Source organism: Parabacteroides caeci, from assembly GCF_023656795.1.
GTDB lineage: Bacteria > Bacteroidota > Bacteroidia > Bacteroidales > Tannerellaceae > Parabacteroides > Parabacteroides segnis.
In genome coordinates this window covers 1-57,671 of record NZ_JAMOKT010000019.1, presented here as the reverse complement: position 1 = coordinate 57,671, position 57,671 = coordinate 1, and the positions used below count along the sequence as shown (strand labels likewise).

Annotated in this window: 46 protein-coding genes (1 of these 46 running past the window's edge); 39 read left to right on the top strand and 7 right to left on the bottom strand. The window is 43.0% G+C overall.

Features of this window, described 5'->3' with window-relative positions:
* The 5 genes from mobC to NBH15_RS11565 all read right to left on the bottom strand — a co-directional run.
* Positions 1 to 893 carry the 5' portion of a conjugal transfer protein MobC gene (gene mobC / locus NBH15_RS11585; protein ID WP_221656168.1) on the bottom strand. It extends 1,114 nt beyond the left edge of the window, so only the first 893 of its 2,007 coding nucleotides appear in the window; the start codon lies at positions 891 to 893; its stop codon lies beyond the left edge, outside the window.
* A 187-nt stretch (positions 894 to 1,080) separates the two neighbouring features.
* Entirely contained in the window at positions 1,081 to 1,392 is a 312-nt protein-coding gene (locus tag NBH15_RS11580; RefSeq protein WP_221656169.1) for a helix-turn-helix domain-containing protein, read from the bottom strand.
* Positions 1,393 to 1,401: 9 nt separating this feature from the next.
* Positions 1,402 to 1,731, bottom strand: coding sequence for a helix-turn-helix domain-containing protein (locus tag NBH15_RS11575; protein ID WP_221656170.1), 330 nt, complete (start codon positions 1,729 to 1,731; stop codon positions 1,402 to 1,404).
* A 324-nt stretch (positions 1,732 to 2,055) separates the two neighbouring features.
* Positions 2,056 to 2,607: a hypothetical protein gene (locus tag NBH15_RS11570; RefSeq protein WP_221656171.1), complete on the bottom strand. Its 552-nt coding sequence runs from the start codon at positions 2,605 to 2,607 to the stop codon at positions 2,056 to 2,058.
* Positions 2,608 to 2,625: 18 nt separating this feature from the next.
* The gene (locus tag NBH15_RS11565; protein WP_221656172.1) at positions 2,626 to 3,492 is read right to left on the bottom strand and encodes an RteC domain-containing protein; all 867 of its coding nucleotides are present in this window, start codon (positions 3,490 to 3,492) and stop codon (positions 2,626 to 2,628) included.
* 305 nt (positions 3,493 to 3,797) lie between these two features.
* Here NBH15_RS11565 and NBH15_RS11560 point away from each other — a divergent pair, with 305 nt between their 5' ends.
* From NBH15_RS11560 to zupT, 22 genes are all read left to right on the top strand, one after another.
* Positions 3,798 to 5,141, top strand: coding sequence for a TolC family protein (locus NBH15_RS11560; RefSeq protein ID WP_249388342.1), 1,344 nt, complete (start codon positions 3,798 to 3,800; stop codon positions 5,139 to 5,141).
* A gap of 5 nt (positions 5,142 to 5,146) precedes the next feature.
* The gene (locus tag NBH15_RS11555; protein ID WP_221656174.1) at positions 5,147 to 6,181 is read left to right on the top strand and encodes an efflux RND transporter periplasmic adaptor subunit; all 1,035 of its coding nucleotides are present in this window, start codon (positions 5,147 to 5,149) and stop codon (positions 6,179 to 6,181) included.
* 6 nt (positions 6,182 to 6,187) lie between these two features.
* Positions 6,188 to 9,232, top strand: a complete 3,045-nt coding sequence (locus NBH15_RS11550) for an efflux RND transporter permease subunit (protein WP_221656175.1) — start codon at positions 6,188 to 6,190, stop codon at positions 9,230 to 9,232.
* A 153-nt stretch (positions 9,233 to 9,385) separates the two neighbouring features.
* Positions 9,386 to 10,408 carry a helix-turn-helix domain-containing protein gene (locus NBH15_RS11545; RefSeq protein ID WP_221656176.1) on the top strand — a complete coding sequence of 341 codons (1,023 nt, stop codon included), beginning with the start codon at positions 9,386 to 9,388 and terminating at the stop codon, positions 10,406 to 10,408.
* Between the two features lie 106 nt (positions 10,409 to 10,514).
* Entirely contained in the window at positions 10,515 to 12,875 is a 2,361-nt protein-coding gene (locus tag NBH15_RS11540) for a TonB-dependent receptor (protein WP_221656177.1), read from the top strand.
* A 27-nt stretch (positions 12,876 to 12,902) separates the two neighbouring features.
* A complete protein-coding gene (locus NBH15_RS11535; protein WP_221656178.1) occupies positions 12,903 to 14,102 on the top strand; it encodes a YncE family protein in 1,200 nt (399 codons plus the stop codon).
* A gap of 45 nt (positions 14,103 to 14,147) precedes the next feature.
* Entirely contained in the window at positions 14,148 to 14,813 is a 666-nt protein-coding gene (locus NBH15_RS11530; RefSeq protein WP_221656179.1) for a class I SAM-dependent methyltransferase, read from the top strand.
* Entirely contained in the window at positions 14,800 to 15,987 is a 1,188-nt protein-coding gene (locus NBH15_RS11525; RefSeq protein ID WP_221656180.1) for an acyl-CoA dehydrogenase family protein, read from the top strand. The genes NBH15_RS11530 and NBH15_RS11525 overlap by 14 nt, the downstream gene beginning before the upstream one ends.
* Positions 15,988 to 15,999: 12 nt before the next feature.
* Positions 16,000 to 21,852, top strand: a complete 5,853-nt coding sequence (locus NBH15_RS11520; RefSeq protein WP_250822714.1) for a non-ribosomal peptide synthetase — start codon at positions 16,000 to 16,002, stop codon at positions 21,850 to 21,852.
* Positions 21,853 to 21,863: 11 nt separating this feature from the next.
* A complete protein-coding gene (locus tag NBH15_RS11515) occupies positions 21,864 to 29,222 on the top strand; it encodes a non-ribosomal peptide synthetase/type I polyketide synthase (RefSeq protein WP_250822713.1) in 7,359 nt (2,452 codons plus the stop codon).
* Between the two features lie 9 nt (positions 29,223 to 29,231).
* Complete coding sequence (locus tag NBH15_RS11510) at positions 29,232 to 30,503, top strand: condensation domain-containing protein (RefSeq protein WP_221656183.1); 1,272 nt, start codon at positions 29,232 to 29,234, stop codon at positions 30,501 to 30,503.
* Positions 30,504 to 30,515: 12 nt separating this feature from the next.
* The gene (locus tag NBH15_RS11505; RefSeq protein ID WP_221656184.1) at positions 30,516 to 31,301 is read left to right on the top strand and encodes a thioesterase II family protein; all 786 of its coding nucleotides are present in this window, start codon (positions 30,516 to 30,518) and stop codon (positions 31,299 to 31,301) included.
* Position 31,302: 1 nt separating this feature from the next.
* Positions 31,303 to 32,016 (top strand): thioesterase II family protein, encoded by a 714-nt coding sequence (locus NBH15_RS11500; RefSeq protein ID WP_221656185.1) that lies wholly within the window; start codon positions 31,303 to 31,305, stop codon positions 32,014 to 32,016.
* A complete protein-coding gene (locus NBH15_RS11495; RefSeq protein WP_221656186.1) occupies positions 32,013 to 32,657 on the top strand; it encodes a 4'-phosphopantetheinyl transferase family protein in 645 nt (214 codons plus the stop codon). Before NBH15_RS11500 ends, NBH15_RS11495 begins: the two co-directional genes overlap by 4 nt.
* Before the next feature lie 10 nt (positions 32,658 to 32,667).
* Positions 32,668 to 34,395, top strand: a complete 1,728-nt coding sequence (locus NBH15_RS11490; protein WP_221656187.1) for an ABC transporter ATP-binding protein — start codon at positions 32,668 to 32,670, stop codon at positions 34,393 to 34,395.
* Between the two features lie 12 nt (positions 34,396 to 34,407).
* Positions 34,408 to 36,117: an ABC transporter ATP-binding protein gene (locus NBH15_RS11485; protein ID WP_249388345.1), complete on the top strand. Its 1,710-nt coding sequence runs from the start codon at positions 34,408 to 34,410 to the stop codon at positions 36,115 to 36,117.
* 207 nt (positions 36,118 to 36,324) lie between these two features.
* The gene (locus NBH15_RS11480) at positions 36,325 to 37,170 is read left to right on the top strand and encodes a hypothetical protein (RefSeq protein WP_249388346.1); all 846 of its coding nucleotides are present in this window, start codon (positions 36,325 to 36,327) and stop codon (positions 37,168 to 37,170) included.
* Positions 37,171 to 37,331: 161 nt separating this feature from the next.
* Positions 37,332 to 37,955 (top strand): TetR/AcrR family transcriptional regulator, encoded by a 624-nt coding sequence (locus NBH15_RS11475; protein ID WP_221656190.1) that lies wholly within the window; start codon positions 37,332 to 37,334, stop codon positions 37,953 to 37,955.
* A 90-nt stretch (positions 37,956 to 38,045) separates the two neighbouring features.
* Positions 38,046 to 39,836: an ABC transporter ATP-binding protein gene (locus NBH15_RS11470; RefSeq protein ID WP_221656191.1), complete on the top strand. Its 1,791-nt coding sequence runs from the start codon at positions 38,046 to 38,048 to the stop codon at positions 39,834 to 39,836.
* Between the two features lie 12 nt (positions 39,837 to 39,848).
* Entirely contained in the window at positions 39,849 to 41,594 is a 1,746-nt protein-coding gene (locus NBH15_RS11465; RefSeq protein WP_221656192.1) for an ABC transporter ATP-binding protein, read from the top strand.
* 12 nt (positions 41,595 to 41,606) lie between these two features.
* Positions 41,607 to 42,404 (top strand): class I SAM-dependent methyltransferase, encoded by a 798-nt coding sequence (locus tag NBH15_RS11460; RefSeq protein ID WP_221656193.1) that lies wholly within the window; start codon positions 41,607 to 41,609, stop codon positions 42,402 to 42,404.
* A gap of 4 nt (positions 42,405 to 42,408) precedes the next feature.
* Positions 42,409 to 43,200, top strand: a complete 792-nt coding sequence (gene zupT / locus NBH15_RS11455; protein ID WP_221656194.1) for a zinc transporter ZupT — start codon at positions 42,409 to 42,411, stop codon at positions 43,198 to 43,200.
* Between the two features lie 43 nt (positions 43,201 to 43,243).
* Here the strand turns inward: zupT and mobB are convergent, their stop codons facing one another.
* Positions 43,244 to 44,404, bottom strand: coding sequence for a conjugal transfer protein MobB (gene mobB, locus NBH15_RS11450; protein WP_221656195.1), 1,161 nt, complete (start codon positions 44,402 to 44,404; stop codon positions 43,244 to 43,246).
* On the bottom strand, positions 44,398 to 44,823 hold the full coding sequence (mobA, locus tag NBH15_RS11445) for a conjugal transfer protein MobA (protein WP_221656196.1): 426 nt from the start codon (positions 44,821 to 44,823) through the stop codon (positions 44,398 to 44,400). The genes mobB and mobA overlap by 7 nt, the downstream gene beginning before the upstream one ends.
* 432 nt (positions 44,824 to 45,255) lie before the next feature.
* Between mobA and NBH15_RS11440 the strand changes: the two genes are divergently transcribed.
* The 17 genes from NBH15_RS11440 (at position 45,256) to NBH15_RS11360 (ending at position 57,539) form a co-directional block, all read left to right on the top strand.
* Positions 45,256 to 45,549 (top strand): hypothetical protein, encoded by a 294-nt coding sequence (locus NBH15_RS11440; protein ID WP_225659594.1) that lies wholly within the window; start codon positions 45,256 to 45,258, stop codon positions 45,547 to 45,549.
* 19 nt (positions 45,550 to 45,568) lie between these two features.
* Positions 45,569 to 46,324: a ParA family protein gene (locus tag NBH15_RS11435; protein WP_221656198.1), complete on the top strand. Its 756-nt coding sequence runs from the start codon at positions 45,569 to 45,571 to the stop codon at positions 46,322 to 46,324.
* A 4-nt stretch (positions 46,325 to 46,328) separates the two neighbouring features.
* Positions 46,329 to 46,757, top strand: coding sequence for a DUF3408 domain-containing protein (locus NBH15_RS11430; protein ID WP_221656199.1), 429 nt, complete (start codon positions 46,329 to 46,331; stop codon positions 46,755 to 46,757).
* A complete protein-coding gene (locus NBH15_RS11425; RefSeq protein ID WP_221656200.1) occupies positions 46,757 to 47,029 on the top strand; it encodes a DUF3408 domain-containing protein in 273 nt (90 codons plus the stop codon). Before NBH15_RS11430 ends, NBH15_RS11425 begins: the two co-directional genes overlap by 1 nt.
* Before the next feature lie 21 nt (positions 47,030 to 47,050).
* A complete protein-coding gene (locus NBH15_RS11420; RefSeq protein ID WP_221656201.1) occupies positions 47,051 to 47,443 on the top strand; it encodes a DUF3408 domain-containing protein in 393 nt (130 codons plus the stop codon).
* A complete protein-coding gene (locus tag NBH15_RS11415; protein WP_221656202.1) occupies positions 47,443 to 48,222 on the top strand; it encodes a hypothetical protein in 780 nt (259 codons plus the stop codon). The genes NBH15_RS11420 and NBH15_RS11415 overlap by 1 nt, the downstream gene beginning before the upstream one ends.
* Before the next feature lie 238 nt (positions 48,223 to 48,460).
* A complete protein-coding gene (locus NBH15_RS11410; RefSeq protein ID WP_249388426.1) occupies positions 48,461 to 48,742 on the top strand; it encodes a DUF4134 domain-containing protein in 282 nt (93 codons plus the stop codon).
* A gap of 26 nt (positions 48,743 to 48,768) precedes the next feature.
* Positions 48,769 to 49,095, top strand: a complete 327-nt coding sequence (locus NBH15_RS11405) for a DUF4133 domain-containing protein (RefSeq protein ID WP_221656203.1) — start codon at positions 48,769 to 48,771, stop codon at positions 49,093 to 49,095.
* Positions 49,092 to 51,587, top strand: coding sequence for a TraG family conjugative transposon ATPase (locus tag NBH15_RS11400; RefSeq protein WP_249388347.1), 2,496 nt, complete (start codon positions 49,092 to 49,094; stop codon positions 51,585 to 51,587). Before NBH15_RS11405 ends, NBH15_RS11400 begins: the two co-directional genes overlap by 4 nt.
* Positions 51,588 to 51,600: 13 nt before the next feature.
* Entirely contained in the window at positions 51,601 to 51,897 is a 297-nt protein-coding gene (locus NBH15_RS11395; protein ID WP_249388348.1) for a DUF3876 domain-containing protein, read from the top strand.
* 60 nt (positions 51,898 to 51,957) lie between these two features.
* On the top strand, positions 51,958 to 52,578 hold the full coding sequence (locus tag NBH15_RS11390; protein WP_221656206.1) for a DUF4141 domain-containing protein: 621 nt from the start codon (positions 51,958 to 51,960) through the stop codon (positions 52,576 to 52,578).
* Between the two features lie 18 nt (positions 52,579 to 52,596).
* Entirely contained in the window at positions 52,597 to 53,682 is a 1,086-nt protein-coding gene (traJ, locus tag NBH15_RS11385; RefSeq protein WP_221656227.1) for a conjugative transposon protein TraJ, read from the top strand.
* Positions 53,683 to 53,706: 24 nt separating this feature from the next.
* Positions 53,707 to 54,330, top strand: a complete 624-nt coding sequence (traK, locus tag NBH15_RS11380; protein WP_221656207.1) for a conjugative transposon protein TraK — start codon at positions 53,707 to 53,709, stop codon at positions 54,328 to 54,330.
* Between the two features lie 4 nt (positions 54,331 to 54,334).
* Positions 54,335 to 54,637, top strand: coding sequence for a TraL conjugative transposon family protein (locus NBH15_RS11375; RefSeq protein WP_221656208.1), 303 nt, complete (start codon positions 54,335 to 54,337; stop codon positions 54,635 to 54,637).
* Positions 54,612 to 55,946, top strand: a complete 1,335-nt coding sequence (gene traM, locus NBH15_RS11370; RefSeq protein ID WP_221656209.1) for a conjugative transposon protein TraM — start codon at positions 54,612 to 54,614, stop codon at positions 55,944 to 55,946. Before NBH15_RS11375 ends, traM begins: the two co-directional genes overlap by 26 nt.
* 73 nt (positions 55,947 to 56,019) lie before the next feature.
* Positions 56,020 to 56,955 (top strand): conjugative transposon protein TraN, encoded by a 936-nt coding sequence (gene traN, locus NBH15_RS11365; RefSeq protein WP_250822712.1) that lies wholly within the window; start codon positions 56,020 to 56,022, stop codon positions 56,953 to 56,955.
* 2 nt (positions 56,956 to 56,957) lie between these two features.
* A complete protein-coding gene (locus tag NBH15_RS11360) occupies positions 56,958 to 57,539 on the top strand; it encodes a conjugal transfer protein TraO (RefSeq protein WP_250822711.1) in 582 nt (193 codons plus the stop codon).
* Positions 57,540 to 57,671: the final 132 nt, after the last annotated feature.

Sequence of the window (57,671 nt, the reverse complement as noted above, 5' to 3'; positions counted from 1 at the left end):
ATGGTATAGGCGCTTTCGTAGGCGTCGGATATATCGGTCATAAAGGCCGGATTGATGGGATTACACCGGTGCGACCGGGCCGGGTCGTCAAAGTTGATTACATAGAAAGTCGGTACCTTTTTATACCCGTTTTGGTTGTTCAAAAGGTGGTTATAGGCTATCTCGCTCAGGTCGGGAAATTTGAAGTCGTACACGTACATGGCAAATCCCTTTTCAATCTGCTGTTTGATGAATTGGTTTACGACGGCGAAACTCTTGCCGCTGCCCGGTACGCCCAAAACGATGGCCGCTCTCTGCGGCGCTACGACTGAAATCCAGCCATCGTTCCATTTCTTTTTGTAGTAGAACCGGGTAGGCAGATTGACCGAATATTCGTTATCTATCCGGCGTGTTTCCTGCTGGAACGATTCGTTTTCGACATTGAAAACGTCGTCCATCATATTATTCTTCAACAGGCGCGACATCCATACCCCGCCCATCAGCAGGCAGATATAACCGGCCGACATGGTCAGGATATAAAAGCCAGCGTTGGCATCCATAGGCAGGGGCAGATAGAGCAACCACCAGTTAAAGAAAAAGAGGATAAAGCCGACGGAGAGTGAAATGATAATTTTCCTCCAGGTGATCTTTTCCTCTTTTACCCCCTTTGTTCCCAGACAGGAAAGGGCAAGAAATACAACGGCAAAAAGTTTTGTCCAAAGTATGTTGTGGAACAGCCCTGCCGTGCGGTCGAAATTAAGGAGTATCCTGTCGATTACGCCGACATTGATACCCCACGCCTCGATCTGCTGGTAACAGTACCAGTAGATATTGATTACTACAAATAAAATACTGAGGGCACGCATAAAGTCCATGACTTTGGCCAGGCCCCGGAGATCATCTTCTTGTTGCATATTATAATCGCTTTTAGGAGTTTGAAAAGCGAAAATACGCAGCAGAAAAGTCTAATTGATTGATAATTAATTGTATAGCAGTTTCAGGAAGGGAAGTGGCTGCTTTTGGCATAAACAGCTATAAAAAAACCGCCGCGTTATCACAACGGGGCGGAGTGGAAAAGCAAAAAGAAAAGCAAAACATGGATTATTTCTTTTTCTTCATGTTCCTGAATTTACTGAAATGGGTTTCAATAAAACGAACTACGTCCGATTCCTTATAGTAGGTCTTATGGTAGATCATCTGGAAAGGCAGTTCCCCGGAGGAACGGTAACGCTGCAAGGTGCGTTTGCTGACATTGAGCATCTGGCACAGGTCGTAATTATCCAGCAGCATATCACCGTCGGGCAACAGCGGCCGTTCTTTGACCGGAGTGGCTGCGTGGAGTTTCTCCAACTTGTCGAATCGCTCCATGATGCGGTGCATCCAGCCCTCGAAATGTTCTTTGTCGATAAACATACGCCGATGCTACTGATTTTGAATACGACCTTTATCGGCAAGTTCCTCCAGTGAGGGCTTATCCCGCCGGATGTTTTTATCCTTCAGCAGTTCTTTGACCGCTGCCACGCTGTAATAGGTTTTGCGGCCGATCATGGAATAGGCAATCACTCCGTTGCTGCGGTAGCGTTGCAGGGTGCGTTTACTTACTTTGAGATAGGCGCATACCGTATCTTTATCCAGCCAAAGGTTATCCGGTTCGGATTTATCTTTGGCACTGTCGATAATAAAGCGCTCTATCCGGTCAATTTTTGCCATAAGCTGTTGCCAGGCTTGCGATTCGATTGTTATTGTTTCCATATTACTGAGATTATAAATTCTGTTTTGCAAAGGTGGCAAGGTTTACCGGGGTGTATTCACAAGTTGGGTACACTATTTTTGAATTATTTTATATCCGGTTCATTATCAGTAACTTTTCATTAAAAAAGGCATAAAATTTCCGGGCGGTAATTTCTACTGGATTTAGTATAGAATGTATTCAGCGCGATGTTATATATTGAAATACAGCGACTTACAATACAAGCAAATTGTATCCTGTTCCTTTAAAAATTCAGAAGCACAAAAAAAAGTCCGTATTCGCCTTAAAAGCGATATACGGACAGGAATACTAAATTGGGTATAGCGTTATTCTTTTACTCTTTTCTGGGAATAACATTTTGTACCGTCTGGAGAGAGGACGAAATCGAATGTTTCGGTGGCTCTTTTGTTGGTCAGCGGTTCGTCGATGGTATAGGTGCAGCGGACGACTACCGCCAGTATTTCGTTGTTGTCCCGGCTTTCGTATCGGGCGGTTTTCGCCGGAGCGGTCTGCTCCAGCGAATCTATCAGGTGAGTGTAGCGGTCTACATTTTTTTGATAGAAAGTCATCATGGTTTTTCCCGGATAACGGCTGTTCTTTTCTTTGTCCAGACTTTCCTGATTGCGGGTAAGGGATTGCTGGAGTTGCGCTCTTTTTTTGTCCTTGTCGGCATTAAAAGCATCGGCAATAATCTGAATGCTGTCGGCAACGGTAATCTGCCGGATCTCTTCCAGATTATCAGCCTTAAAATTAAGGTCGTATTTTGTACCCTTGCCGTCTGTCTGTACTACATCGGCAATCAGTTTTTCATACTTGCCTGTCGTACCTCCACAGGAAAACAACAAGGCTACCAATGGTAATAATAAAATCCTTTTCATAAATCTGCATTTTTTAAGTTATTCATCATCATCCTTTTTCTTGCCGGGCTTTGTGTTTTCCATCCGTTTGAGGATTTCTTCCCGCAAACGGTCGAGAAACGGCGTAGGCTGTTGGCGGATGCGCATGTCGTAGAAGTTACGGGCGATGTTGTTACCCAAGTCGATGTTGAATATGTTTACAAAATAGGCGGTAATCTGATTAAGCGGTACTTTACCTCCATTGAAACATCCTACGGTATCCAACGCATAGATCAGTTCGATCAGATCGGTTTTGCTGCCCGTCCATGTCAGTTTAATCTTCGGGAAGGCCCCGGAAGAAACGTTATGCTGACTATTGTCCAGTTCTTCCAGTTCTGAAAGTAGGTAAGCCTGCAACATGTCGTTGGCCAGGATACGGGCGACCTTGAAATCGCAGTTGGTCGAAAACTGCGGATCACGCTCGTAGTAGAACGTTTCCAGGTATTGCTCCATGTCGGGCTTGCCACGCACGAAGTAGGCGGCATCCAGATAGTCGGCACAAGAACGGTAGTAACGATAAAAATCCAGTATCTTATTGTTGTATTCCTGGATGGCATCGAGTTTATTTTTCAGGTACACCCTTTGCGCATCCAAGCTGGCCACAGGACGGTTCATCTCGATGTTATAGACCTTGCGGTAATAGATCAGGTGGCAGAAGATCTTCGGCTTGATCTCCTTGAAAAATAAGATTTCCTCCGCCTCGTCCGCGAAACGGTAATTGATAATGAACTCTTTCAACCGGTCGAACGCTTCTCCGAGGACACGCGAATTTTCCAAAGATTTTTTAAGCATATCCGTCTCTTTCGCTTCATTTTTCTGCAAACGAACTTTTATTTCCTTTTGTAAGATGTATACAAATTCCTTCATATAGACAGATTGATTATGTGGATAACCGATTTGACATCAAACACCAATTTATAGTTTACAAATATCCGCGAATAAACCGAGATATTTTAACCCTAAATCTCATATTTATATCCCTGAAACGTAAAATATTCACGAATAACAGCCTAACTGTTCTGTGTTATTATTTTCCGTATAAATAGGATTTATCATACGGTGACGGGTAAAAGTTTATTGATGTTTTACGGGTAGTTTCCTGTTATTTGCGGTTATTTTTTCTGATGCCCAATCGGGAACTTTGCAGTTGAATAAAATCAAGTGTAAAGCATATGAAGAAATATTGTTTATTACTCTTGGGACTATGTTGTTTTGTCCCAATCCATGCGCAAAGCGTTATAGACAAGTACATCCGGGAAGGGCTTGATAATAACGAAAGTATAAAGCAGCAGACCTTCTTGTTGAAGAAGAACCTGTATGCCCTTAAAGAAGCGCAGTCGCTTTTCTTCCCGAAATTGATCGTTAGCGGCTCTTATAACAAGGCAGACGGAGGCCGTACCGTAGATTTTCCTGTCGGCGACCTACTCAATCCGATTTACAATTCCCTTAATGAACTTACGGGAAGTCAATCTTTTCCTTCTTTGGAAAATATGGCGATACAACTGAATCCCGACAACTATTATGATGCAAAGATACGATTGGATATGCCTGTATTCAATGCGGAACTGTTGTACAACCGGAAAATAAAGCGGACAACAGCGGATATGCAGGAAACGGAAATCCTTTTGTATAAGCGGGAATTGGTTAAAGAGATTAAGAAAGCATATTATCAGTATTGCCAATCGTCAAAGACTGTTGAAATAAGGGAAAACGCAGTGAAAGTGGCAGGCGAAAGTTTCAGGATCAATCAATCGCTTTTAAAGAACGGAAAAACAAACAACACAACTGTTTTAAGAAGCGAAAACGAAGTGACAAGAGCCGAAGCCGCTTTATTTTCGGCATTGCAGGCTCAAAAAAACAGCCAATCGTATTTCAATTTTCTGTTAAACAAGCCTTTTGAAACAGAAATAGAGATAGAAGAACCCGAAATAATCCTGTCGAACGGCAGCTCAAATATTTCTGTTGAGGACAGGGAAGAAATGCAAAAACTCTTGTTGGCATCCGATATAACACAATTGAATAAAGGACTTGCAAAATCATTTATGCTTCCTAAAGTGAATGCGTTTCTCGATTTGGGCTCACAGGGCTTTGACTGGAAAATGAACGATAAAACCCGCTACTATATGCTGGGGGTATCTTTACAATGGACGTTTTCTTTGGGTGGGCAGCATATCCATAAGATAAATGCGGCTAAAGCCGATATCGGTGCGGCGCAAGCGCAAACCAACCATGTCCGGGAGCAATTGGAATTGCAATTACGGCAGGCAATCAATAACCACTTGGACGCCTTGAACAATTATGATTCCGAAAAGTCCCAGATGGATGTCGCTGAGAAATATTACAGGGATATGGTGAAGCTCTACAAAGAGGGACAAGCACTATACATTGAGTTGCTGGACGCCCAAACCCAATATATCAATACTTCGGTGTTGTTAAATATCGCCCGGTATAACGTCTGTATCAAACAGGCGGAAGTGGAACGGGCTAACGCAAGTTTTAATCTGAATAATTATTAAACGCAATGAAAACAATACATTTTATCATTATTGCAGGGATATCATTATCCGTAATGTCCTGCAAGCAAAAGCAAGCCGAAATGGTTAAAAATATAAATGATATTCCAGTTCAGTTGGCCGATGTCAGGACACAGGAAGTCGCAAACAGTGTAACAATACACGGTGCATTGACTACACTTGAAGAGGCGAAACTATCTTTCAAGACCGCTGGAATCATCAGCCGTATATATGTAAAAGAGGGTGATGGAGTATATAAAGGGCAGCTATTGGCGGAACTGAATTATACTGAAATCGAAGCACAATCCATACAAGCCAAAGAAAATGAAGATAAAGCAAAACGGGATTACCAACGTGCCGAATCCTTGTATGCCGACAGTGTTATTTCATTGGAACAGTTTCAAAATGCAAAAACTGCCTGGGTATTAGCCAAACAAGCCTCGGATATTACGGAATACAATAAAACAAATTCGCGGATTATTGCGCCTGATAACGGTGTGGTTTTAAAAAGGATTGCCAACGAGGGAGAACTGATTGGTATAGCCTCTCCCGTATTTATTGTGACAACAAAAACGGGAAACGGCCTGATTTTAAGAGCTGGTGTGCCGGTTACTGATTGGCAATCCTTGTCGGTGGGCGACAAAGCGGGGATTACGATTGACGGTTTTTCCGATAAAAAGTTCAACGGGCGCGTACATCACCTTGCCCTATCGACAGATCAAAGTTCGGGATTATACCTTGTTGAAGTAAAGTTGGAGCCGGCCAAAGAACGTATCTCTGTCGGAATGTTCGCCAATGCCGAAATAAAATCCGGCAAATCACATTCTTATAAAGTTATTCCTGTAAGCAGCCTTGCCGAAATTGCAGGAAAGAAGGGTGTGGTATATATCCCTGAAGGTAATAAGGCAAAGAAAATTCCGGTATCCATTGCCAAAATTGAGGATAATAATGCCTTTATCAGTCAGGGGTTATCGGATATAGACAAGGTTATCAACGAAGGAGCGGGATTTATAACTGAAAGCTCAACCATTAATATACAATAAGGCCCTATGAAAGCATTTATACAGTTTTTCGTAGAGAAAAAGCAGTTTACCTATATCGTTATCGCCGGGTTGTTGATATTGGGTATAAACTCATTGCTGACCATGCCGAGAGGCGAAGAACCGGATATGAATTTTCCGATTTATTCCGTGGCTGTAATCATGCCGGGAGCCACGCCAACGGAATTACAAGATCAGGTAATAAAGCCGATAGAGGATGCCTTTTATGAAATGGATGGCATAAAGGAGATTAAAGCCTCAGCTGCAAGCGGCTTGGCGTATATCGGGCTTCGGTACGATTTTTCTACGGACAGAGACGAAAAGTATCAGGAAATTATACGTGAAATGGAACGATTGCGTTCCGGTGAACTTCCTCAAAACATCGCACAAATTCTTATCAAGCGAACCCGAACAACCGATGTCAATATCTATCAGATTGCATTGTTGTCCGAAACCGCATCCTATGCGGATCTGGAATACCATTCCACCGAATTGAAAAACCGACTAAAAAAAGTGGGCGGTATAAAAACCGTAGAAACGTGGGGATATCCTCGTCAGGAAGTAAAAGTAGAGTTGAATATCAATAAACTTTCGGAGTATAATATTCCTGTCAGTTCGGTATTCACTGCTTTAAAAAGGGATAGCTATACGCTTCCGGCAGGAAATGTTGTTTCGGGAAACACGGCATTCAATGTAAATTCAGGCGATACCTACGAATCGGTAGAAGAAATTGCCAATACGGTAATCCATGTTGCCAACCAGCAGATTATACGTTTGAAAGATATTGCTGATATCAGCAAGGATTATGAAGAAGAAAAGCATATCGTCCGGCTGAACGGTACAAGGGCTGTTCTCGTTACAGCATCCTTAAAAGCAGGATATAATATTCTTGCGGTAGCTGACGCGGCACAAGCCATTATTGATGATTATGCAAAAGTTTTGCCGGCCAACATTGAGTTGAATAAACATTTTGACCAATCGGAAAGCGTTTCTTCCAGGCTTAATCAGTTGCTACACGATTTCATTATTGCCATTTTGCTGGTTTCCATAACCTTGTTGCCGCTGGGATTCCGCTCGACGGCAGTAGTTATGATTTCTATTCCCTTGTCGTTATCAATCGGGGTGTTCCTGTTGAGTATATTAGGTTGCAGCCTGAACCAATTCAGTATTGTCGGACTGATTCTGGCATTAGGGATTTTAGTGGATGATGCGATTGTTATCAACGAGAATATCGAGCGTTCTCTACGTTCCGGGCTTCCTTTGAGAAAAGCGATTATAGAAAGTACCGGCCAGATAGCCCTTGCGGTGATGGGTGTAACCACCATGATTATCCTTGCTTTTATACCCATTCTGTTTATGCCGGAAGTTTCAGGCGAATTTATGCGTTCCCTTCCGCTTGCAGTAATCACAGCCGTTGCCGCTTCCCTGTTCGTTTCATTGGCTATCGTTCCATTCATTTCGGATAAGCTGCTGAAAGAAAAAGTAAATCCCGAAGGAAATATCTTCTTACGCGGATTACACAAGGGAATCCATTGGAGCTACGGGAAGGTTATGGAAAAATCCCTTCGCCATCCGAAATGGGCTACGCTGATTGTTGCCGTAATTACCATTGCTGGATTCTCGGTGGCGGGCAGTATGGGATTCTCCCTTTTTCCAAAAACCGACAAACCTCAGTTTCATGTAAATATTGAAACTGCGCCTAACGCTTCGTTGGACGAAACGGATAAAGTTTGCCGGAAAGTGGAAGATATACTGTCTAATCAACCGGGGGTGAAGTATTATACAAGCAACGTAGGTAAAGGAAATCCGCAAGTATATTACAATGTGTACCAGCAAGACGAACGCCTTAACTTTGCCAATATATTTGTCCAATGCGAAGATGCGGATGTAAAACACAAAACCGCCATAATAGATTCCTTACGGCGGCAATTCCTGAAAATCCCGGAAGCCAAAGTCCAGTTGTTGGAGTTTGAACAAGGGCCGCCGCTGGAAGCACCTGTCGCTATTCGCATTTTTGGGGACAATCTGGATACATTGCGGAAATACTCATTGAAAGTGGAGGAAATTATAAAATCCATAGATGCGGCAATGTATGTAAACAATAGCATCGCCATTTCCAACACAGGGCTGAAAGTTGAAATAAATAAGGAGAAAGCATCCCTTCTCGGCGTTCGGAACGAAGATGTGGACAAGGCTGTGCGAATGGCGATAACAGGGTCTAAAGCCGGGGAAATACAGTTGGATCGGGTGGAACGAAAATCTCCAATCAATATACTTCTGCCTAAAGGCAGGTTCCAGCAAATGGATATATTCGATAAAATATATGTGCCGACCGCAAAAAGGAACGCCGTTCCCTTAACAAGCATCGCCGATATTGCCTTTGAGAAAAATCCGAACTCTATCACAAGGCTGAATAAAGACTTATACACAACGGTAACGGCTTATGCGCAGGAAGGGTATCTTTATTCCCAACTAAACAAAGATGTTGTAGCTAAGTTACAATCCCTGAAACTGCCTGCCGGATATACTTGGAAAGCAGCCGGGGAAACAGAGAATCAGCAACGGTCGTTTTCAGGATTCGGGGCAATCCTTCTGTTTACTCTATTTGCTTTTGTAGCAGCTTTGATCCTTGAATTTAAGAGTTTTAAATCCTGTTTAATAGTCCTTTCGGTGATTCCGTTAGGATTTATGGGGGGCATACTTGCATTATTCATTACCGGAAGTCCCTTATCGTTTATCTCAATAATTGGATTCATTGCATTAGTAGGGATCGAATTGAAAAACTCTATTCTTATGGTAGATTATACGAACTACCTGCGTAAAGAAGGTATGCCGTTAGATACAGCGGTGGCTACTGCCGGAGAAGTTCGGTTTATCCCGATATTCTTAACCACCATGACGGCCGTAGCCAGTATGATACCATTAATTATACAAGGGTCACCATTATACAGACCGTTGGCATTGGTAATTGTTGGAGGGTTGATTAGTTCCCTGCTGCTATCGCGTATATTGACACCGGTTCTGTATAAATTGCTGCCGCCTAAAATCGCATAGTCATGGAATAAATATTCGAAAACGAATCGGGGGTAATTTGGTTTTAGTAAGACGAGAATTACCCCTGAAACGTAAAAAATACCAAGATTTGGGGATTGAATTGTTTTTGGGATACCCGTATCTTTGTAGTCTATTAGAAAAAGATTACATAATATGAGTATTCAATATTCTTCTATCACTCAACCAGGGGCATGGCTGGAAGTTATAGCCCAACAATTCGGTGCTCCTGTCATTGATGACCAGATAAAACTCCCCCGCAAGCTGGGAGAAGGTTTTTTCAGGCAATATTATCCATTTGAGTGGCTGACTGTTTCGTATCTGCGATTCAAAGTGCATCAACCTATGAACGTAGAAAGAAAAGGTGTGCAAAACCGCCCGCTTATCCCAATTGTATTTTATCTGGACGAAGGCGAACAGTTTGTAAACGATAAACAATATACTGTCGGAATCCACAATAACAACGGGATTTTTATGCCATCACCAGAGATTGATACCCAATGGATTTTCCCGGCTAACAAGTGGATCACAAACCTGACATTGACATTCAACAGGGCATGGCTGATAAATCAGATGCAGGATAAAAACACCTTCCTTTACCGTTTGCTGACGGATAAGAAACCGTTTTACATCTTCGAATCGTTTTCCCCTGCGCTTTTGTGTATCGTCCATGAAATCGAGCGTAATATCAATTTATCCCATAATCTGGAACGGTTATATCTCTACGAAAGCATACTTCGGTTGTTCAATGCCTTTCTATCAAAAGCAAACGAGCGATTATTGGATGAAACAAAAAGCAGGATTCATGCTGCCGATATCGCACAATTATTCCAGGTACGTAAAATGGTACTGGACAATCTCGTTGATCCGCCCTCCATGATCGTTTTGTCTCAGGCAGCCGGAATGAGCGTATCGAAACTTCAAAAATGTTTCAAGTCTGTTTTCGGCAAAAGCATTATTCAGTATGCCATAGACGAGAAAATGAAATATGCCCGGAATCTACTTGCGACCAACGAATATTCCGTTTCGGAGGTCGGGTACAAGGTTGGGTATTCCAATCTGAGCCATTTTTCCGAAGCTTTTAATAAGGCATTTCTAATGACCCCTAAAGCCTATCTTTCATCTGTTGAAAATACACAAAACGAGTGCCGTTGTTGTGTGTTGAATAACCGTAAGTAAAGAAATACGTTTCGCGGGTACAGCATTACGTTCTACGGGCAGACCAGCCTTTCCATTAGCCGTAACTTTGCAGTAACAAAAAAAGTACAAAGTTAATGGATTTATTATGTGTAGATTATTTGATTGCAGAAAGTGCGCTGGATGTTTGCTGGCTCTATGCTGCACCACTATAGTTTCCGCCCAGACAATCAAGGTTCAGGTAACAGATGCCGAAACAAAAACTCAGATTGAATACGCCAATATAGCATGGAAGCCTGTCGGTGCTGAAACCTTCAAGAACGGTACAACAACTGATACAAAGGGGAATGCAACGCTTTCCATCGGAAATCTTAAACAGATTCATCTGATGGTAAGCTATATTGGCTATGAAACCTTTTCCGATACGATTCCGACCCAATCAGGAAAATATGACGTAAAACTTCGACCTTCAGCATTAAACATGAAGGAGGTGGTTATCTATGGTAAATCGCAAGAGCAGGTTATCAGGGAATCACCGGAAGCTGTTTCGGTAATCAACATAAAGGAATTGCAGGGACGTTCCGTTTCGCTCGAATCGGTTTTAAATAAAACCACCGGATTAAAAATCGAACGAAGCGGTGGAACCGGCAGCAGTTCTCGTATTATCGTGCATGGCTTGGAAGGAAACCGCGTACAAATATTGTGGGATGGCTTGCCCATGAATACCAATGACGGAAGTTTTTCACTGGATGAGATACCTATCGACATTATTGACCGGATAGAAGTCTATAAAAGTATAATCCCGGCACGCTTCGGATGCGATGGGCTGGGTGGTGCTATCAATATCGTTTCCAAAGAATTTTCGACCGATTATGTGGATGCCTCTTACGAAATAAGCTCTTTCAATACCCATAAAGCGAGTATTTTTTCCCGTAAGAACCTTCCTAAAAGCGGAATTTTACTCGGCTTCGGTGGTTACTATACGTATTCGGATAATGATTACGAGTTTAACGTGCCCGAACGGGAAAACCTGCGTGTGAAAAGGGATCATGACCTATTTCGCTCTTATATGCTAAAAGGAAAATTAGCTTTCACCAAATTGTGGTTTGATGAAATAAGCACGGAGTTTGGCTATTACAGCCGTTTCAACGAGATACAAGGGGTTTTGAAGAATATCCAGCAGGCCGAAAACGATGCCGGAACATTCATGCTTGAAAATAAGATTAAGAAACGTGGATTCTTTAGCGAAAAGCTGGATTTAGAATCTCATTTTTCGTTGCAATACGTGAAGAATAACTTTACGGATACGGCAAGCGTGAATTATGATTTCGAGGGTAACTCTTATCCCAGCCCCAACGGTCAGGGCGAAACAGGCGATGTACCGCATGATACGGACGATAAGTATTTAGATCTGAACGAACGTATCAATTTCGATTATCATTTCACACCCAACCATAACCTGAACTTCAATACGCTTTTCCATTATGCCAAAAGGCAACCGAAAGACGATATTGCAAGCCAACATGCAGGGTTTACCATTGGGGGTTATCCGAGCAATATGACCAGTTTCATTTCCGGGCTTACATGGGAAGCTAATTTTTTCAATAAACGGCTAATCAACATGCTTTCGGCGAAGGTTTTCCATCTGAATTCAAAGATAGAAGACCTGACATCCTATGAAATGATGGAACCGCCGAAGCAAAAACAGAATAAAGCAACAGAGTTTGGTTGGATTGAAGCGATAAAATATGAAGTAATTCCCCATGTCCATCTAAAGGCATCTTACCAACGGGCTATTCGCCTGCCAAATCCGCAGGAATTATTCGGGGACGGGATTAGTATATTCCCCGCTGCCAGTCTGCGGCCGGAAAAGAGCCATAATTTCAATGCCGGATTCTTGATTGACAAGAATAACTTCCTGGGAATGAAACGGGTTCAGTTTGAAACAAGTGCTTACTACATGCAAGTAACTGATATGATTAAACTGATGCAGCAATATCGCTCTGCCGGATATGTCAATGCCGAGAAAGTTGAGATTAAAGGTATTGAAGGTGAGTTGAAGGTAGATGTTACACCAACCGTATATGTTTATGGGAATGTTACCTGTCAGAATGTAAAAGACGTTTTGAAATATGTACCCGGCTCGTCTACGCCCAATCCGACCTATGGCATGAAACTTCCGAACATTCCTTACTTCTTTACCAATTTCGGCGCAGAGTATCACAGTAATAAGTTGCTGGGTAAAAACTGGTATGTGAAAGCGTTTTGGGATAGCAAGTTTACAGAGGAATATTACTATTTCTGGGAAATGACCAACCTTGAAAAAAGACGTATTCCCCGTAGTTGGATAAACGATGTAGGCGTATTGTTCACCTATAAAGGCAAATATTCCCTTGCTGCGGAATGTCATAACATAGGCGATATAGAAGATTGGGATCAGTACCGCCAACCCTTGCCGGGACGGTCGTTCCACATAAAATTCCGATATACCTTTTCAAAAGGTCTTTAAGTTTAACAATTAAAATAAATAGCAAAAATGAACAAGTTGAGATTTAAAACATTTGCCGTACTGGCAGTGATGATGGCCACAGTTTGCCTGATGTCCTGTGACAAAGACGACCCGAAGCCAAACCCGGACGAAGGACAGCATCACTTCCTGTTTCTTCAATATTTAGACAATAGTGCAGCCTATATAGGTACGTTCAGCGACCTTTCCCAAAAGAACGTGGATAACAAGAATGCCTACGAGTTTGGTTTTGGTTGTTATCCGTTCAGTTACAAAAACATAGTTCTTCTGGCTGAAGGCGTTTGGGGCGATAAAATACACAAGTTTGTAAGGGGAAGCGACGGGCATATCTCGCCTGCCGGAACCATGACCTTTGCACAGGGGGCCAAACCCGGCGAAATCACTTTTGTCGATGAACATTTGGCGTATGTTTCGATTAACGGACGTGGAACTATTGCCATGATTGACCCTACGGAAATGAAACAATTGGGCGAAATCGACCTTTCCGCATACGCAGTAGGGGACAATAACCCCGACCCCGGATGTAATGTTCTTCGCGATGGAAAACTTTATGTGGCATTGAATCAGTCGAACTCCACCCATTCTTCTGTCCCCGGTGTTGGTGCAGAGGTCGCCATTATTGATCTGGGAACAAAGAAGGTAGAAAAAGTCATTAAAGATTCTCGTACCCGTCCGGTAGGAATGTTCCGCCATTCATGCGCCTTTACGGACGAAAAAGGCGACATCTATTTTTACAGTGCGGGGATGGATGGCGTAAACCCGTTGAAAGACGGCTTCCTGCGTATTAAAAAGGGTGAAACAGAATGGGACAAAGATTACCATTTCAAATTATCGACAACTTCCATTAAAGGAATCCCTGACGACAATGCCGTTTCACTGGTTCCGTACCTTTACGATAAAAACGGGAATATATATGCCTGTATCCAGTTGCAATCCAAAACAAGTAATCCGCCCGATTTTGTCAATGACAAAAACTTCCAGCCGGTAAAGATTAACGTCTGGAACAAAACCATTGAAAAGATAGAATTACCGTTGACTACCAGCATGGGGTCATTTGCGTATGCCAAGTATGGCGATTTGATTGTCTTCGGAATGACATGCGCTAATGGGACGGGGTACTATACCTACAATAAGAAAACAGGCGAGTGTTCCTCAAGTCCCGTTACCACAACCGTAGGTGTTCCGGCCAGTTTGATTTCATTTGAGTAATAATACCTAACTAAATAAACTGTATAATATTAAAAATTATAGTATATGAGCAGAATACCCCATAAATGCGAAGCCTTTGAAGGTGAATTTTCGATAGGAAAAAAACGCATTACCGCAAATTCATACGTTAAGGATCACCAGAAATTCCCAAAAATATATAGCTCAATAGCAGATATAATATTAGGATTAAAGAAAGAAGGTGACTTTCTTGAAGTTGGTGCAGGAGGTGCATTTTTAGCCTCTATTATAGCAAAGAAGGCAAGTAATGTAAAAATTACTGCAACTGACATATCTCCTGATATGGTTCGACTTGGAAAGGAATATATAAATAAACAAGGATTGGGAAATAGAATTGAATACATACATTCCAAAGGGGAAGCTATAAACTTTCCTGAAAAGAAATTTGATATGATTTATTCTTCCTTTTCATTAAATTATTGGAAAGATCCTATTTTACTCATCTCTAATTTAGAGAAATATTTAAAACCGGGTGGCATTATTTTTATAATGGATTTCAGGCGGGTTTGGTGGGTGCGTTTAATCCCTCAATTTATTTGGAGAGATGTTCCTGTAATTCTTGCAGGTTATACACGTAAGGAAATCCATCGGTTATTCAAGAAAAACAGGAAAAAAGTCCCTGAAGTAAATCACATCTATCCTTTCTCCTTATCAATAACAATTAGAAATAATATCAGACATGAGAAAAGTTAGTAATATCCCCAGAGAAGGTGATGTAAATTGCAACCTTCCGACTTTGTCTGAATACGCAAAGTCTATTGCAGAGTTTTCCAATAAGGAAATCTTACCACTTGTTTCGGAAATGGACATGAAAGCTGAAATGGATAAAAGCCTTGTTAAAAGCTTATTTGAATCAAAAATCATGTCTATTGAAATCCCGGTTGAATATGGCGGATTAGGATATTCTTTTGCCCATACCATAACCGCAATTGAAGAAATATCAAAAGTCGATCCTGGGGTTGCTGTATTTGTTGATGTTCATAATACTTTAGTTATTGGAGCAATCAACAAGTGGGGTACAAATGCACAGAAACAATATTATTTGCCAAAACTGGCAAATAATATTGTTGGTGCATTCTCGTTGACAGAACATCATGCCGGAAGTGATGCCTACTCTTTGTCATGTGAAGCTCGAAAACATCATAATGGGTATCTTATTACCGGTAAAAAGCATTGGGCTACCAATGCACGGGAAGCGGGAATATTTATCCTGATGGCTAATGTTCTTGGAGAAGATTCTATTCCTCATTTAACTGCATTCATCATTGATGATACCACGAATCTGAAGGTGCTTGCTCCGTCAGAAAAAATGGGAATCCGGGCTTCCTCCACTTGCGATATGGAATTGGATTATGTCTTTGTACCGGAAGAGAACATATTGGGAGGAGTCGGTTTTGGAAAACGCATCATATTGGAACTTCTTACGGATGGCAGGGTTGGAATTGCGGCACAAATGCTCGGTCTGGCACAGGGGGCATTTCATTTTGCAAGTAAGTATTCGCAGGAAAGAAAACAGTTTGGTAAAGTGATTGCCAATTATCAAGGTGTTCACTTTGAACTTGCGAGAATGGCAACCCGTATCGAGGCAATCCGCGGCCTTTTAGAGAAATCCGTTCAATTAAAAGCTAATGGTGATTTCATGAGATATTTCAAGTTTGCATGTATGGCTAAACTATACTCATCAGAAGTCGCCGAATACACAGTTTCTAAAGCTATTGAAATTTTAGGTGGCGAAGGTTATATGAAGACATCTCCGGTAGAAAAGATGTACCGGGATGCTAAGATTGGAGCCATATATGAAGGGACTTCAAATATTCTTTTAAAGACAATAGCAAAAATTATATTGAAGACAAAAATCTCCGATTAAAATATGTAACAAATGAAATCGCAGGATAAAAATAAGGTTTCCATTTTTTCATTCTTAGACAGTCAAGCAAGAATGAATCCAAATGAAACTGCATTTGTATTACTGGGAAAAGGATATGAAATTATTGATACAATTACCTATAAAGAATTATATTTTCAAAGTAGCAGGATTGCTTCATATCTTGATAAAAATGCAAAAAGCAATATCGTTATACAATTGTTTGATCAGTCCATCAACGGAGTGAAAGCGTTTTGGGGATGTCTCCAGTGCGGAAAGATCCCATTCCCGGTATATTACAACAGTGGGAAAGATATAAAAAATGATTTGCGGAATATCTTAGAGATGACACAGGCAACGTGCATTGTATCGGATTCTAAAATTATCCATGAACTTACAGAAGCCTCGGCTTTTAGCAACTTGACAGATGTTTTTGCAGTAGAAGATATATTAAGTTCAACACCTGACATTGAATTTAAGGAAAAAAACAACAATAATGATATTGCTTGTATTTTATCTTCTTCCGGAACAACCGGTGTACCCAAAGGAGTGGTAATAACCAATAGGAATATATTCTGCAATTTGGAAAGAGCAACGGACATATTTTGCTATTCGCCAGATTCCAGAATCTTGACATGGTCGCCCATACAACATGTTTTAGGGTTGACTATCCACATGATGATGGGAATTTACAAAGGAATTCCGGTGTATCTGATCCCGTCAGCTCTTTTTATGGAAGATACACACTACTTCCTAACGCTTATACCAAAGTACCAAATTACTCATTTAGGTTTTCCCAATTTCGCGTTTAAGCTTCTTGTCGAAACCCAACGTGAAAATAAAAATTATCCTTATGATTTATCCACTCTAAAATCTATCACTTGTGGAGGAGAACTGGTTCATCATAATGATTTGAACAATTTTATTGAATGTTTTAAGCCTTATCATCTCAATCCGGCTTCCATTATCCCGGCATATGGAATGACCGAAACTTGCGGAGTAATCAGTGGTTATAAACCTACAGAAAGTCGTTATAAAACAATTGATAAAGTGCCTCATGAAAGTCTCATTGTATCCAATGGGTGCGTAAAAGACCGTACTAAAATAAAGATAGTTGATGGGAAATCAGGCTTAGATTGTAAAGAAGGAGAAATTGGTTATATTCACATTGCTGGTGATATCTTATCCCCAGGTTATCTTTCTCCTGAAATAATTCAGAAAATTGAGATAGACGAAAAGTATGTATCTTCTGATTACGATTCCCATGAATGGCTAAATTCCGGTGATTTGGGCTTTATTCAGGATAGTGAGTTATATATCGTTGGAAGAGAAAAAGATATTATTATCATCCGTGGCAGGAAATACAATTTGGTTGAGATAGAGCAAATTGTACACCAGGAGTATGCGGATGAGATTCCCGTTTCTGTGGCTATAGCTGCTTTCATCAATTCGGAAGAAAAACTGATTTTATTATTGGAGGTTAATGCTTGTGTACTGGAGTCGGATGAACAGAAGGATATTTTAAAAGATAATATTCGCTCGTGCTTAGTTAAATCTAAGGGAATCTCCCCCTATGAGATTATTTTTCTTGAACAAAATTCACTACCAAGAACTAATCTGGGAAAAATCAGCAGGAGTGATAGTGTAAAACTTTACCTCAAAAAAATATCTTCAAAGGTAAGCGAAAATGAAACCGTTTCGGAAGATGAAAATTATGTTATCCTTTCACAAAAGATATCGGAATTAGTTGATACAAATGACGTTTTGGACTTTCACAACAAAAGTCTGATTGCAATGGGCTTTGATTCTTTATCTCTTGCAAGATTCTGTTCTTTTGTAAATACAACCTTTGGTGTAAACTACACTATCAGCGATTTTTTCAAAAAAGGTTTTACTCTTAAAACGTTGCTTTTACAGTTAAAAGGTAAAAAGGCTATTCAGAAACAGGAAACTGACATTTCTTTAATGCACAAAGGACAAAACAGCGTTACGCAGACAGAGTTGACGGATATTCAACACTCATACTGGATTTCTCAACAAGGGAAATACACCTTGTCCGGTAATTCAGCTTTGATATATGTGGAAATAGAATGTTTGGATGAAATAAAAGTAGATAAGCTAACTGAAGCGTTACGCAAACTTGTTCAGCGTCATCCGTTGTTGTTATCGGCAGTCAATGATGACGGTTATTTAGTTATTCAGCATGATAACCAACTAATAAATGAGATTCCGGTTTTCCCAATCTGCGATTTTGATAAAATCAGGCAGGAATACTCTATTGCATATTTTGATTTAACCCAGGCACCACTTTTCAGAGTGTGTCTATCGGAAGCACCCGCTAAACGTATTATTCATTTTTGCATCAGTTTACTAATCGCAGATGCTTCGAGCATCCAGCTGTTAATGAGAGATTGGTTTCTTTTTTATCATGAAAGAGAAAGTGAGTTACCCGCTTTGAAGACCGATTTCGCCAGTTATGTACACGAACTGTCCAAGCGAAAAGAAAGTCCTGATTATTTACGGGCTAAAGAATATTATCAGCAATCAATTGGTTCAATTCACAAAGCTCCTGAACTTTATACCTTACAAGATCCAGCCCTTATAAAGAACAGTAGAATCGTTCATCAGGAACATCTTTTTGATAGGGAAACAAGCGAGCGGCTGAAAAGGATAGCCCAGGAAATGAATGTAACAAGTACCACTTTATTTCTGGCATTCTTCTGCCGTGCGCTTTCCCTTTGGAGCAAATCACCTGCATTCTCTATTATCCTAACGATTGATGGACGTGCATTCTGTGATCAAATCTATAATGATATTGTGGGTGATTTTACTTCTACTCAAATACTATCGTTGGATTGCAATGGACTTAAAATAGATGAACTGATTAGAGCAATTCAGGATAGAATCAGTAAAAATCTGGATTACCATCAGTTTAACGGCGTAGAAATTTCCAGGATGATTTCTCCGTCCGGCAACTTAACCCCCATTGTATTTACAAATGCAATAAAGTCTTCGGAGAAGTACCAGTCCGGCAGCTATGCTTATTCATGGGGGAAAAGAAGTTACTCTTATTCCCAAACACCACAAGTATGGTTAGATTGTCAAATCTTTGAAGATAATGGTCATCTGATTCTTGCCTGGGATTATATCAAAGAAATATTCCCATGCAAGATGATGAGCGATATGTTTGCTTATCTACTTTCAGAAATTACGCAGTTGACGAGTGCCAATTTGAAAGAAGCGGGTAGTAATTTCATATTGCCTCATGGGCAGTATAAACTACGTGAGGAATATAATGATACAAGCGTTGAAGTTGTACCGCAAATGCTTTTCTCCGGTTTTTTGGCTAATGTTCAAAAGAAACCGGGACATGTAGCTATAGTCCATAATGACCGGCTGATTACTTATAAGGAACTACATAATGCAGTTGCAACAATTGTAAGGCTTATGGAAGAAAAAGGCATTACTGCCCAAACGAGAATAGGTATTTATTCGCACAAGGGTTGGGAACAGGTTGCTGCCGCATTAGCCATACAGATTGTTGGTTGCGCTTACGTCAGTATAGATCCGGACTTGCCGTTTGTAAGACGGGAATTTATCTTGAATGATTCAAACATCGCTTTGATTATATCTTCCGAAGAGTTATCGAAAGAGGTAGAAAGGAATGAGCGTATTGTTGTTGTCTGCAAGGTAGACTATTTAACTGAAAGTCAAAGTGATATAATATCAAAGACTTGCCGGGACGTAAAATGCCCTGCATATTTAATATATACATCAGGTTCGACCGGCACGCCTAAAGGTGTGGTGATTTCACATGAAAGTGCCTACAATACGATATGGGATATCAATCGGAAGTTTGCTATCACAGAAAAAGACCGTGTTTTAGCTCTGTCTTCATTAAGCTTTGACCTGTCTGTTTATGATATTTTTGGGTTGTTGGATGCTGGCGGAGCAATTGTGATTCCCGACCACACCCAGCTAAAGAATCCCGACCATTGGAGAACTCTTATTGATAAATACCATGTGACAGTCTGGAATTCTGTCCCTGCCTTAATGGAGATGTTTACATTCTATTTAGGAAGAGAAATGTATGAATCAACACTTCGGCTTTGTCTTTTGAGTGGCGATTGGATACCTGTTGCACTTCCTAATCTATTACGAAAGCTTTTTGTCCGCTCTTTAGAAATAATCAGTTTGGGAGGTGCTACAGAAGCTTCTATTTGGTCAATATATTATCCTATTGACCAGGTTGAAAAGCACTGGAAAAGCATACCGTATGGAATGCCATTGGTAAATCAACAGATGTATGTGCTAAACGATCAATTAGAGGACTGCCCGGAATATGTAACTGGCCATATCTATATCGGTGGCATAGGGTTGGCACGTGAATACTGGAACAATGAAGAAAAGACCAATCAGGCATTCATTGAGCATCCAATAAAGAAATGCAGGTTATACAGAACTGGTGATTTGGGACGATTTATACCTGAAGGCCATATAGAGTTTTTAGGCCGCGAAGATCATCAGGTTAAAATAGGCGGTTTCAGAATTGAAATTGGCGAAATAGAAAGCGTTCTGAATAAACATGAGTTAGTCAATAGGGCTATCGTTGTCAAAAAGAAAGACAGTACAGGAAGTGAAAAATTAGAATGTTTCATTGTACCTGCCGATCCAACAGGACATCAGTTTAACGATGATTCCGGGATTATCACCGACAAGGAAGAACGGAAGAAATTTAAGCTATCCCTGCATGGGATTCGTAGATCTGCTTTGGGAAAGACAAATATCGGTTTAAACCTATCCCAAAATGGGTATTACCAGAATTATGTCATGCGGGCTTCGTCAAGGCGTTTTTTGGATGCTTCAATCGATTTGACATTACTCGGTGAGTTTTTATCCTGTATAAGTATCTGGGAACATAATGGCTCTTTAAGACGCAGATATGCTTCTGCCGGAAGTTCATATCCTGTACAGGTTTACTTGTGCCAGCACAGAAATCGCATCAACGGATTGGAGAATAATGTTTTGTACTATTATAATCCCTTATCCCACAGCCTAAATAAAGTTACTGATTATTTTCCGGTATTGACAGATTATCATGAGAATGAAAATAAGGAAATATATAAGGAGGAAGGCTTCTCCGTTTTTTTGGTTGCAAACCTGAATGCGATAGAACCTTTGTATGGGAAAAAAGCATTTGAATTTTGCCTTATTGAAGCCGGGTTAATGACGCAAGTGATGGAAACTACTGGTGTAAATACAGGTATAGGGATATGTCAGATCGGTAGTTATAAGAACTATGATTTCATCAGGGATTTCAATCTACCTGACGAAAATTACCGACTTATCCATTCGTTTATTGCAGGTAAAATCGACTTTACAGATCATGCTCGGTCACTTCCAAGGCACGAAGATGATAGTAGCCAGGATTACGGGAAAGAAGATACCATTGCCATATTAAAAGAATATGTTCTGAATGAGCTTCCCAATTATATGTGCCCTTCAAATTGGCACATACTATCTGATATGCCCCTAACTTCCAATGGGAAAGTGGATTATTCCGCTATATTAAATTATGGTGAGAAGGAAACGGTTAGTTGTACAGTTCAACCACCTCCACAGCCTTCAACACAACAGGAAGCCTCTTTTAAGAATCTTGTGATAGATGAAGTATCGCAAGTATTAGGGACAAAGGATATTGATTTAGATGCGAACTTTTTTGAGATTGGTATAGATTCCAAGACCATTGTCAAAGTTTGGAGAGGTATCACAGATAAATCCCAAATTAAATTCCCCCTGACTTCCATTTTTGAGCATACTACCGTGCGAAAACTTACTCGCTATTTAGAAATTACAAAGAATAAATAAAAGGAAAGATTATGAATACAGATATAGCAATAGTCGGCATGTCATGCAGGTTTCCTGATGCAGATTCTATTGGTGCATATTGGGAAAACCTGAAAGAAGGAAAGCAAAGCATAAAGAAGCTTTCAGAAGAAGAACTCAAATTATCTGGTATTTCTGATACTCTTTATAATCAGGAAAACTACGTTCGGGCAGCGTCCTATATCAGTGATATTGAACATTTCGATGCAGGTTTCTTTAAATATTCTCCCAGGGAAGCAGCTATTTTAGATCCCCAACAACGGATTATGCTGGAACTTTCTCATGAAGCTTTGGAATCCGCTGGTTACAATAGCGAATACAACACTCAAAATGTTGGTGTTTTCATGGGATCGGGTTACAATCAATATCTTTTGAAGAATATCCTAAGAGGGCGAAGCATAACAGATAAAAGTGAAGAGTTTTTCATACAAACGTCGAATGATAAGGATTATCTGGCCTCACGGATTTCTTATAAATTAAACTTGCATGGCCCCAGTGTAAACATACAAACAGCCTGCTCAACCTCTTTGGTTGCTGTCCATTTTGCACGAAAAAGCTTGCTGGCGAAAGAATGTGATTGGGCAATAGCCGGAGGAATAACATTAAGACTCCCGCAGAAACAAGGATATTTTTACGAACCGGAAATGATTGTTTCTGACGATGGAAGATGTTGTCCTTTTGACGAAGCTGCTAACGGAACTGTTTTCGGGAGTGGTGCCGGTGTTATCGTTCTGAAACGTTTGGAAGACGCTATTGAAGACGGAGATAATATTCTTTGTGTAATAAAGGGGTCTGCAATAAATAATGACGGCCAAAACAAGGTTGGATATACTGCTCCCAGCCTATCAGGTCAACAAGCCGTTTTAAACAGTGCTATTAGGGATGCTAATATTCCGGTTGACACCATTTCTGCTATTGAAGCACACGGAACGGGAACTAAAATGGGTGATCCGATAGAATTTGATGCGTTGGTAACCGTCTTTAATGGTGTTCAAAAGAAATGTAGTATTGGTTCGGTGAAAGGTAATATAGGTCACTTAGAGAATGCCGCGGGCATCGCAGGGTTGATAAAAATGGTTCTTTCCCTAAAAAACAAAATGTTGGTTCCATCTGTCAATTATACCTCACCCAATCCCTTCATTGACATTGAAAACAGTCCGTTTTATGTTAATATAGAAACAAAATATTGGGATAATCAGGATAATGATTACCCAAGAAGATGTGGAGTAAGCTCATTTGGGATTGGGGGAACGAATGCGCATGTAATTCTGGAAGAGTATGAAAGCGATAGTGATACCTCCAACCATACTAATAAACAAGATTATTATCCGATAAATATTTCTGCCGATTCTAAGGAATCGTTACGTAAAAATGAGCAAGCCCTACTGGAATATATTCAAAACAGCCCGGAAGTTGAACTATCGCAGGTTTCATATACCCTGGCTTGTAGAAGAAATGCATATAAACACAGGCATAGTTATTCGTGTTCCTCCATTAAGGAACTTGCAGAATTGCTGAACAAAGAAAGTGACTCATCTTTAGTCGCTGGTGACTTTGATATTGCTTTCATGTTTCCGGGACAAGGTTCTCAATTTGTTGGAATGTCAGTTGAATTGTACAATAAAGGTGGCGTTTTCAAAGAAGAATTAGATCGGTTAATGACTCTTTTTCAGGCTCATCTTGCTATTGACCTCTGTAGCATTTTGTGGGGGCAGGATAAAACCAAGAACATAAACGATACGATTTATGCTCAGCCACTACTTTTCATTATAGAGTATGCTTTGGGGAAACAACTGATTGCATGGGGCGTTGAACCGAATATCATGATCGGTCATAGCATTGGTGAATTTGCCGCTTTTTGTCTGGCAGGTATGATAAGTGTCGAAGATGCTGTAATCCTCGTTAGCGAAAGAGCTTCATTAATGCATGCTATTAATAAGGGAAAGATGTATTCTGTACATTCAGAGGAAGAAGTTATTATGCCTCTGCTCCCGGCAGGTTTATCCATTGCCGCAATCAATACCAAAGATTTATTAGTGGTATCCGGTAATGAAGATGTGATGGAAAAGTTCTTGCAGATTGCAGATGAAAATGGAATAACCTATGGACAACTGCACACATCAGCTGCATTCCATTCTTGCTTAATGGAACCGGTGTTAGCCGATTTCTACGAAGTAGCAAAAAAAGTCACATTCAATCCTGCGAAAATAAGAATTGCTTCTACCCTGAATGGGGAAATAATAAATATAGGCCAAAGCATATCGGCAGAATACTTGATGAACCAAATCAGGAGGCCGGTTCGTTTCAAGGATGCCACTAATACTATCTTAAAACTGGAGCCGCATATTTTTGTTGAAGTGGGGGCAGGAAGCACTTTGAAAACATTTATCAAACGGATAGACCACCGGACAAATGCGGTAAATCTTTTACCGGCAGCAACCTCAAATATGAACTCTTTGCATTCCCTGTATTTGGCATTGGGCAATATTTGGAGTTTGGGTACAAAAGTAAACTGGAAAGCATTGTTTTCTACTGATGAGAGAATTTTCATTCCGCTACCTACTTATCGGTTTGACAGAAAAAGATATTGGATTCAACCTGCTGAACATACAGGGCAAGAAATAGAAACTATTTATAAGAGTGTCGGTGTGCAGGAAGACAAAGATGAGTCCCGAAATGGGTCAAAAGAAGAATCCTTGTCAGAAAAACAAAGAACCTTGTTGAGAATATTCTCATCTGTTTTAGGCATTGAGAATATTAGGTTAGAAGATAACTTCTTTGAAATGGGAGGACATTCATTGCTTGCAACAAGAATTCTGTCAAGGATTAACAAGGAATTTTCCAGTGATATACGCCTTAAAGAATTCATGAAATATCCAACCATTAAAGCCCTTTCGGATAAAATAGAAGAATCCGACGAAGTGGATTTAGGACTTCCGGTAATTGTGGAAGACCTGGAAAATTTACATACTCCGTTTCCGCTCACTGAAATGCAGGAAGCCCAATGGTTGGGAAGAATTGAGGCTTTTAATACAAGTGGTGTTGCTGCTCACTTGTATTTTGAAGTCGAGAATTACAATCTGTGCCCATTAACAATTTCAAAAGCATGGCAAAAACTCATTGAGCGTCACGACATGTTGAGAACCATTATTCTGGAGGATGGAACACAGAAGATTCTTCCGTTACCTATGGAGTATAAGGTAAAAATCAATGATTTCAGCAACGTATCAAACGCTGATGCGGAAACTCGGCTACAGGAAATAAGGGGTAAAATGGATAGTGTTGTACGTCCTATTGACCAATGGCCATTATTTGAAGTACAATGTTCCGTTTTGCCACAAAACAAAGTAAGGATACATTTCAGTTTAGACTTGATTATTTGTGATGTCGCAAGTTTACGAATCCTAATGAAAGAATGGGCTTTGCTTTATTCAAACATGGAACGGGAATTACCGGCAATTGATTTAAAATTCAGAGACTATGTTCTTGCGGAAAAGAAAATTAGAGACTGTAATGTATATAAAACCTCCGATACCTATTGGGATGAACGTATCAAAACATTGTCTGGCAGACCTGAATTACCTTTGAAGAATGTCACCCTGACAGAATCTCCACGCTACAAAAGGCTCAGTTATACCATAGAAACAGCGTTATGGGAAAGGTTAAAAGAGGTTGCTGGCAAAAAAAAGATTTCGCCTTCAATGGTATTATTAGCCGGATTTAGTGAGATACTTGCTTGCTGGGGCCAAAACAAAAGCTTTTGCATTAACACTACCATAATCAATAGGCATCCCCTGCATCCACATGTGAATAGATTGGTGGGTGAATTTGCTTCTTTTGCTCCCATTGAAGCGAATTTAAAAGAAGCTGTTGATTTTGAATCGCTTGTATTGAATTTGCAACAGGAAAACTGGAACAATCTGGAAAACAGGTATGTACATGGTACAACCATTCTACGAAAAATAGCAAAGGAGCGGGGAAATACTGCTGGAGCCGTTTTACCTATCGTTTTTACCAGTACTATTGTACATGATGCCAGTGGCGAGAATCTTTTTCATGAAGTATTTGGAGACTATAATTATGTTTTGTCCCAAACGCCACAGGTGTGGCTTGACCATGCAGTCTTTGAGAACGTTCATGGCCTAATGCTTAGTTGGCACTTTATTGACAACGTTTTTGAAGATGGTGTTATTGACGAAATGTTCAATGCTTATATTAAGTTGATACTATCGTTGTGCGAACAAACGGTAGATTGGCACCATCATTATTACGATTTGATTCCGTCCAGTCATTTGGAAGCTATCAAGGAATATAACACTACCAGCGAAGATATTCCTACGACAACACTCCATAACCTTTTCTTTAACTCTTGTAAGGACTTTGCAGGTAAAACAGCCATTATTTCCAAAGGAAAACAGATAAGTTATGATCGGTTACGTGTGTTAGTCCTATACTATTCTTCGGTGATTAAAGAGAAAAACATCGGAAAAGATAAGCCTATCATTGTCTTAATGGAAAAGGGATGGGAACAGGTTGTAGCAGTGTTATCTATCCTGAATGCCGGATACGCATATCTTCCGTTAACCATAGAAACACCTGTTGAGAGGGTTAAATACATTATTGACGAAACGGACTGTAGTCTGATAATCTCGATATCGGAGCATAGTGAACAGTTGGAAAACTTTCCGGATGTGGATGTGGTGTCTGTGGAAGATAGGAATATTGACCTTTCAATGGTTAACCTATCAATGAATGAAGTTTCACCAAACGATATAGCCTACATCATCTATACGTCAGGTTCTACAGGAAAGCCCAAAGGAGTAGTAATATCTCACAAAGGGGCTGTAAATACGATTATTGATATCAATAACAGATTTAAGATAAAACCATCTGATAGTATCTTTGCTTTATCAGAATTAAGTTTTGACCTGTCTGTTTATGACATATTTGGTATGCTTGCTGTTGGTGGGACTATTGTAATGCCCGAATCCGGGATGGCAAAAGATCCCGAAAGCTGGCATAAACTCGTAATGGGATATAACGTGTCAATTTGGAATACAGTTCCGGCCTTAATGGAAATGTATGCTGAATATGTATCCAATATATCTGAATCAAACAACATCAGTATTAGACTTGCGCTTTTGAGTGGCGACTGGATTCCCTTGTCCATGCCCGATAAATTGAAAGTCCTTAACCCACAAATGGAGATCATAAGCTTGGGAGGTGCTACCGAAGCTTCTATTTGGTCTATTTATTATCCAATAAATCACGTTTCTAAAGAATGGAATAGTATTCCATATGGGAAACCACTTGCCAATCAAACAATCCTGATATTGGATGATTCATTAAACCCTTGTCCCATTTACGCAACGGGCAACATATACATAGGCGGTATTGGTGTTGCAAATGGTTACTACAAAGACAAAGAAAAAACCGAAAATGCTTTTGTTAGACTGGAAGGAAGTAATGAAGTTATATACAAGACCGGGGATCTTGGCCGGATGTTACCTGACGGGAATGTTGAATTTCTTGGAAGAGCAGATTCACAGGTAAAGATTGGTGGTTACAGGATTGAACTTGGAGAAATTGAATCGTGCATATCCGCAATTGAAGGCGTGAAAGCCTGTGCTGTTGTTTTAACCCAGCAAAAAAGAAAAATCAAAGCATCGGTACAACTTAATGAAGGGGCACAATTAACTACAAGTGAAATTCAGGAAAAATTAAGTCTTGTTCTTCCACACTACATGATGCCCCAGGAACTCTTTATTTTGTTGAAGTTGCCATTAACCCCAAACGGGAAAATAGACCGTAGGCGCCTATCCGAAGAGACAGATGTATGTGAGAGTGAAGAAAGGAAATTGTGCATTAATATGATGGAGAAAGATTCTGCCAAATATGATATTATGATTGAAGTCTTTGCTGAAATTTTGGGGATTGATAAGTCCATGATAGACATCAATCAGAACTTCTTCTCAATGGGGGGTGATTCCATATTGGGGGTAAAAATTATATCCAGGTTGAAACAGCACGGAATAACATTATCCCCCAGAATGATTTTCGAGCACCCAACGATTAAAGGACTTACGGAAGCATGTGTATTAAGCAATGAGGAAAAGGTCGCCGAAAGTGACATCATATATTTATCCGCATATCAACAAATGTTGATAGACTATTGTGGTGATGACGTTTTTGCTCAAAATCATATTGTCTTGCTGGAACTAAAAGAACAAATCGACCCTGACAGATTAGATCAAGGTGTATCAACGCTATGCCCTTTGTTCGACTTCTTAAAGGGGCAACTCTTAAAAGTAAAAGACACATGGGAGCTGCATGTTAACCTCAATTATAGTTTTGAGATTGATTTTGTAGATAATATTCCAGAAAACACATCATTTGAAGATTATGTAGAAACTATAGCAAGCGACTTTATTCGTGATTTTTATTCCGGTGCTACTCCATTGTTCAGGATTTGTTTATTGCAGCATACAAACAAAGATTATCTACTGGTTATATCCAATAAATTAGTGTTGGACTTACATTCGGTTGATTTACTGCTCAAACTCCTACTAAACAACATGTATTATGGTGTGGGCATTTCCAAAGAAATAAGTAAACGAATAGCTTCTTTAAGTGATATTGCCGGTCTTTACAAATCATGCAGCATATTGAGAGATAAACGAGCAATACTGGAGGCTCGGATACAAGAAGGGCCAGATTTACCTCTTTCTATAAAAATTGAAAATGAATATATGAAAGAGGTTGAAGGAGTTGCAATCATAAATCTATTAATAAGGGCTGCTGCTTCATGTCTAAATTTCATAAGCGAAGACCGGACATTTGTCAGATACACTATTCCGAGAGACTATGAGAACCTTTTGGAACATTCTTTAGAAGCCACTTGCGGCAATTTCCTCATGACATATATTGTTCCACTGCAACTCAGTGATCTATCTGTCAATTATAAGAAGATGAGGGATATAATAGTCGATAACTCTATCGATTTAAGTATGCAGACATCAACAGATGTTTCTGAAATTGTGCCCAACGTAGATATTGTGTTTTATGGTAATATAAGCAACGATGCGTCATATTATAGCATATTAGACCGGAAAAGTAGCCCTCTAAAATCTTGTTCTGAAGTTACTATTGAAGCTTTTATAGTGAATGATCAATTAGAAGTTTCAATTCTTGTAGAAAAAAGTTTAACAGCTTCGGATGAACTGCAAAAACAATTCAAGAATCACTTACTGAAAGAGATTAAGAACTTAGAAAAGATGCAAGCGAGAGATTCTCGTGAGTTTAAAGGCTTGGAGATTTCTAAGGAGAATTTTAATGAGTTAATTTCAAAATAAGTTCATATCATGAAAAAGACTGTAAATAGTAAAATCGAAGATATTCTTAATGTTACGTCTATGCAACATTGGTATTACAATATCTATAAGAATGCGAAGGACTCGAAAACCTTAATGATGGATTTGGAATTTGTGTTTTCTGGTACTGTCGATTTAAGCATATTGAAAAAATCTTGGAACTTGATTTTGAAAAAGTATCCCATGTTGAGAACTGCATTTTATGAAACAAAAACTCATGAAGTGTTTCAGGTAGTCTACAAGGATTATTATATTGAAATCGAGTCTGTTAATTGGAAAGGTGTAAATCCTCATAAACAGGAAAAGTTAACACAGAACTTGAGAAATGAACAAAATAAAAAGAGGATTGACCTACAAGCCCCACCGTTACTTAAACTTTACCTCATTCAGAAAACGTCTAATGAGTTTAGTCTTAGATGGTACTTCCCTGTTTTACTTATGGATGGGTGGAATGTCCCTATTATATTTAATGAATTAATATCGTTCTATTCAGCATATTCAAGAGGCAAAAATCCCGGTTTGGTTTTGGAGTCGTACTCAATGAAAGACTATATAGTCTATCAGCGGGACAGGGATAAAAGCGAGGATGAAATTTTTTGGAAAAATTATTTACTCCCATTAGAAAATGTAGCCCAACCTAAGAACAAAGATAGTCATCCATTGGATTATCAAAGAATAGATGTGGATTTATCAGCTGTGGAAGACAGAATCCGGGAAAGAGCTAAAAAGATAGGAGTTAGTCTGAACTGTATTTTTCAGTTAAGTTATATGTTGGCATTAGCCCGGTTGCAAAACAGGAAACAGGTGTTTAGCCGGACAACCGTAGCTGATAGACCAATGACGATAAAGGATATTCATAATCGGGTGGGCTTATACATCAACGAGATTCCGATAAAATTGACCGTAAAAGACCAGTCTTTTGAGGAAATGGCAAAATCCTTACAGAATGATCTCAATCAGGTATTTTCCCATGTTTCATGTTCTTTGGAAGAGATAAGTTCTTTTGTCGGGAATGAATCTCTTCTTGCAATAGATAATACGATTACTTTTGAGAATATGCCAATGGAAGAGATTGATTATTCATCATTGCCTTTTTCTCTTTCCAGCACCAACTTCGTTAATCACCCTTATGGTAAAGTCAACATTTTTATTTGGCCGAGTAAAAACATGAACATCAAGCTACTCTATGATGCCAAAACATATTCCAAAGAGGATATGATTGAATTAGGAAACCGTATGAAAGATATATTAATTAACTTCTAAAAATAGATGAAAATGAGAAATGTTAATGAAGAAAAGATGAAAAAAATATGGGGAAAATGGCTGTATATACCTAATCCCCAGCCTGTTGTGAAAAATAGAGTTTTCTGTTTACATTATGCGGCGGTGTCTGCCGAAGTATATCATAACTGGTGTTTCCTATTTGATGAAGGAACAGAAGTTTGTTGTGTTCAACTGCCCGGAAGATCCACTCGAAGCGATGAAAAGAGGATCACTGTTATGGAAGACTTGGTACCGCTTATTGCTGAAGTTATTCTTTCATATAATGATGCTCCTTATGTGATTTTTGGGCATTGCATGGGTGGCTTTATGGCTCATGAGGTAACGCGGTATATTATCCAGCAAAAAGGATTGTTGCCAAGTGCAATATTTGTTTCCGGAGAAAACCCTCCCCATTTTCCTTATAGAAGAGACCTACATACTTTGTCGGATGATGAACTTCTTCAGGCGTTAAGGGAGATTAATTTCACACCGGAAGATTTTTGTTTCACGGAAGAAACAGTATCGGAAATGTTACCAATTATAAAAGGTGATTTCCAGCTGGTTGATGACTGGTTTTTTAATCCCCAAAACTCGCAAATACCTATTCCCATATATGCTTATGGGGGTGATGAAGATGTGTTTGTGACTGAAGATAATATCAAGGCATGGAAAATATACACTACAAATGGTTTCAAACATCGTATCCTTCATGGAGATCACTTTTTCATTAAAAAAGAAGTTTCAAGAGACGAGATAATAAGTGATATAAAAGCCTTCTTAAAATCTCTGGAAAAATAAAATGAGAACTGTAAATCGCAATAAGTATATGCTGATTTGTTTGCCATACGCAGGTGGTTCTTCAACATTTTATAATAAATGGAAACAGTTCTTGCCTTCCAATATCGAGATGTGTGTATATGAGTTAGCTGGCAGGGGCACCAGATCTTCTGACTCTACAAATTATACTTGTATTGAAGATATTGCGGCAGACCTGTTTTCACAAATGGATGCAGATAATCTATTCAGCAAACCGTACTATCTGTTCGGACATAGTTTGGGCGCATTGATAACTATAAAGTTGTGCAACCTGATTCGGGAAAAAGGGAAGATACTACCGGCTCATCTTTTCGTATCTGGTGAAGGTGCTCCTATCCATACAAGAGAACAAAAAAAGCTTCATTTGCTAAATGACCAGGAATTTGTCTCTGAACTGAAAAAATTAGGCGGTATGACAGACGACTTTTTCAACTATCCGGAGTTACAAGAATATTATTTGCCTATTCTTAGGAATGATTTAAAGATAGCTGAAACAGCCGTTTTCAATGGTACTTTACCTTTCGATTTTAATATGAGTGTATTGGTCGGAAAAGAAGATACATGGACAGTTGATCAAATATACAAATGGAATAGTTATACGACCGGAATTTGTAGTTTCCATTTCTTCAATGGAGGGCATTTCTATTTAACCGATTGTGGTGAGGAAATTATTCATATCATAACGTCTTGTTTATGAGGGAAGAAGATATTTGGGTATTCTACACATATGTAGATAAAGTGATTTCCAATCTCGCAGAGATTCCTTTATCAGTGTTTGATCTGTGTAGGATAGAAAAGATGCGAAGGAAAGAAGATAGGGAAAGAAGTCTCGCCGGAAGACTTCTTTTACAGCATGCAATAATGAACCTGAATATCTCTAAAGATGCTATATGCACTATCGAATGGGATAAGTTTAAGAAGCCATTTATTAAGTCAATGTATCCATTTCAATTTAATATCTCGCATTCTGGACAATGTGTTGTTTGTGCGCTAACTTCCGGGAGAGTTGGAGTAGATATCGAAAAAATGGATTACAGGATAGATATAAATGATTTTGCAGATGTATTTTCTCAAAAAGAGCTTGATTTTATATATGCTGGTTCAACTCCATATCGACAGTTTTACAAACTATGGACATTAAAGGAATGTGTTCTTAAAGCACAGGGAACAGGTTTTCTAACCTCTCCTATCGAAGTTTTGACGCTGGAAAATCCTGTGAGAATAAGTGGAGACTGTTTTTATACCCATCATACATTTATGAATGATTATTCCCTCTCTGTTGCAGCTTCGATTCCGAGTAAGAACGTTTATTTAAGTAGAATAGAATTACCAGGTTAAAGAAAGTTTTATGAAAAAGAAAAAAGAAAGCCAAATATTACAGAATCAGAGAGATGGCATGTCTAATATCATTGTGGTTTTGCATCTTATATTCGGGACACTGCCTGTTTTGCTGGTTGTGTATATGGTGGATGCGTTCTTTAAGGGCGATGCCACCGTTCGTATGATTGTGTTTGTGGCATGTTTGATGTTCGCTTTTGCCCTGCTGAAAGGATTCTTTTACGGGGCTTCCATTTGGCGGGCGCATAAATCGGCCTACGAAGCCCTGACGAAACTGCGGATGAAAATCGTAGCCCATTTACAGAAATTGCCCCTCGGTTTCTTCCAGGAACGCAAGGTGGGTGATTTGACAAATATCATTCATCACGATGTAGAACAAATAGAACTCTACCTGGCTCACGGACGCCCTGAAATCCTTTCGGCGACATTTTTACCCTTTGTGCTTTGGATTATCGTTTTATGTATTGATTGGCGTTTGGGATTATCGTTGGTATCATTGCTTCCCGTTGCATTTATTCTGCAAAAGCTGTTCAACCGCATGTGGAAAAAGTCATTCCAACATTTTTCCGATAGCACCAAACAAATGTCCGAGGATTTATTGGAGTACGTGGCCACTATTCCTGTGATAAAGGCATTCAGCAATGAAGAAACACGCACCGGAAAAGTATTGCAGGGAATGCGGGATTATATCCATTGGGTAAAAAACAGCATGACAAGCATAGCGGTTCCCATGAGTATTATCTCAATGTTTTTAGAGGGTGGCGTGGTGGTAATGATTATCACCGGATTGGTGTTGATCGGCAGCGGCGACCTGTCCGTTGCCAGCTTCATACTTGCATTGATTCTGGGCGGCATCTTCGCATCCTGTTTTGTGAAACTATCGACCTTTCAGCATTTCGGTATTGTTTACAACCAGTCAGCCCAACGGGTACGTTCCATTACCAGCGTTCCGCCCAAAGAAAATGTGGATATGAAAATCAATCCTTCGGGCGATGATGTTCGCTTTGAAGATGTTTCGTTTACCTATCCAAGCAAAAGAGAAAAAGCACTCTGCGATGTCAATTTAGCGTTTCCAAAAGGCTGCCATGTTGCAGTGGTGGGAGAATCGGGTTCCGGGAAAACCACATTAGCAAGCCTGATGATGGCGTTCTGGCAACCTCAATGCGGCATTGTCCGTATCGGGAACGAACCAGTCAATAATTTATCCGAGAAAAACATTGCGGAACTGTTCTCAATGGTTCAGCAGGATGTTTTTCTTTTCAATATCAGCATCGAGGACAATATCAGGATAGGACAACCCACTGCCACCAGAGCCGAAGTAGAATCGGCCGCCCGCCGTGCAAGGATACACGATTTTATTATGAGTTTGCCTAATGGCTACGAAACACTGGCCGGGGAAGCCGGAGTGAAATTTTCGGGTGGGGAAAAGCAGCGCATATCCATTGCCCGGATGATTCTCAAAGATTCGCCCATTATCATTCTGGACGAGGCAACGGCCGCACTCGACGGTGAAAACGAACGGCTGATTCACGAAGCATTGGACGATTTACAGCAGGATAAAACGGTAATCACCATCGCCCACCGACTGAATACCATTCGTGAAATGGACAGCATTGTCGTCATGGATAAAGGCAAAGTCATTGCTAACGGCAATCACGACCAACTGATGCGGCAATGCGATATGTATAAGGAAATGATAGAAAAACAGACCATTGTAAACCAATGGCAATTAAATTAAAGGAGGCGCGATATGATACGAAATATCTTTAATGAAATGACATCACGTGGCATATACCGTTTAATCGCCTCAATCGTGTGTTTTGTCCTCTATGCTTTGTGTGGAACAGCAATTATGCTGGTAGTCCTCTACGCGATAGATAATATTGTCGCGGGGCAAGCGGTACGCATTCCTGTATTGGCTTGGATTCTTATCGGATTATTGGTATTTAAGACTATTGCCAACTCTGTTGCCGATATGTCGAAGCATTACGCGGGATTCGACTTGGTAGAACAGATACGCCAGAAAATAATCCTGAAACTCAAATCCTTTTCGTTGGGATTTTATTCCAATGAACGCCTGGGCGAGATTAACACCATTATCCATAAAGATGTAGATAATATGGAAATGGTAGTCGGCCACCTATGGACACGGATGTCCGCCGACTTCATTGTGGCGTTGATACTCGGCATCGGCTTGTTTTGTATTGATTGGCGCATGGGTCTTGTGATGATTGCTGTACTTCCGTTGGCATTGTTCGGGTTGTTCAGAGGAATCCGAAAAGGGGTTAATGAACAGGAAAAAAATCAGGATGACTTGGCGAACATGGTAAGCCTGTTTGTGGAATATGTGAAAGGTATTCCTGTGTTGAAGATCTTTGGTGGGAAAGGTTTGTTCCGTAATCGCTTGGACAATGCCGTCGAGCATTTCGGCGATAGCAGCAAATCGACCTCACGACTGGCGGCTGTCAATATGGGAAAATACACTTTCTGGCTTGAAATCGCTTTTGCCCTGATGGCAACCGCCGGGGCTTTCTGGGTTTATAAAGGAAGCCTTAGTCTGTTTACCTACTTAATGTTTGTCGTAGTTTCCAAAGAGTTCTACAAGCCGTTTGCAAGTATGGAAGCGCACTGGATGAACTACATTAAGGTAAAGGACAGTTACAGCCGGATAGCACGTTTACTGAATACGCCGGTTGTCAAAGAGCCTGCACAACCAAAGACAGTTGAAAAGTTTGATATTGCTTTTGATGCTGTGGAATTCCACTATGAAACGGAAGGCTTTGAGATAAAGGATTTATCATTTACCGTTCCTGAAAAAACGGTTACCGCCCTTGTCGGTTCTTCCGGTTCTGGCAAAACGACCATTACCAGCCTGCTGTTACGATTCTGGGAACCGCAATCTGGGGCGATCCGCATCGGCGGAGTCGATATACGGGATATGAGCTACGATTACCTGTTGGGCAATATCAGTATCGTGATGCAGAATGTAATCCTGTTTTCTGACACCATTTACAACAATATCAAAGTCGGAAATAAAAACGCCAGCCGTGAGGAAGTGGAAGAAGCAGCAAAGAAAGCGATGATACACGATTTCATTATGCAGTTGCCCGATGGCTATGATACGAAAATCGGGGAAAATGGAATGGGTTTATCCGGTGGGCAGAAACAACGCCTATCAATAGCCCGTGCGTTCCTGAAAAACGCCCCGATTGTCATACTGGATGAGATAACCAGCAATGTAGATCCGATCAATGAATACAAGATACAGAAAGCCATGTCAGCCCTGATAAAAGACCGGACGGTGCTGGTAATCGCTCATCATCTGCACACGATCCGCAATGCAGACCAGATTGTAGTCCTGAATAAAGGGATTTTGATAGAAGCCGGAAAGCATCAGGATTTATTGCTGAGAAACGGGATGTATTCGGATATGGTGCAGGAACAATCGAGGGCTTTCTGATCAATCATCACACGCGTTATCAGATAGATTGGTTCTTATTGCCTTGTAATAAGAGCAAACGAATACGTTTTACGGGCAGAATATTGCGTTTTGCGGGCAAAGCTTCTTTTTCGTTAGCTGTAACTTTGCATAAACAAAAACAAGCCCACGAAGCAATCCATTGAAAATTTGAGCATTAATATAATATAGCTTATAGTAGAATATAAAATGAAACAAATAATCTTACTTTTATTAATCGGTCTTTTTTTTAATTCTTGCGATAAAAACAAAGATGAGATAACATACGATTATTCCTTCGAGTTGCAAGGAGATAAGGATTCTGATTTTGCAGAACAAGGCGAGTTAAGAACATTCACATTGACGGTTTTTCGGGAAACTCAAATCAATGGGGCCTTTTCTGGGCAGAAGGAAAAAGTAAAAGCATCTGCCATTACAGAGATCAAGCTTGAAGGAGAACAGTTCACCATTTCAAATATCACAAAAGACAACTTTATCTGCTCTTTTGAATTACGTGCCAGTGAAAATGAAGAGGACACCATTCGGAAAGGTAGAATTATGTTCTCCATTGCAGATGGAAAAGAAATTACTTATAAAACCTATTCATTTCAACAGAAAGCATCCCAAATAGAATATCAGTATATTATTTCAACAGAGATGTCGCAGCCATTTTATATACCTGTAGAAGGAGGTAAATTTGAAGTATCCTTCATGTGTAACCGACTGAAATCTGTTAATGGAGAACTGGCAGATACTACACCAAGTGCTTTAAAGAGTTTAAGATACAATATCTGCCGTGCTAATTCAGCCTTGGTTCATTCTGTGCATATAGAAAAAGATGGTGAATCTACGGGTAAATATAAATTCGTAATAGAGTCTTCAGGCAAATACAATTTAACTAATTGGAGTGCAAAGAACGAGTCTACAGTTTTCATCGAAATAAAAGATGGGGAAGAAATTATATTCCACTGTGACATTATTCAACCTCAAACAGAAGGAGAAGACTTCTCTGTACCATTAGTCTCTTCTGCGGCAATAGGCACATTTGAAATATAAATCATAATCACTCTGGGGAAAAGATATTAACTGTTCTTGAAATAAGGAGATGAGAGTTCCAGTCGGACAAGAGTAGTCAAAATACCAAGAAATAGGGATTGTGTAACAGGGTAATTAGCCGTTACTTTGCATTTTAAAAAGGAACATCGTTCTTTATTCATATGAGGATTCTGAAAGACGATAAATATAACTCCATTCTGCATCATGCCCGGCGTGAGTTCTTCCGGTGCGGGTTTAAGGATGTCTCCATGCGCACCATAGCAAAGGAATCATGCGTAGGGCTAAGCAATATCTACAACTATTTCAAGAATAAGGATGAAATATTTACAGCCGTTGTAAAACCGGCCAAAGATGCGCTCTTCAGGTTCATTACCGAACAGCATACGGAAAAGCACCTTGATTTTAATAACCTATCGGCATTCGGACACGGGGAAGAAGCGATTGATTCTTATATAAACATCATTTGTACTTACAAAGAAGAATTCCGTTTGATGCTTTACCATTCGCAGGGTTCCTCTATGGGTAACTTCCGCGATGCCCTGACCGACCACATTACACAAGTCAGCCACAATTACCGGAAACTGGAAAAGAAATATTTCCCTGATTCCAATAATGTTTCCCGGTTCTTCATTCACGCAATGGCTTCGTGGTTGGTGAGTATCCTGGGCGAAATTGTTACCCACGACTTGAACAAGCGGAAAATACGGGAGTTCTTCCGGGAATATCTACTATTTAATTTTGCCGGGTGGTGTGAATTGACAGGAATTAAGAAGGAGGCTGGATAAGCCTCCTTCTTTTTTTGAACAAAATCGAACATTGTTCGCTATTGGGCAGGATGAACATAAAATGAGAATTAGATTAAAAACAGATAAAGTATGAGTAGTAAAACTTACAAAAAACCGAAGCAAGGCTTTTCCCGACTGTTGGAAATAGCCGGAACAAAAAGATGGTGGCTTATCGGGTCGGTCGTGCTGGCCGTCGCTTCAACGCTGGCGCAATTCGTACCTTATGTCGCCATACTGAACATTTTGAATGAACTGGCAGCCCATGCCGCCCACCCCGAAAACGTTTCGCAGGAATTGGTAAAACATTGGGGAATCATCTGCCTCGTAGCCTTTGGCTGTTATGGCGTGCTACTTTTCGTGTCGTTGATGTGTTCACATATTGCCGCTTTCAACATTCTGTATGAACTGCGTGTGGCGATAACCCGCAAAATGGCAAAACTTCCATTGGGTTTTTTCACCAAACGCACCACGGGCGATTTGAAGAAAATCATCGGCGAAGATGTGGAACGGGTCGAATTGTTCGTTGCCCACCATATCCCCGATTTAACCAGCGCTATTGTTTTTCCGCTGTTGATCATTGGCTGGCTTTTTACCATTGACTGGCGACTGGCACTTATCGTACTTGCCGTCATGTTGATTGCCTTTTTCTTCCAGTTCTCTACCACCTGGTCAAAGAAAGCCACCGAAGATACGAAAGGCTATATGTCGATTATGGGAAAACTGAATGCTTCGATTATCGAATACGTGCGTGGTATGCAGGTCGTGAAGATTTTTAACCGCTCGTCCATCGCGCTGGAAAACCTGAAGAAACAGATTTTTGGGTTCCGCGATTTTTCCAATACCATTACCTCCACTTATGCCGTTACTTATCTCGGCTTTTACAATATGCTCTCGGCAGCATTGCTGTTTATTATTCCGGCAGCTATTTACTTTCTGTTGAAAGCCCCGTCTTATACCGGCTACATATCCACGGTATTGATATTCCTTGTATTGGGTGGCGGTATCTTTTTCCCTATGCTCAAATTGATGTGGATGACCAATATGTTGCGCCAAAACAGTATCGGCGTGGATTTGATGGACGGGATTCTGAAAAAAGAAGAAATCACTGATCCGATACAACCGCAAACACCTCGCGATGCTTCTATTGAGTTTGTAAATGTATCGTTTGCGTATGATAAAACAGAAGTCCTGAACAATGTATCGTTTACAGCCCGACCCGGTACAGTAACCGCATTGGTAGGTGTTTCGGGTGCGGGAAAATCGACCATCGCCATGCTGGCTGCCCGTTTCTGGGATATTGAAGACGGCGAAATCCGCATCGGCGGTAGCCATATCAAGCAAATCCGCACGGAAGACCTGATGAATACCGTGTCGTTCGTGTTTCAGGATAACATACTGTTTTTCGATACCATTGAAGAAAATATCCGTATGGGAAACAAAACGGCAACAAAAGAAGATGTAATAAATACCGCTAAAGCCGCCCAGTGCCACGACTTTATCATGCAACTGGAAAAGGGATATGATGCGTTGGTCGGTGAGGGCGGCACATACCTTTCAGGCGGCGAAGCCCAACGGATAGCGTTAGCGCGTGCCATATTGAAAGATGCACCGATTGTACTGCTCGACGAAGCGACCGCTTATGCTGACCCCGAAAATGAAGGGAAGATACTGGCTTCGTTTTCCCAACTGATTAAAGGCAAAACGGTAATGGTGATTGCTCACCGCTTGTCCACCATCCGCAATGCCGACCAGATATTGGTCATTGATAAAGGAACCGTCGCCGAACAGGGCAAACATGATGAACTGGTAGCCCTCGGCGGATTATATAAGAACATGTGGGATATTTATTCCCGCTCACGTGAGTGGAAACTTAACCGATAAATACGAATCAATATGAATATTATAAAACTAATGAATGCCGCTACACAGGGAAAACCGCAGCGGTTATATCCAATGATAGGTTGGACTTTATTGGAATATACTTTCCGCGCCGCGCCTTACTGTGTCATGCTGGGAGTGGTATGGGAAGTTTTCAAACCGCTGCAATATCCGGGAACGGAATTGAATGTGAAACTGATTGGCGTTTACTGCGCCGCCCTGTTGGTGTGCCTGTTGCTATTGGTGTTTTTCAACTATAAATCCTATATGGCATCCTATCGGGAAGGTTATAACATTTGTGCCGACGGACGGATCAGCGTAGCGGAACACCTGCGCAAACTGTCTATGGGATTCTATAATACTAAAGACCCCGGTACGATTGGTTCCTACATTGTAAGTGACTTCGACAATGTGGAATTGTTGGTGACGCACCAGCTTCCGCAAATCATCGGCGGCCTTATCGGCCCATTGGCTATGGTTATCAGTTTGGCATTCTTCAACTGGCAACTGGCGTTGATTGCCGCCCTGGTTATCCCGTTGGCTTGGCCGATGGTGTGGATTACCCGCAAACTGATAGCCTATTCGGGAAAGAAACAGCAAAAGTCGAAGACCGATGCGGCTTCGCGTGTCATTGAGTACATTCAGGGCATCCGGTTGATCAAAGCCTTCAATCTGGGCGGGACAAAATTTGAACGCCTGGAAAAGTCATTTCGTAAACTAAAACAGGATTCCATTCGTTTGGAAGCTGGTTCCGGCCCCACGTTGGTTTTGGCGACCTTTGTACTGAATGCCAGTATTCCACTGATTATTCTGGTAGGATTCTATTTCTTCACACATGGGGAAATGAGTTTACCTGTGTATATTCTCTTTCTTTTACTTGGAACCAAGATGTGTGAACCGCTGATGCAGGCGCTCATGTTTTTGGGACTGGCAACCTACATGGGATTAAGCGTGGAACGTATCGAAGCGTTGCGCAAAACACCCATCATGTCCGACGGTTCCGATACCGGAAAGATTACCAACTTTGATATCGAGTTTAAAGATGTGGATTTTTCGTACAATAATGTGCCTGTCGTCAAACAACTGAACCTGAAGATCCCTTCCCACAAGCTGACCGCTTTGGTCGGCCCTTCGGGTTCTGGAAAAACAACGCTCACGCGGTTGATTGCCCGTTTCTGGGATGTGGATAAAGGTGAAATCCGGTTGAACGGAAAAAATATCAAAGATTATCCGGTTGATAACCTGCTGTCGTGCATTTCCATCGTGTTTCAGGATGTGTATCTGTTTAACGATACTATTTACAACAATATTAAAATCGGCAATGCAAATGCAACTGAGGAACAAATATTGGCGGCAGCCGAAAAAGCACAGGTGATGAACTTCGCGTGGGAACTGCCCGGCGGCTTGCAGGCAATGGTCGGTGAAGGTGGTTGTACGCTTTCGGGTGGCGAAAAGCAACGGATATCTATTGCCCGCGCCCTATTGAAAGACGCGCCAATAGTCCTGCTCGACGAAGCCACTGCTTCGCTCGATCCCGAAAACGAACTGCACATACAGGAAGCCATCAACGAACTGGTGAAAAGTAAAACAGTAATTGTCATCGCCCACCGACTGAACACGATTGTGCATGCCGATAATATCGTGGTATTGGATGACGGCAAATTATCCGAGCAAGGCGCACACCAGCAACTATTGGCTAATAACGGCCTGTACAAGCACATGTGGGACGAACAGCAACGGATGAAAGGTTGGAAATTTTAAAAAAGAAATAATATGAAAGTAAATCTGTCGGGAGTTCCCGAAACATTATTTATTACGCTGCGGATTCGGGCAATCGAAGCAAAACGCCCCGATGCGGCAGTCAAAGACCCCTATGCAGTACAAATACTGGAACAAATAGAGTTCGATGAATCGTCCAAGAACAAAGTATCGGAAGCCTCGCAAACAGGGACAATAGTCCGTACTATCATCTTAGATGAAATCATCAACGATTTTTTGCATCGGCATCCGCAAGGAATTGTCGTTAATCTGGGTTGCGGCCTGGATGCCCGCTGCAAGCGGCTCTCCCTGAACGGTGCTCAGTGGTTCGACATTGATGTAGAAGAATCTATTGAGGTGCGTAAAAAGTTTTTTAAAGAAACGCCTTCCTGCAAAATGATAGCCAAGTCCATGTTCGATTATTCGTGGATGAATGATGTTCCCAAAGACAGGCCAACGCTGTTTATTTCGGAGGGCGTAATGATGTATTTCGAAGAAAAGAATATTAAGATGCTGTTTTGTGAGATTGCCGAACGGTTCAAATCCGCTGAAATGGCTTTTGATACAATAAGCCAATTGGCAGTTAAGAATCACAAACGGCATCCTGATGTGAAGAAATACAACGCCCCTTTCAAATGGGGTATCAACGACAGCAAAGAGATTGAAAGCTGGCACACGGGTATTGGGATAATCAAAGAATACTATTACGCCGATTACCTGAAAAACCGCTGGCCGCTACCGATGAAAATAGTGATGAAATTGTATCCTCCTTTTATGAAATCATTTAGGATTATTCATCTCAGGTTACACTAAAATAATGGATCAGCAAACAATACTTTTAGCTTTTTCTTTGACATTGGTTGCCGGACTTTCGACCGGAATCGGAAGCCTGATTGCACTCATTGCCAAACGCACCAATACAAAATTCCTGTGTTTCTCTCTGGGATTATCAGCAGGGGTGATGATTTATGTGTCATTCATGGAAATGATGCCTACTGCCAAAGCCGAATTGATTACCGCTTTCGGGGATAAAATGGGAATGTTCTACCTGTTGATTGCTTTTTTCGGCGGGATAGCCCTGATTGCCTTAATTGATTTTCTTGTACCGGAATCTGGTAACCCGCATGAAATACATGGTGTGGAAGAAATGAATAAACGGGATGCCCTGCATCGGGCGGGTCTGGTGGTTGCCTTTTCTTTGGCATTGCACAATTTTCCGGAAGGGATCGCCACGTTTACTTCCGCATTGGAAGGCTTGGATATTGCTATCCCTATTACGGTAGCCATTGCCATCCACAATATACCGGAAGGGATTGCCGTTTCCGTACCTATCTATCATGCCACCGGCAATAGGAAAAAGGCTTTCTGGTATTCTTTCCTGTCGGGATTGGCCGAACCTGTCGGTGCAGGCATCGCATTTCTGTTCCTGATGCCTTATTGGACAACAACGGTCAATGGGATTATTCTGGCCGCAGTTTCAGGCATTATGGTATTTATTTCACTGGACGAATTATTACCGTCCGCCGAAAAATACGGCAAACACCATATTTCCATTTCCGGTGTGGTGGCAGGGATGGCGATAATGGGAGTGAGTTTACTACTGCTTTGAAAAAACGGTGTCATTTCCGTTGATTCAATCATCAAACATCTTGCTACCGGTTAATGTCCATACCGGGCTTCCTCTTTTTACGGACAGCACCTTGTTTGCGGGTAGCTTTCTGTTGCGGGTCAGCTTCGGAAACCTTGTGCGGATCTGCTGCGGTATTTCGTCCGGCTGCGTACCGCTCATTCAGGGCATTGGCTGAATATTCCTTACCCAAGCGGGAGCCATTCAATACGCAACGGTTTTCATGGTCGATAAAAGTTACTCCAACAATACGCCCGGTATCATTACGGCGCAGGTGGAGATCAATGTGGAGGGCTTTCAGGCGTTCCCTCAGTACGTTTTCGGTGGGTGCCTCCACAAACGCTTCGGCAACGCGGTGGCGGGTATGCTCCCGATGGTTATCCTTTTCTATCTTTTCGCCTGAGCGTTCCATGTGTTTCTCCAACGCTTCATACCCATAATTCTTTCCAAACAGCGACGATTTAAGCGGCGTAACTTCCGCTTTTTCTTTGTTATCCTCCAATGCCATGTAGAGCAACCCCCGGTACGGCTGGCCGTCGCGTTCTCCCTTCACTTCCTCTATACTTATATTATATAAGGAGAGCAGGGCCCGGAACTCGCCCAACGTCTGAAACCGGTACATCGAAAGTACAGGTTTAATAACCGCCGCAATCTGTTTTTTCAGGTCGCCTTTGGTGTGATCCACCGCTTTGAGCTGCCACAGTTCGGAGCGCTTCTGCCCTTTGGCCGGATGTAGCCCATATTCTTTCTCCAGTTGCTCGGTTATTGCCACGCTTCGCTCGTTGCGCTTGCTGTCTTTGATTTTCTTACCGTCTCGCCCCACCTGCACCGAAACGATATGGATATGTTCCCGCTCGATGTCGGAATGTTTAAAAACGATATAGGGCTGTTCTCCCCAACCCATACGCTCCATATATTGCCCGGCGATTTCGGAAAGTTGCTCGTCCGAGAGCGTGTCTTTTGGGTCGGGATTGAGGGAGATATGGATAACCGGTTTTTCGGTGCGGAAATGGTCGGGCATCCAGCGCAGTATATCTTCTGCCGTTTCGGCCACGCTGAAATTACCGTCTGTCGGCTCCCGCAGAATATGGGTTGCCAGTACCGTTCCCACACCCTTTTCCACCTTCTCCTGATTGTAAAAAAGGGCGCCGTACAGGTTGCTCCCGGTTGTAATATTGGCTACCATCGTTGCTTAAATTCTTCGGAAAGCGCAATGACCTGCCCTCCGATTGCCGCCAGTTCTGCTGTTATCTTTTCCAATTTGTAGAGCAGGGCCAGCGCTTTCTTCTGTGAAAAATGGGTGTGTAATTCCTTCACGACCTGGTTGTAATTTGTCCCCACCGCGCGGAATTGGGAGTGGAATTGCGAGAGCTTTGCCACATACCGGAGGGTTCCTTCGTCGGTTTTTATCACCCGGAACCTCTCGCCGAATACCCGCGCTTTGATAAAAGTCGCCTTTACCTGTACGCCTGATTCTTCCAACAAAGAAAGAAAACGGGCGTATTCTTCATCCGTAAACCGCACCATCACACAGTTGGATGCGGTATCTGTTTTGGTGGGCCTGCCACCTCTGCCCCGTTTGCGGGGTACATTATTCTTTTCCATATCGGATATTTTAAAAAGGATGGCAATTAAGCCCTCCGGTTACAAAATTTCCGATCCCTTACCGGCGTAGCCGCCCATTCAAAAGCAACGACTTCGGAGGCGCTTTCCCCCCTTGCGGGCAAGCTGTTTTCGGTTACTAAATTTATTTAGGGTAACTGAAAACACAGCTTGCTCTTTGCCACTTTGCAAAGAAATCTGTCCGGCGACGGACAGAGCTTTTTAATAGCTGGCCGTCATCTGCCAGGCGAGCTACCTTTTACCCTTCGGGATCGTCACGCTGCAAAGTTACCGACCCTTTCAATCAGTTGTATGGCAGGAGATTGTGCCTGCCTTATCCAGTTGGCTGCCACTCTGTGCCATAGCCCGAAAACAGCATACAAGAACTGCTAAATAGAGGTTTATTTGCAGTCGGATTTGAAAATATGACCGACGATGTGTATGACTGAAAATATGACCAAACAGCTGTCCGGCGGAGCAACCGACCGACCGATTGAATGGCTTTCAGACCGGCTGCTTGTAAGATTGTCCGGTTATCCGGCCAGCCGGATGATTCATGGAATGATTGACCGCATGGACAGCCGCAAGGCCGGCTGTTCAAACATTCAACTATTCAAATGTTCAAACGGTCAGCCAGTCAATCATTTTACCAGCCGGTTGAATAGCCCTATGTATGGCTATCCGGCCGGTTGTCCGGTCTGTCAAGTGAATAATCAACCGCATGTATAACTGATTAAATGATTAAACAATGGAAAAGAAAAATTTGTGCATTGCTTTCTCCACCCAAAAAGGAGGGGCAGGAAAAACAACCCTGACGGTGCTGGTGGCTTCGTACCTGCACTATGTGAAAGGCTACGATGTGGCGGTAGTTGATTGCGACTATCCGCAATACAGTATTGCCGAGATGCGTGAGCGCGACCTGAGAATGGCAACCGACGACGATTATTACAAGTCGATGGCTTATGAACAATTTACCCGCCTGGGCAAAAAAATGTACCCTGTAATCAAGAGCCTTCCCGAGAAGGCTTCGGAAACGGCCAAAGCCCTGTTGCAGAAAGGTAAATACGATATTATCTTCTTCGACTTGCCCGGAACGGTCAATAAGGAAGGGGTTATTTACACCCTTTCGCTTATGGATTATATCTTCTCACCTATCAGTGCCGACCGGGTGGTTCTGGAAAGTACCCTGCGTTTTGCCCACCGGCTGAATAAGGCTATCGTACTGACCGGGAAATCGAAGATTAAAGGCTTGCACCTGATCTGGAACATGGTCGATGGCCGGGAGAAAACGGAATTGTATGGTGTCTACGAGCAAATTATAGCGGAACTCCACCTTTCAGTGCTGAAAACATTCCTACCTGACAGCAAACGCTTCCGCCGGGAACTTCCCGTATCCCATAAGGCCCTGTTCCGTTCAACGATTTTTCCTGCGGATAAGGTGTTGCTTAAAGGGAGCAATATAGAAACGCTGGTGGAAGAAATTCTGGAAATCATCAACTCCTAATCCTATGGCAAAAACAATCAAAAAAGAGGATATAAACGAAAAAGAGATTATAGCCTCCTTCTTACAGGAAGAACCTACGGATCACGCCTCCCTTGTGAGTGAAACGCAGGAAAGCATCGAAAATGCACCTGTTTCCCAGGCAGACCCTCCCAAAGAGGAAAGCCGCCGGCGAAAGGGCAAAGAGCAGGATTACGAAACGCTTTTTATCAAGGCATCCGCCATTACGGCCCGCACGGGAAAGATGGTCTATATCCGAAAGGATTTTCACGATTCGATTAAAGCACTATGCAGTGTGATGGAAAGTGAGGGCATAACCCTCTCCGGCTACATTGACAATGTGCTGGCAAACCATCTCAACCTGTATGGGAATGAGATGACCCGCTTGTATAACGAGAAACACAAAGGTATCAATATCAATAAAAATCAGGAATAATGAAAAAGAACAACAGACTGGAACCGGAAGACAGCATTTGCGAAATGGCTTCCTACGAACAACAGTATTTGAAACCCATTGAGATAGACCGCCGCCAGTGCGTGTATATCAGTAAACGCAATCACGGGATATTGACCTCCCTGATTCGCTCTATCAACCAGAAAGGACTTACGGTGGGTGGTTACATCGACAATGTAATCACCGAACACCTGGAGAAACACAAGGCGGAGATCAATCACCTCTACCGCCGCGAACGCAACGATTTATTATAAACCACTAAAAATTCTTTTGTTATGTCAGACAATTTGATTATGCTGAGCATCGTGCTGGTGGTACTGGCTGGAATAGCCATACCATTTATCCGCAAGGCTATAAGCCACCGGAAAGCCATCGGGGCAGGCACCCCCGAAAAAGAAATCGAAATCAGGGTACAACCGGCGGACAATATTTACTTCCTGCGGTATATCCTGACCTACAAGGCTCCATTCAAAAGTTCCAAAACCGTGCGCATACGCCCGGAATATGTCGATGCGATCCGAAAAGCCTGCCGCATTATCAAGGGCGGCAAAACGACTGTCACCGCCTATGTGGACAAGGTGCTGGAGGCGCATTTTACGGAACATGCGGACGCTATCGACCGCCTTTACAGGGAAAAACGCGGTGAATCCGATAAATCCGGTGAGTAATGGGTGCCATCTCACAAACCCATGTGCTTATCGTGCTGTCCGCCGTGGCGATAGTTTATGCCCTGTGGATGATGTATTTCACCATGCGGGAAAGCCGCCGGATGAATAAGCCGGGCCATAAGGATAACGGTGATACCTTATCCGGTGAAAAAAGAAAGAAGGGGGACATTGTCGGCAAGAGCCGTTTTGTCCTCCCTTCGGGGCGCTCCCGGCCAGAAGCTGCCGTATCTCCTGAAAATGAACGAGATACAGAAAAAGAGAATATCTTTGCCCCTGCAAATGTACCCGAACACCCCCGGCAGATAGCGCCGGAGGAATTGGACGAGGTTTTCGGCCAGGTACCGGAAGGCGAAACAAATGAGCCTTTGGACATAAACTTCCCGCTTTATGAATCATTCCCGGAAGAAGATGCGGAAGATGTGGAAGAACCGGAATTTGACGACGACGAGGACGAAAACGAAGATTACCCTTTCGAGGGTAAGACCTACGCCCAGGGTGTTAGTTACGATCAATTAGGCGATGCCTACCGCCATGTGGTACACAATCCTACACTTACGGATCAGCAGCAGGAGGAAACCGGACGCATACTCCTGAACCTGAAAGGAACCGATATGTTTGAGTATATCGTTTCAGGCCCACCCGAACGGGAAGATAAGGTAACGTCCCTTATGCACACCTATTTGTCGGCATTCAATAAGCGGATGGCCGCCGAATCAGCGGAAAGCCCATCTCCGCAGGGTGATTTCCCGCCGGGTTTTGATGTCCGGGATTTTGTGTAACAATCAAAAAAAGAATCCAAATGAAAAAGTACGATTACGGATAGCTTCGGTTGCTATCCACAGACCACTAAAAATTCAAAGTTAAAACAAGTTTCACCGGTGCGGGGCCTATCCAACCCCGCACCATCTTAAAAAATATCCAATTATGACAAAGAAGAAAATTGAATTTCATTCTTCCTTTTTTACGCTCGGCAAAAAGTGCAAGCACTCTCTGCCCTCGCTCAACAAAAAGGTTCTTATGTCGGCGGCATTTGTCTTTGCCGCTGTTTCCTCCGCATTTGCCCAGGGCAACGGACTGGCGGGCATAAACGATGCTACCAACATGGTCACGTCGTATTTCGATCCCGGAACGAAGTTGATATACGCCATCGGAGCCGTGGTCGGCTTGATCGGCGGGGTCAAGGTCTATAACAAGTTCAGCTCAGGCGACCCAGACACCTCAAAAACGGCTGCCAGCTGGTTCGGGGCCTGTATTTTCCTGATTGTGGCTGCTACGATCCTGCGCTCTTTCTTCCTTTAATATATCGCTCCAAAATAAGCAATAGTATGGAGTACACTATTAATAAAGGAATAGGCAAGAGCGTAGAATTTAAGGGGTTGTCGTCGCAATATCTGTTTGTCTTTGCGGGCGGCCTACTGGCGGTGTTCGTGCTGTTCGTCATCCTTTACATGATTGGTATCGACCAATGGGTATGTATCGGTTTCGGCGTGATTGCGGCTTCGATGCTGGTATGGCTGACATTCCACCTCAATGCGAAATACGGGCAGCACGGACTGATGAAGCTGGGCGCCAGGCGCCAGCATCCGCGCTACCTGATTAACCGCAAAATCGCCTGCCGCTTATTCCTCCATAAAAAGAAGAAAGCGTTATGAGGAATATAATGAAAGCTACTACGGTAGAGAGCAAGTTCCCTCTGCTGGCTGTCGAGGCGGGTTGCATCATCAGTAAGGATGCCGATATAACGGTGGCCTACCGGGTGGAACTACCGGAGCTGTTTACTGTAACCAGCGCGGAATATGAAGCCATACACGCCGCCTGGGTAAAAGCGGTCAAGGTGCTGCCTGATTACAGCATTGTGCATAAGGCCGACTGGTTTATTAGCGAAAAATACCGGCCGCAGACAGGCGACGGGGATATGAGTTTCCTTTCCCGCAGTTACGAACGGCACTTCAATGAGCGGCCTTTCCTGAATCATTCCTGCTATCTGTTCCTTACCAAAACGACAAAGGAACGGATGCGGATGCAGAGTAACTTTTCAACGCTCTGCCGGGGCAATATTATCCCCAAAGAGGTCAATAAGGACACCGCAACTAAATTTCTGGAAGCGACCGGTCAGTTTGAGCGGATTATCAACGATTCGGGGTTTATTACCATCACTTGCCTGACGGACGATGAAATCACCGGAACACCGGATAACGCCGGACTGATAGAGAAATACTTTGCCCTCTCGATGGAGGATACGACATCGCTGGAGGATATGGAACTGGGAGCTGACGGTCTTCGGATCGGTGATAAGCGGGTATGCTTGCATACTCTCTCCGATGTGGAAGATCTGCCGGGACGGGTGGGAACCAATATACGTTACGAAAAACTGTCCACAGATCGCAGCGACTGCCTTTTGTCTTTCGCTTCGCCTGTGGGGTTGCTTCTCTCCTGTGACCATGTGTATAACCAGTATTTGTTTTTGGACGACAGTGCTGAAAACCTGCGCCGCTTTGAGAAACAGGCGCGTAATATGCAATCATTGTCGCGTTATTCCCGTGGAAATCAAATAAATAAGGAGTGGGTAGACCAGTATCTGAACGAGGCTCATTCCTTTGGTTTGACCTCCATCCGGGCGCACTTTAACGTGATGGCCTGGGCGGAAGATGCCGAAACATTGCAGCATATCCGCAACGATGTGGGCAGTCAGCTGGCACTTATGGAATGCCGGCCCCGGCATAACACGGTAGATGCGGCAACACTCTATTGGGCGGGTATGCCCGGCAATGCAGGAGATTTTCCGGCCGAGGAATCGTTTTATACGTTCATCGAGCCGGCCTTGTGTTTCTTTACCGAAGAAACCAACTATAAATCCTCCCCATCGCCTTTCGGGATCAAGATGTGCGACCGCGTCAGCGGAAAGCCCCTCCACCTGGATATATCCGACCTGCCGATGAAGAGGGGAACAATAACCAACAGGAATAAATTCGTGTTAGGGCCTTCAGGGAGCGGTAAGTCTTTCTTTATGAACCACTTAGTAAGACAATACTACGAACAGGGCACCCATGTGGTTTTGGTCGATACGGGTAACAGCTATCAGGGCCTGTGCGGTCTTATCAACCGCAAAACCAAAGGGCAGGACGGAATATACTACACCTATACGGAAGACAGCCCGATCAGTTTTAATCCATTTTTCACGGACGATTATGTATTCGATGTAGAAAAGAAAGACAGCATCAAAACCCTGCTGTTGACCCTCTGGAAAGGTGAGGAAGATAAGGTTTCCAAAACCGAATCCGGGGAATTGGGCAGTGCGGTAAACGCTTATATTGACCTGATCCGCAGCGACCGGACGATCCGCCCGTGCTTCGATACGTTCTATGAGTTTCTGAAGGACGATTACCGACGGGAACTGGAACAGCGGGAGATAAAGGTGGGTAAAGAGGATTTCAATATCGACAATATCCTGATTACCCTGCGCCAATATTACAAAGGCGGCCGTTTCGATTTCCTGCTGAACTCCGAAGAAAACATAGACCTGCTGGGTAAACGGTTTATCGTTTTCGAGGTGGATTCCATCAAGGATAACAAAGAATTGTTCCCGGTGGTGACCATCATTATCATGGAATCGTTCGTGAACAAGATGCGCCGACTGAAAGGAGTGCGGAAAATGTTGATTGTGGAGGAAGCCTGGAAGGCGCTCACTTCGGCGAATATGGCGGATTATATGCGCTATATGTACAAGACCGTCCGTAAGTATTTCGGCGAGGTCGTCACTGTTACGCAAGAAGTTGAGGATATTATTTCCTCTCCGATTGTCAAGGAATCCATTATCAATAACTCGGACTGCAAAATCCTGTTAGACCAGCGAAAGTTTATGAACCGTTTCGGGGCGATCCAGTCGCTTCTGGGCCTGACGGATAAGGAAAAATCTCAGATACTCTCCATCAATATGTCTAATCATCCCGGCCGCTTCTATAAAGAGGTCTGGATAGGTTTGGGCGGCGTTCAATCGGCGGTGTACGCCACCGAAGTGAGCCGTTCGGAATACCTGACCTATACCACCGAGGAATCGGAAAAGATGGAGGTGCTGGAGCTGGCGGAAAGCCTGGGCGGGGATATAGAACTGGCGATTAAACAGCTAAACGAGGGTAAAAATTAAAACCGGAACAGCCATGTACAGGAAAGAATATATACCTGCCCAAGCAGTGGACAGCAATTTCCGGATGGCCGATTTACAGGGCCGTTGGAAAAACTCTTTCGGCTCGCCGGAAGTGGAAGTTGTCCGCAGCGGACATGGATACCGGATAACGTACAGTTACAAAACAGGGGTCAGTATCACGACCCGGTTATTTCGTTATGGTGGTACTGTATTCTTTAACCTGTACGGTTGGATTGCCATTTACTACGACCCGCTGCGGGATGTGCTTACCCTTTCGACCGAAGGGGACTATTACAGGGTGGAGGATTAACCCGCTTCGGCGGGTGTCTTCTCCCTTATCAATGAAACAATAACAATTAAAAGTAACAATATGAAACGATTGATTTTAATACTATGCGTGGCCGTTTTCGGTTTCGCGCATCAGGCAAAAGCACAGTGGACAGTCCTCGACCCGTCCAATTTGGTGCAGAACATACAGCAGGTAGTTAAATCAACCTCCACCGTGAGCAACCTGGTCAGCAATGTAAAGGAAACGGTAAAAATCTATGAACAGGGAAAAGCCTACTACGACGCGCTTAAATCGGTCAATAACCTGATAAAAGATGCCCGTAAGGTGAAACGTACCATTGAAATGATCGGCGACATCACCAATATGTATTCGACCGGGTTCAACAAGATGGCGTCCGATCCCAATTTCAGTGTCAATGAACTGGAAGCCATTGCCCTGGGCTATGCCAAATTGCTGGAGGAAGGCGGAGCGCTGGTCACGGAACTGAAAACCATCATCACAGGCGGAAACGGCCTCTCCCTCTCGGATAAGGAACGGATGGACGTAATCGACCAGATTTATACCAAAATGGTCGATTACCGCAACCTGACCCAATATTACACGAATAAAAATATCTCCATCTCCTTTATCCGCAGCCAGCAAAAAGGTGATATGGAGAGGGTGCGGGCGCTCTATGGCAAACCGTCAGACAGATACTGGTAAGCCATGACACTACTTGCAATAAATTTTGAAAACCTGCATCAGGTTCTCCGCAATCTGTATCAGGATATGCTACCCCTGTGCGGCGACATGATCGGTGTCGCCAAAGGGGTGGCCGGATTGGGCGCTCTGTTCTATGTGGCCTACCGGGTATGGAAGTCACTGGCCAGCGCGGAGCCAATCGACGTGTTTCCCCTGCTCCGGCCTTTCGCCATCGGGTTGTGCATCATGTTCTTTCCAACGGTAGTGCTGGGTACCATCAATGCGGTCATGTCGCCTGTCGTCACCGGAGCGCACGGTATTCTGGAAAGCCAGATGACCAACGTAGAGCAGTTGCAACAAGAACGGGATGCGCTGGAGTATGAAGCGCGGGTACGCGAGGGCAAGGAATGGTTGGTTAATGACGAGGTGTACGAAGAAAAATTCTCAGAACTCGGCATCCGGCAAATCGGCACGATGGTGTCCATGTGGTGGGAACACACCTGGTATAATATAAAGATGTGGTTCCGGCAGCTGGTGACGGATTTCTTTGAACTGCTGTATAACGCCGCCGGGCTGACGGTGGACACCTTACGAACATTCTTCCTGGTGGTGCTGGCCATATTGGGGCCGTTGTCCTTCGCCCTGTCGATTTACGATGGCTTCCAGTCTACCCTTACCAACTGGATTTCCCGGTATATAAGCGTGTACCTGTGGCTTCCCGTGGCCGACATTTTTTCGGCGGTACTCTCTAAAATTCAGGCATTGATGCTGGAAAGCGACATTGCCCTGCTGCAAGACCCCAGCTATATTCCGGATAGCTCGAACGGGGTGTATATCGTCTTTCTGATTATCGGTATTATCGGCTATTTCAGCGTTCCGACGGTCGCCGAGTGGATTATCCAATCGGGCGGCGGAGCCAGCGGTGCGATGAGCGGTATCAACCGGGCCGGCGCATTTACCGCAGGTGTGGCCGGAGGTATTGCCGGTAATGTACTGGGGCGCAGGTTCCGTGGAAAGATCGGAGGCGGTTCTTCGGGCGGCAGCGATTCAGGCGGCGGTGGCTCCGGCTCTCCCAACGGGCAGAACCTGGCAACACAGAACGGCGGTTCTTCAGGAAGCGCTTAACAGTCATTATTAATCAGTATCAATATGGAGTTCAAATCATTAAAAAACATAGAAAGCAGCTTTAAGCAGATAAGGCTGTTCGGCATGGTCTTTCTCTGCCTTTGTGCGGTGGTGGCGGTATTCAGTGTAATCAAGTCCTACCAGTTTGCCGAAGCGCAGCGGCAGAAAATTTACATACTCGATGGGGGAAAATCCCTCATGCTGGCCCTCTCGCAAGACCTTTCGCAAAATCGTCCGGTCGAAGCGAAAGAGCATATACGTCGGTTTCACGAGCTTTTTTTTACGCTCTCTCCCGACCGGGCAGCCATCGAATCCAATATCAACCGGGCTCTGTTCCTGGTGGATAAGAGTGCCTTTGCGTATTATCAGGATTTTCAGGAAAAGGGGTACTATAACCGCATTGTGTCGGGCAATATTAATCAAACCGTGCAGGTCGATTCTGTGGCGGTGGATATGAGAGTGTATCCCTACCGGGCTATAACCTACGCCCGGCAGATGATTATCCGCCAGAGCAATATCACCGAGCGTTCGCTCGTCACCCGATGCAACCTGATTAATTCCGTCCGCTCGGATAACAACCCGCACGGGTTTACAATGGAAAAGTTTGAGATTGTCGAAAACCGCGATGTGCGGACATTAGCCAGGTAAGAGTATGGTACGCAAGAAAATAAAAGCCTTCGGGGAGTGGTTGGAAGACCACCTGAGGCGGCTGTGCGGGGAAATTACCCCGGACAAGCGGATAATAGTCATCCTGACGATGTTTCTGCTCTTTACGGGGCTTTCCCTCTACTTCACCATTTCCTCCATTTACCGCTTCGGTAAGGGGAAAGGGGAACGGATGCAAATTCAGCATATCGAGCGGCTGGAACTGGAACTCCGGCAGAAACAGAGCCAGTTGGACAGTGTAAAACAAATAAACGATTTTAATTATGAATACGACAGAGAAACAGAATAAGCCTGCGGCGGAGAAAGAGAAAAAACAGCTCACGCCCCAGCAAATACAGAAGCGGAAGAAAATGGTCATTTTCCCGCTGCTGTTCCTGCTGTTCACAGCTTCCATGTGGCTCATCTTCGCCCCATCCGGGGAGGACAAAGAGCAACAGCAGGAAGGTTTCAATACCGAACTGCCCACACCCAAACAGAACGGTATCGTGGGCGACAAGATCGACGCTTACACGCAGGAAGCCATGCAGAGTAAACAACAGGAAAAAATGCGGTCTTTGCAGGATTTCGCCTTCTCCCTGGGTGAAGATGAAACCGAAAGACAATCCGCATCGGCTTCCCAAACAGTGGAGTATTACGAGAAACCGGAACCCTCCGGAGGCGTTGACACCCGTGGTAACAACGCTTTCCGGTCTTCCGTCGCTGCATACGAGAATGTAAACAAGCAGCTGGGCAGTTTTTATGAGGAACCGGCCGCGAAGGAAGCGGACGAACAGGCCCGGCTGGCAATGGAGCAGCGCATCGGGGAACTGGAACGCCGGTTGGAGGAAGAACAGCAGCGCAAGTCCGCAGAGGAAGACCAACTGGCGATGATTGAGAAGTCCTACGCCATTGCCGCCCGGTATATGGGTAGCGGACAGCAAAACGCTGCTACCGATGCCCAGGCGGCGCAGGCCGCTGCCACTTCCGGCAATCGTAAGGCTGCCGTGCAGCCTGTTCGCCAGGTGCGCCGTAATGTGGTGTCATTGCTGGCGGCACCTATGCCCGATTCGGTTTTCATGCAGGAGTTTGTGAAGCCCCGTAATTGGGGATTCCACACGGCTGCCGGGAATGAGGATGTGAAGGAGAAAAACAGCATCCGGGCGTGTGTCTATCAGACGGTAACCATTACCGACGGTCAGGAGGTCGGGCTACGGCTGTTGGAACCGATGATGGCCGGAACGACCCTGATTCCCGCCAATACGGTGATAAACGGGTCGGCGCGGATCAGCGGTGAACGGATGGGTATTGCTGTCAGTGCCGTACAGTATGCCGGAAATGTGATACCCGTAGAACTGATGGTTTTCGACCTCGATGGCGGGGAGGGCATTTTCGTTCCCGGCTCGGAGGAAATTAATGCCGTCAAAGAGATAGCCGCCAATATGGGTTCGGGTATGGGAAGCAGCATCACCATTACGGACGATGCCGGTTCCCAGCTGCTGGCCGACCTGGGGCGAAGTGCCATACAGGGTGCATCGCAGTATGTCAGTAAGAAAATGCGGACGGTCAAGATAACCCTGAAAGCCGGTTATCAGGTATTGCTTCTTCCTCCCATGAAATAATAAGACCACTAAAAATTCAAAGTTAAATCCGGTTCCGGGCCTATCCACCCGGTGCCATAAAAAACAATCAAGTATGAAAAAGATTTTTTTAGCACTCGCTTTGGTTGGGTGCATCTTTACAGCCAACGCACAGGAAACCGAAAGCGTTACATTTTCCTCAAAGGGCGACTACTTCGACGGGCTGACCCGTCCGCTCACTTTCAACCGCATGATACCGCCCTACGCGCTGGAGGTTACGTTCTCCAAGACGGTGCATATCATTTTCCCGGCAGCCATCCGCTATGTGGATTTAGGCTCGGCAGATCTGCTGGCGGCGAAAGCCGACGGCACGGAAAACGTACTGAGGGTGAAAGCCGCCCTGCGGGATTTCAGCCGCGAGAGCAATCTGGCGGTCATCACCGAAGACGGTGCCTACTACACCTTTAATGTTCGCTATGCCGATGAACCCCGCAAGCTGTCTATCGAGATGACCGATTTTCTGCACGATGGTGAAGCTGTGAACCGCCCGAACAACGCGATGGAAATATATATGAAAGAACTCGGGCAGGAATCGCCCCTGCTGGTGAAACTGATTATGAGGTCGATTTATAAGAACAACAAACGGGAGATTAAGCATATTGGCTGCAAACGTTTCGGCATCCAACACCTCTTAAAAGGCATTTACTCGCATAACGAGTTGCTCTATTTCCATACAGAATTGAAAAACTCGTCCAACGTGCCTTTCGACGTAGATCATATCACCTTTAAAATCGTGGATAAAAAGGTAGCCAAGCGCACCGCCATTCAGGAACAGGTAATCTGGCCGATCCGGGCACATAATTACATGATGATCGTGGGCGGCAAAAAGAGTGAACGCACGGTGTTCACCCTGCCCAAGTTCACGATACCGGACGATAAGCACCTGGTTGTGGAACTGTACGAAAAAGAAGGCGGGCGACACCAAACCTTTACGGTAGAAAACGCCGACCTGGTTCGTGCCAAAGTGATTAACGAACTAAACGCGAGATAACAATGAGAAGGGCAGTATTATTTATAGCGGCGGCGTTGTGCTTTGTCTTTGCGGACAAGGCGCACGCCCAGCGTGCCCTGCCGGGGATGCGGGGACTGGAAATACGTGGCGGTATGGTGGATGGTTTTCACTCGTCCGGCAGCCGTAACGAATTGGGTTATTACTTCGGTGCCGGTATGGCGACCTACACGAAGAACGCCAATAAATGGGTGTTCGGCGCGGAGTACCTGAACCGGTATTATCCCTATAAGGATGGGCGCATCCCTGTGGTACAGTTTACAGGGGAAGGAGGCTACTACTATAAGTTTATGGCCGACGGCTCCAAAACCTTTTTCTTCTATCTGGGCGCTTCGGCGATGGCCGGATATGAAACGGTGAATTGGGGCGACAATCTATTGTATGACGGCTCTACGATACAGAATAAAGATAAGTTCCTGTACGGCGGAGCAATCACGCTTCAGGTCGATGTCTATCTGACCGATAAAGTGATCCTCTTACTGACGGGGCGGGAACGTATCCTATGGGGTACGACTACCGGCCATCTTCATACACAGTTCGGTATCGGCATCAAATGTTATATATAACATTTGATACCATATGTTAGCTTTCAATTTATGTTGTATAATAATTGTATTTAACTTGTGAACAGTTAGTTGTGTGTTTTGGGAACAACATATTTATTTATATAATCCATTGAGAAAAGCTATGATGTCAGG

Coding starts and splice junctions, on each gene's coding strand:
- NBH15_RS11560 (WP_249388342.1), top strand. CDS start 3,798: ATGAAGAAATATTGTTTATTACTCTTGGGACTATGTTGTTTTGTCCCA.
- NBH15_RS11485 (WP_249388345.1), top strand. CDS start 34,408: ATGATACGAAATATCTTTAATGAAATGACATCACGTGGCATATACCGT.
- NBH15_RS11505 (WP_221656184.1), top strand. CDS start 30,516: ATGAGAAATGTTAATGAAGAAAAGATGAAAAAAATATGGGGAAAATGG.
- traK (WP_221656207.1), top strand. CDS start 53,707: ATGGAGTTCAAATCATTAAAAAACATAGAAAGCAGCTTTAAGCAGATA.
- NBH15_RS11515 (WP_250822713.1), top strand. CDS start 21,864: ATGAATACAGATATAGCAATAGTCGGCATGTCATGCAGGTTTCCTGAT.
- NBH15_RS11555 (WP_221656174.1), top strand. CDS start 5,147: ATGAAAACAATACATTTTATCATTATTGCAGGGATATCATTATCCGTA.
- mobB (WP_221656195.1), bottom strand. CDS start 44,404: ATGGTAGCCAATATTACAACCGGGAGCAACCTGTACGGCGCCCTTTTT.
- NBH15_RS11565 (WP_221656172.1), bottom strand. CDS start 3,492: ATGAAGGAATTTGTATACATCTTACAAAAGGAAATAAAAGTTCGTTTG.
- NBH15_RS11510 (WP_221656183.1), top strand. CDS start 29,232: ATGAAAAAGACTGTAAATAGTAAAATCGAAGATATTCTTAATGTTACG.
- NBH15_RS11495 (WP_221656186.1), top strand. CDS start 32,013: ATGAGGGAAGAAGATATTTGGGTATTCTACACATATGTAGATAAAGTG.
- NBH15_RS11400 (WP_249388347.1), top strand. CDS start 49,092: ATGAGGAATATAATGAAAGCTACTACGGTAGAGAGCAAGTTCCCTCTG.
- NBH15_RS11475 (WP_221656190.1), top strand. CDS start 37,332: ATGAGGATTCTGAAAGACGATAAATATAACTCCATTCTGCATCATGCC.
- NBH15_RS11550 (WP_221656175.1), top strand. CDS start 6,188: ATGAAAGCATTTATACAGTTTTTCGTAGAGAAAAAGCAGTTTACCTAT.
- NBH15_RS11395 (WP_249388348.1), top strand. CDS start 51,601: ATGTACAGGAAAGAATATATACCTGCCCAAGCAGTGGACAGCAATTTC.
- NBH15_RS11415 (WP_221656202.1), top strand. CDS start 47,443: ATGGGTGCCATCTCACAAACCCATGTGCTTATCGTGCTGTCCGCCGTG.
- NBH15_RS11545 (WP_221656176.1), top strand. CDS start 9,386: ATGAGTATTCAATATTCTTCTATCACTCAACCAGGGGCATGGCTGGAA.
- NBH15_RS11440 (WP_225659594.1), top strand. CDS start 45,256: ATGTGTATGACTGAAAATATGACCAAACAGCTGTCCGGCGGAGCAACC.
- NBH15_RS11410 (WP_249388426.1), top strand. CDS start 48,461: ATGTCGGCGGCATTTGTCTTTGCCGCTGTTTCCTCCGCATTTGCCCAG.
- NBH15_RS11500 (WP_221656185.1), top strand. CDS start 31,303: ATGAGAACTGTAAATCGCAATAAGTATATGCTGATTTGTTTGCCATAC.
- NBH15_RS11375 (WP_221656208.1), top strand. CDS start 54,335: ATGGTACGCAAGAAAATAAAAGCCTTCGGGGAGTGGTTGGAAGACCAC.
- NBH15_RS11360 (WP_250822711.1), top strand. CDS start 56,958: ATGAGAAGGGCAGTATTATTTATAGCGGCGGCGTTGTGCTTTGTCTTT.
- NBH15_RS11490 (WP_221656187.1), top strand. CDS start 32,668: ATGAAAAAGAAAAAAGAAAGCCAAATATTACAGAATCAGAGAGATGGC.
- NBH15_RS11530 (WP_221656179.1), top strand. CDS start 14,148: ATGAGCAGAATACCCCATAAATGCGAAGCCTTTGAAGGTGAATTTTCG.
- NBH15_RS11580 (WP_221656169.1), bottom strand. CDS start 1,392: ATGTTTATCGACAAAGAACATTTCGAGGGCTGGATGCACCGCATCATG.
- NBH15_RS11575 (WP_221656170.1), bottom strand. CDS start 1,731: ATGGAAACAATAACAATCGAATCGCAAGCCTGGCAACAGCTTATGGCA.
- zupT (WP_221656194.1), top strand. CDS start 42,409: ATGGATCAGCAAACAATACTTTTAGCTTTTTCTTTGACATTGGTTGCC.
- NBH15_RS11430 (WP_221656199.1), top strand. CDS start 46,329: ATGGCAAAAACAATCAAAAAAGAGGATATAAACGAAAAAGAGATTATA.
- NBH15_RS11420 (WP_221656201.1), top strand. CDS start 47,051: ATGTCAGACAATTTGATTATGCTGAGCATCGTGCTGGTGGTACTGGCT.
- NBH15_RS11425 (WP_221656200.1), top strand. CDS start 46,757: ATGAAAAAGAACAACAGACTGGAACCGGAAGACAGCATTTGCGAAATG.
- NBH15_RS11390 (WP_221656206.1), top strand. CDS start 51,958: ATGAAACGATTGATTTTAATACTATGCGTGGCCGTTTTCGGTTTCGCG.
- NBH15_RS11435 (WP_221656198.1), top strand. CDS start 45,569: ATGGAAAAGAAAAATTTGTGCATTGCTTTCTCCACCCAAAAAGGAGGG.
- traN (WP_250822712.1), top strand. CDS start 56,020: ATGAAAAAGATTTTTTTAGCACTCGCTTTGGTTGGGTGCATCTTTACA.
- NBH15_RS11405 (WP_221656203.1), top strand. CDS start 48,769: ATGGAGTACACTATTAATAAAGGAATAGGCAAGAGCGTAGAATTTAAG.
- NBH15_RS11570 (WP_221656171.1), bottom strand. CDS start 2,607: ATGAAAAGGATTTTATTATTACCATTGGTAGCCTTGTTGTTTTCCTGT.
- NBH15_RS11480 (WP_249388346.1), top strand. CDS start 36,325: ATGAAACAAATAATCTTACTTTTATTAATCGGTCTTTTTTTTAATTCT.
- traM (WP_221656209.1), top strand. CDS start 54,612: ATGAATACGACAGAGAAACAGAATAAGCCTGCGGCGGAGAAAGAGAAA.
- mobA (WP_221656196.1), bottom strand. CDS start 44,823: ATGGAAAAGAATAATGTACCCCGCAAACGGGGCAGAGGTGGCAGGCCC.
- NBH15_RS11470 (WP_221656191.1), top strand. CDS start 38,046: ATGAGTAGTAAAACTTACAAAAAACCGAAGCAAGGCTTTTCCCGACTG.
- NBH15_RS11540 (WP_221656177.1), top strand. CDS start 10,515: ATGTGTAGATTATTTGATTGCAGAAAGTGCGCTGGATGTTTGCTGGCT.
- NBH15_RS11465 (WP_221656192.1), top strand. CDS start 39,849: ATGAATATTATAAAACTAATGAATGCCGCTACACAGGGAAAACCGCAG.
- NBH15_RS11520 (WP_250822714.1), top strand. CDS start 16,000: ATGAAATCGCAGGATAAAAATAAGGTTTCCATTTTTTCATTCTTAGAC.
- NBH15_RS11535 (WP_221656178.1), top strand. CDS start 12,903: ATGAACAAGTTGAGATTTAAAACATTTGCCGTACTGGCAGTGATGATG.
- NBH15_RS11525 (WP_221656180.1), top strand. CDS start 14,800: ATGAGAAAAGTTAGTAATATCCCCAGAGAAGGTGATGTAAATTGCAAC.
- NBH15_RS11460 (WP_221656193.1), top strand. CDS start 41,607: ATGAAAGTAAATCTGTCGGGAGTTCCCGAAACATTATTTATTACGCTG.